We start from the raw sequence: 56831 nt of genomic DNA, 5'->3' as shown, positions 1-56831 counted from the left end.
TTCAGCGAGAAGTCTCCCCTTGGTGCGGCCATCCTGGGGCACAAGGAGGGCGAGACGTCCCCACCAGGGGACGGCCGCCGCTTTTGTGTGCGCACAATGTGCCGCGGGGACGCAGGACCGGAGTCAGGCCTCCCGCGGGAGAGCGGGGACGCGTGGACGCAGCAGCAGCGCCGCCACTACACCGCCGGCAGCGCCACCCAGGTGCGCCTGCCAGCTCACGTAGCCCGCCACAAAGGGAAGGGCACCCAGCAGGATGCTTCCATAACCCATGAAGAGGACAACTGCGAGCAGGATCTGCCGCCAGCTGCGGTTGAAGAACCCACGGACCAGGAGGAAGGCAAAGAGCCCGAAGACAAGCCCGGATGCGCCCACCGTGACACCGTCGCCGATAAGCCAGACAGCCACTCCGCTGCCGAGCCAGCTGAAGGCCAGCGCCGTGAGGAAGACCCGCAGCCCGGAAAGGAAGACCAGGAACCCGAAGATGACCAAGGGCAGGCTGTTGGACAGCAGGTGGTTCAGGTTGGCATGCAGGAGCGGGAAGGTGAAGATATCCAGCAGCCCGTCCACGCTCCTGGGCCGCAGCCCGAAGGTGCGCGTAAGGGCACCCATCATCAGCGTGTCCACCACTTCGATGGCAAACAGCAGTGCCACGAATCCGCCAAGCACCAACAGGGCGCCCTTGGCGCGCGACGCGATGGTCTGCCGGTCCGGGCCGCGCCCGCTGCTCCCCAGTCCGCTACCCAGCCCGGCCACGGCCGTTCCTAGTGGACGACAATCGGCTGGAAGCCCTCGGCGCGAAGTGCACTGAGGACCTGTTCGCCGTGCTGGTGGCCCTTGGTTTCAAGGTTCACGGTGATGGAGACATCACCCATGCTGATGGAGCCGCCCACCCTGGTATGGTCCAGGCCGGTGACGTTGGCGTCGTTTTCGGCGATGATGCGGGCAATGGTGGCCAGCGAACCCGGGCGGTCATCGAGCATCATCCGCACCGTCATGTAGCGTCCGGCCGCGGAGAGGCCGCGCTGGATGACTTTGAGCATCAGCATCGGGTCGATGTTTCCCCCGGAGAGGACCACCACGGTGGATCCCGGGTTTTCAATCTTGCCGTCCATGAGTGCGGCGACACCCACTGCCCCGGCGGGTTCCACCACCATCTTGGCCCGCTCGAGCAGGAAGATCAGGGCGCGGGCCAGGGAGTCTTCACTGACGGTGACCACATCGTCAACCAGTTCGCGGATGATGCTGAAGGGCAGCTGCCCCGGTCGTCCCACGGCGATGCCGTCCGCCATGGTGGAGACCTTCTTCAGGGGCACCAGTGCGTCGGCGGCGAGTGAGGGCGGGTAGGCGGCGGCGTTCTCCGCCTGGACGCCGATGATGCGGATCTCCCGGCCGAGTTCCCTGGCGCGGGCCTTGATGGCGACCGCAACTCCCGCCAGGAGCCCGCCGCCGCCCACGCCCATGAGGACCGTGTCGACGTCCGGGACCTGCTCAAGGATTTCCAGGCCTACGGTCCCCTGGCCTGCCACTACGTCCACGTTGTCGAACGGGTGGACAAAGACCATGCCGGTTTCATCGCTGTAGCGCTGGGCTTCGGCGAGCGCCTCGTCCACGTTGTGCCCGTGCAGGATCACTTCGGCGCCGTGGCTCCGGGTGGCGGCGAGTTTGGGCAGCGCTACGCCCAGCGGCATGTAGATACGGGCTTTGATGCCGAGGCTCTTGGCGGCAACGGCAACGCCCTGGGCGTGGTTGCCGGCAGAGGCTGCCACGACGCCCCGTTTCTTCTCTTCCGGGGAGAGCCGGGCCATGCGGACGTAGGCCCCACGCACCTTGAAGGACCCGGCACGCTGCAGGTTTTCGCATTTGAAATGGACGTCGCCGCCCACCATTCCGCCCAGTGCCCGGGAAGATTCAACGGGGGTGCGCGCAATGATCCCGTCAAGCAGCTTCTGCGCCTCAAGGACATCGTCCAGTGTGACGGGAAGGGTTTCAAGGATCTTCACGGACTACTCTCCTCTGGGTTTTGCCCCGCTGCCCTCCGGAGAGGCGGCGCGGGCATCACGGTGCTCGGATGACGTGCCGGCTTCCGGGCCGTTCCCGGAACCGGATGCAGTTGGCGGTTCAACGTCCTCGATGGTGTTGTCCCCGCCCGCTCCGGCAGTGATGGGCCTCCCGGCAATTACCGGCACTTGTTCATGTTCCCACGTTCTGGCGGCAATGTAGCGAACGGCCGAGTTTGCTACGGCGAGGATCGGCACGGAGAACAGCGCGCCGGGAATGCCGGCGAGGTACGAGCCTGCCGCAACGCTGAGGATCACGGCGACCGGATGGAGTGACACTGCCTTGCCCATGACCAGGGGCTGGAGGATGTGGCCCTCGAGCTGCTGGACCAGCAGGACGATGCCCAGCATGATCAGGGCGTTCACGGGGCCGTTGGCGACCAGGGCCAGGAGGACGGCCACGACGCCGGTCACCAGGGCGCCCACGACGGGAATGAAGGAGCCGAGGAACACCAGCACGCCCAGGGGAAGCGCGAGCGGGACACCAATGATGGCAGCGCCCACGCCGATGCCCAGCGCGTCGACGGCGGCCACGAACATCTGGATGCGCGCGTAGCTGACCATGGATGCCCAGCCCTTGTGACCGGCACCGAAGGTTGCTGCCCGGGCTTTGCGGGGAAGCATCCTGACCAGGAAGGCCCAGATCCGGTCCCCTTCCAGGAGGAAGAAGATAAGGATGAACAGCGAGAGCAGCATGCCGGCGGCGAAGTGTCCGGCAGTGCTGCCAAAGGACAGGGCCCCGCTGACGATGCTGCTGCTGTTGTTCTGCAGTGCGTCGGTGGCGTCCTTGACGTACTGGTCGATCTGGGTGGCGGTCAGGTGCAGCGGGCCGGCCGACAGCCAGTCCTGGACCTGCCGCACGCCTTCGAGGGCCTGGGAGTAGAGTTCGCCGAAACCGACCACCAGCTGCCTGCCCACCAGTGCCAGCGCACCGGCAATCACGCCAATGAACCCGATCACGGTCACTGCGACGGCCAGCCCTGCGGGCAGCCCGCGGCGCTTCAGCCATGACGTGACCGGGCTGAGCAGTCCGGCAAGGAGTGCGGCCACCATGATGGGAATGATCAGGAGGGTGATGTGGCTGAGCAGCCACACCAGCGTCCCGGCCATCAGGAGGATCAGGCCCAGCCGCCACGACCAGGAGGCGGCGATGCGGATGCCGTACGGGATGTCCTTGTCCAGCTCACGGTCGGTGAGGACCCGCAGGGGCGCCGCGGCGGTGGCAGGTGCCGGCGCGGGGGGTACCGGTGCTGGAGTGGCAAGGGTAACGTCGTCCTCTTTTGGCGTCATGTACCAATACTTCCCCAGCAACCGCCCCAATGGGAAACTAGTGCCCTGCCGTGCCGGGGGCGTAGTCGATTCCCCATTCCATACTGAAGGACTCCCCCGGCGCGACCCATCGAAGGCCGTCGCCGGAGTTGAAGGCATTGGCCGGTCCCGTCATCGGCTCCACGGCCACCGCCCGCGTCCGGCCCGGATAGACCGTGCTCACGAAGACGTGGACGTACTGGCAGGATTCGTCCTGCCAGAGCGACACGCTGCTGCCGTCACCCGCGGCCAGGGTATGCCTGGCCACTCCGCCCTCAAAGCGGAGGTCCGTCAGGGCAACGTCCACCGCAAGGTCCGCGATGCGGCGGCCGGCCCGGAAATCAACTTCCCCGTCAACCGGGGCCATGCTGCGCGGGATGAGGCGCTCATCGGTTACCAGGCGCGTGCCGGCGGACACTGTCAGCTGCAGGTCCCCGGGCGGAGTGTCACCGACCCGCAGGTAGGGATGCGCGCCGAGGACGAAGGGGGCGGCTGCCGCACCGTCATTGGTGAGGGTCTGCCGGACCTGCAGCCCCAGGTCTTCCGAAAGCTGGTACTCCACCCGGTGACGCACCAGGAACGGGTAGCCGTGCTGCGGAAAGACGGTAGCCTCCAGCGCCACAGCGTGCGGGGATTCAGCTGCTTGAACGTAGCCGGCATTTCGAAGCAGGCCATGGCTGGCGTTGTTGCGGGACACTTCGGTGATGTCCAGTTGTTGCTTCCTGCCGTCGAGGAACCATTCTCCGTCCTCCACCCTGTTGGCCCAGGGAGCCAGCGTGATGCCGGCCCCGCCCGGTGCAATCTCGTCATCGCCATAGGTCTCTGTCAGGAGGACCCCGCCCCGGCTGAACGATCGGAGGCCGGCGGCGAGTTCGGTCACCACGGCCACGGCGTCACCGCGGCGGAGCTCGTATTGCCGGCCTGTGGCGCAGGGCCGGGCGGGGGCGGGGGAAGTGGTTTCCGGTTCGGAAAAGGCAGTCATGGGGATTACCGTACATCGGGCGGACGAGCTCCTCCATCCCACCCTCTGTTACTTTTTGTTCTTAACTATTCATTTTTGATCGTTTGTGCCAAACTTTTTCCATGACAGGGATCACCAGCACCAATCTCTCCGACGGCCGGGAGCTGTTCTACTTCGACGACGCCGGCACCAGCGTCCCGCGTTCGGCGCACTTCACGACCGACCACCGCGGCCTCCCGCCACGGGCGGAACCCGGAGAGGTCCGTTTCGACGCACTGACCGACGAGTGGGTGGCCATCGCAGCGCACCGCCAGGCCCGCACCCACCTGCCGCCGGCGGACCAGTGCCCCATCTGCCCCACCACCCCCGGGAATGCTTCCGAAATTCCTGCCGCCGACTATGACGTGGTGGTTTTCGAAAACCGGTTTCCCTCCCTGGGACCGGCGCTGGGGCCGGTTCCGGAGGATGCCGCGTGGGGCACCAAAGGCCCTGCCTACGGCCGCTGCGAGGTGGTGTCTTTCACTCCGGACCACACCGGGTCCTTCAGCGGGCTGAGCCAGGAGCGGTCCCGGACCGTGGTCGAGGCGTGGGCGCAGCGCACCGCTGCCCTTAGTGCGATGACGGGCATCAGGCAGGTGTTTCCGTTCGAGAACCGCGGCGCGGACATCGGCGTGACCCTGCACCATCCACACGGACAGATCTACGCCTACCCCTACGTGACGCCGCGCGCCGGTGTCCTGGGTGCGGCGGCCCGGAGGTACTACGACGCCAGGGATGGCCGGGATACCCTCACCGGTTCCCTGCTCCGCGCTGAGCGGGAGGACGGCAGCAGGATGGTGGTGGAAGGAAAGCACTTCAGCGCCTATGTACCCTTCGCTGCCCGGTGGCCGCTGGAGATCCACTTGGTTCCGCACCGCCAGGTCCCCGACCTCGCCGCACTGGGCGGGGAGGAGAAGGATGAACTGGCCCATGTCTACCTGGACCTGCTCAAGCGGGTGGACGCCCTGTATCCCACGCCCACCCCGTACATCTCGGCCTGGCACCAGGCGCCGCTGGACGCGGTCCTGCGGCCGGCGGGCTACCTCCACCTCCAGCTGACATCCCCGCGCAGGGCAGCCGATAAGCTGAAGTACTTGGCCGGGTCGGAAGCGGCGATGGGCGCCTTCATCAACGACACCACCCCCGAAGTCGTGGCGGAACGGCTGCGCAGTGTTGCCGTGCCGCCGTCGTCCACCCCTGCTGCCGCCCCCGCGGCCACGACGGAAGGAGCACACGCGTGAGCACCCAGTACCACGGCAACGATGCCGGAGCCGCGGCGAAGGGGCTGGCGGCACGTTTCGAACATGAGTTCGGCGGCGCTCCCGACGGTGTGTGGCAGGCGCCGGGACGGGTGAACCTCATCGGCGAACACACGGACTACAACGAAGGCTTCGTGCTGCCCTTCGCCATCGACCGCACCGCCCGGGTGGCCGTGGCTGTCCGGCCGGACTCCACCGTCCGCCTGTTGTCGACCTACGGTGACCAGGGCCTGGTCACCACCTCGCTGGAGTCACTGCAGCCCGGAACCGCCAAGGGGTGGACCAAATACCCCCTGGGCGTCATGTGGGCCCTCCAGGAACGGGGCACCGGCGTCCCGGGCCTGGACCTGCTCCTCGACTCAAACGTCCCGCTGGGTGCGGGCCTGTCGTCGTCGCACGCCATCGAATGCGCTGTCATCACCGCACTCAACGACCTCACCGGCGCCGGGCTTGCGGCCGAGGACATGGTGCTGGCAACCCAGCGGGCGGAGAACGACTTTGTGGGTGCGCCCACCGGAATCATGGACCAGTCCGCGTCCCTGCGCGGCTCCAAGGGCCATGCAGTGTTCCTGGACTGCCGGGACCAGGCGGCGCGCCTGGTCCCGTTTCAAACCGAACCCGCAGGCCTGGTGCTCCTGGTGATCGATACCAAGGTGTCGCACTCCCACGCCGACGGCGGTTACGCCTCACGGCGGGCATCGTGCGAGCTCGGCGCCGAGGTAATGGGGGTGAAGGCCCTGCGGGACCTGGAGGTTGCGGACCTTGAGGAGGCCAGCGGGCTGCTGGACGAGGTCACGTTCCGTCGGGTGCGGCACGTGGTCACCGAGAATGACAGGGTGCTCCAGACCGTGGAGTTGCTGGGCGGGCCCGGCCCAAGCGCCATCGGCCCCCTGCTGGACGCCAGCCACGCGTCCATGCGGGACGATTTCGAAATTTCATGCCCTGAGCTGGACCTGGCCGTGGACACCTCCCGGGCCAACGGCGCCATCGGTGCCCGCATGACCGGCGGAGGCTTCGGCGGGGCAGCCATTGCCCTGACCCCGGTGGACGCCGAACAAAAGGTGCGCGACGCCGTCGTGAAGGCTTTCGCGGACGCCGGCTTTGCGGCCCCGGACATCTTCACGGTCTCCCCTGCAGCCGGAGCCATGCGGGTCGCCTAGGCAGGCCTCGCACTAAATGACCGTGGGCCCCACCGGTTCGGTGGGGCCCACGGTCAATTAAAGTACGACGGCGGAAGTTGCCGTAGTGCCTAGTCGTCGCCGCGCAGGATGGCCAGCAGGCGGATGATCTCCACGTACAGCCAGACCAGCGTGACCGTGAGGCCGAACGCCGCCGTCCAGGAGAACCGCTGCGGGGCGCCGCTGCGGACGCCCGCCTCGATGCTGGTGAAGTCCATGATCAGCGAGAAGGCGGCGAGGCCGATGGCCAGCAGGCCGATGAAGACGCCCAGCGGGATGCCGAAGATCTCGAAGGAGGTGCGCAGGCCAAACGGGCTCTGCACGGCGCCAGTCCACATCATGACCATGTTGATCAGCGCAAAGACGGCGTAGCCGATAAGAGCGATCATGAAGAACCGCATGGCCTTCGGGGTGGCCCGGACCTTGCCGCTCTTGAACAGGAGCAGCGTCACGGCGAACACCGAGAGCGTGCCGATGACGGCCTGCAGCCCGACGCCGGGGAACATCCCGTCCAGGATGCGGGTCAGGCCGCCAAGGAACAGGCCCTCCAGGGCGGCGTAGGCCAGGATCAGCGCCGGCGAGGGCTGCTTCTTGAAGGTGTTGACCAGCGCCAGGACGAATCCGCCCAGCGCACCGACCACCATCAGCAGGGAAGCCAGGCCCTGCGCCACCACCAGGGTGACTGCTGCGCCGGCAATCACCGCGGCCAGGCATGCGGCGGTCTTCATGATGACGTCGTCGAACGTCATCCGGCCGGTGTCCGCGGGGCCTGCCGAGGGCTGGCTGTACATCTGCCGCAGCTGCTCGTCGGTCATGCTCTGCGGCTGGGTGCCCCAACCCTGTTGGCCATAAGGCTGCTGGCCGTAGGAGGCCTGGCCGTACGGCTGCTGGCCGTAGGGAGCGCCATAGGGAGCCTGCGGGACAGGCGGTGCCTGGGTGGCTCCACGGAAACTCTTTCCGTTGAAGATCGGGTTGCCGCCAAGTGCCATTGCGGGATTCCTCCATGTGGGTGTGGGTGATGAGCTTTTTGTTACGCTACCAATTCCCACGTGGGGGCCGCCGCGAAAGTTCCCATGGGGCCCGGTTGCAACCGAACCGTGACCGTTGCCACGGTGGGTACCGGGCCCCATCGGGCAGGCTAGCCTACGCCCAGGTACGCCTCCTTGATGGAGGGGTCCTCCAACAACTGCTTGCCGGTGCCGCTGTGGGTGATCTCCCCCGTCTCGAGCACGAAAGCCCGGTGGGCTCCGGCAAGGGCCTGGTTGGCGTTCTGCTCCACCATCAGGACCGTGGTTCCCTGGTTGTTGATCTCCTTGATGATCTTGAAGATCTGGCGGATGAACTGCGGCGCCAGGCCCATGGACGGCTCATCGAGCAGCAGCAGTTTCGGGTTGGACATCAGGGCCCTGCCGATGGCCAGCATCTGCTGCTCACCACCGGACATGGTCCCCCCGTACTGCTTTTCCCGCTCCTTCAACCGCGGAAACAGGTCGAAGACCCGGTCCAGGTCCTTGGACACTCCGCTTCTGTCCTTGCGGCCGAACGTTCCCATGTCGAGGTTTTCCATGACGGTCATGCCAGGGAAAATGCCGCGTCCTTCCGGGGCCTGCGAGATGCCGTGGACCACCCGGATGTGGGCCTTCATTTTGGTGATGTCCTGGCCCTCGAAGGTGATCTTGCCTTCAGTGCAGTTCAGCAGGCCGGAGATGGTCCGCATGGTGGTGGTCTTGCCGGCGCCGTTGGCACCGATGAGTGCCACCACTTCGCCTTCGTTGACGGTGAAGGAGATGTCCCGCAGGGCCTGGATGCGGCCGTAGTGGACGGAAACTCCCTCAAGTTCAAGCAACGTCATCTTCAGGCTCCCCTAGGTAAGCAGCAATAACACGCGGGTCTTCGCGGATTTCGCGCGGCAGCCCGTCCGCGATCTTTTTCCCGAATTCCAGCACGACGATCCGGTCGGTCACGCCCATGACGAGTTTCATGTCGTGCTCGATCAGCAGCACGGTGTAGCCCTCGTCCCTGATGGTGCGGATGAGGGCCATCAGTTCCTCCTTTTCGGCCGGGTTGAAGCCGGCCGCGGGCTCGTCCAGGCAGAGCACCTTCGGGTCAGTGGCCAGGGCCCGTGCAATCTCAAGCCTGCGCTGGTAGCCGTAGGGCAGTTGCCGGGACAGGACATGCGCATGGCTGCCGATACCCACGAAGTCCAACAGGGCCATGCCGCGCTCGATTGCGGATTTCTCCTCCCGGATGTGGGTGGGAAGGCGCAGCAGCGCGCCGCCCACGCTGGTCCGGTGCCGCGCGTCCAGGCCCACCACCACGTTCTCGAGGGCGGTCATCTCACCGAACAACCTGATGTTCTGGAACGTGCGGGACAGGCCCAGCCGGGTGATCTTGTGCTGCTTGATGCCGTTCAGGACCTGTCCCTCCAGCACCACTTTTCCGCTGGTGGGCTTGTACACGCCGGTCATCGCATTGAAGCAGGTGGTCTTGCCGGCGCCGTTGGGCCCAATCAGTCCCAGGATCTCACCGCGCCTGATGTTGAAGCTGATGTTGTCCAGCGCCACCAGGCCGCCGAACTTGATGGTCAGGTTCTGCACCTCCACGATGTTGTCGCCCACCTTGACCGCGATATCGCGGTCCGGGGCCACCTTCTCGGCCAGTTCCTGGTCCACCCCGGCCTCGGCGAGGGCCTCCATGTCCAGCTCCGGCGCAATCGGGGCCGCCGAATCCTCCTGAACCTGGCTGTTCTGGTCCGCGCTGTGGCGTCCCGGGCTTTGCTGGGCCGGCTGCTCCCCGACGCTGCCGGAGCCCGCATGCCTTTCCTCGGAGCTCATGCCTCCGCTCCTCTCTGTCCGGCCAACGGTGTTTCGGGGCCGGCCGGTGGTTGGTCTTTGTCTTTGGGCTCGGAACCTTCACGGCTGGTGACCTTGTTCAGGGCCGTCCTGCCGTAGGCAAGCAGCCGCTGCCGCGCGGGCAACAGCCCCTGGGAGCGGAAGATCATGATCAGCACCAGGGCGATCCCGAAGATCAGGTATTTGTATTCCGCAATGGCCGTGAACCTAAGCGGGATGTAGCTGACCAGGGCTCCACCCAGGATGGCGCCCACCTTATTGCCGGCACCGCCCAGCACGACGGCGGCGAGGAACAGGATGGAGGTGGTGACGTCGAACTTCTGGTTGTTGACGAACCCCACCTGCCCGGCGAAGAGTGCTCCGGAAAGCCCGCCGACGGCAGCACCGATGGCGAAGGCCCACACCTTGTACTTGAAGGTGGGGACACCCATGATTTCGGCGGCGTCCTCGTCTTCGCGGATGGCAATCCAGGCGCGGCCCACCCGGCTGCGTTCCAGGTTGCCCACCAGGAGGGTGACGATGATGATGATGGTCAAGGTCAGCCAGTACCAGGGCACACCGTTTGAGTTGGAGAAGATGGGCGTACCGTCAGCCCCATCACCCGGCGGGTGGCCGACGTTCTGGAAACCCACCTGGCCCTTCATTGCAGGAATGATGGTGGCCAGGATGCGGATGATCTCCCCGAAGCCGAGCGTCACAATGGCCAGATAATCGCCCCTCAGCCGGAGTGTGGGCACGCCCAGCATGACGCCGAAGAACATGGTGACTGCCATGGCCACCGGAAGCGTCCAGAGGTAAGGGATGTGCAGGTAGGGCGAATCCGGGCTGGTCAGCATGGCGGCAACGTACGAACCCACCGCAAAAAAGGCGACGTATCCGAGGTCCAGCAGGCCGGCGTACCCGACCACCACGTTGAGGCCGACGGCGATCAGCGCGAACCGGGCCATGTCGAAGCAGGCAAGCGCGAAGTTGTTGCCGGGCTCTGTGGTGATGATGGGCGGGTTGAGCAGTGGAAGCAGGTAGGCCAGAACCACGACGACCACCAGGAAGGCCCACTGCTGCTGGCGGGACAAGGCGTGCCACCGGTCCGAAAAGTACCCGGACCTGCGTTTTCCGCTCGGGCGGTGGTCGCTCTTGCCGGCGGCCTTCGATGATGCTTCGCGGTCCTCTGCTGCCTGTTGGGCGGCCGCTGTCTGCAGCGGCGTGGGGCCGTCCGTCATACTCATGCCTTGCTCCTTCCGAGGGAGGTTCCCAGGATGCCTTCGGGCCGCAGCAGCAGCACGAGCACCAGGACCACGAACGCCACGACGTCGGTCCACTGCGAGTTGCCCAGCAGGATCTGGCCGTAGTTGCCGATCAGGCCAAGGAGCAATCCGCCCAGCAGTGCCCCGCGCACGTTGCCGATGCCGCCAAGCACCGCGGCAGCGAAGGCCTTGATGCCCAGAACGAAGCCACCGCTGTACTGGACGCCGGACGGGATCTTCATGACATAAAACAAGGCGGCGGCTCCTGCGAGCAGGCCTCCGATGACGAAGGTGGTAATAATGATGCGCTCTTTGTTGACGCCCATCAATGTGGCGGTATCAGGGTCCTGGGCCACTGCCCGGATGCCGCGGCCAGTGCGCGACTTGCTGATGAACCTGTCGATGCCCACCATCATGATGACGGCGGCGATGATGATCACCAGCTGCTGCGAATCAACGATGGTACCGAAGACGTCGAAGATGGGGGTGGGCCGGAACATGGTCAGGGCCAGTTCGGGGCTGGGACCGCGCCACAGGTAGATGAGGTACTGGATGGTGAAGGAAGCACCAATGGCCGTGATCAGGAAGACCAGGCGGGGTGCGTTCCGTTGCCGCAGGGGTTTGTAGGCGATCCGCTCCAGCAGGAACGCTGTCACGGCTGATGCCACCATGGCCAGGACCAGCGCCAGCAGCAGGTTCAAGATGATTGCCCAGATATCGAGCCGGGGAGCCGAGGGGCCGAAGCCAAGGGTGCTGAGGGTAAAGAAGACGGCGTAGCAGCCAACGATGAACACTTCGGAGTGGGCGAAGTTGATCAGGTTCAGAACGCCGTAAACCAGGGTATAGCCGAGTGCTACGAGTGCGTAGATGGCCCCAAAAGTGAGGCCGTCAAAGGTGGCGCTCCAGAAGTTCTGGGCCAGGGACGGTATGTCGAAGGTGATCCAGTCGTTTTCCGTCGGGAGCAGTGGGACGAGAGTGGGAAGCATGGGAACATCCTGATCCAGTTGCACGCGGCCTTGTGGGCCCGGCCGTGGGACTTGTGTCTATTGACGTAGTTCGGTCCTGGGCTGCTGCCAAGCGAAGAAAAGGCTGTGGGGGCCGCTGTTGCTGGCCCCCACAGCCGGTTCCCGCGTGGCTGCTACTCCCCGATGGGGCCGATGGGAACGATCTTTCCGTTTTCCACCTTGTAGCCGTAGACGGTCGGGGCCTGGAGCTCGCCCTTGTCATCCCACTTGTAGTGCTTGCTCAGGCCGTCCTTGTCGTAGGCCTTGACCCAGGACAGCAGGTCCGCACGGCTCTGCTTGCCGGCGTCGATACCGGAGAGCAGGACGGTTGCGGCGTCGTAGCCTTCGATCGAGTACGTTCCGGGTTCTGCTCCCTTGGAAACGTCCTTGTAGGCGGAGGCGAAATCGGGGATGAGTTCGCCGGGGAGGCAGGGGCAGGTGAAGTAGGCGTTATTGGAAGCGTCGCCTGCCTGCTTGATGAACTGGTCGTCCTTGACACCGTCAGGAGCCACGAACGTACCGTTGAAGCCCTTGCCCACCAGCTGCTGGTCGAAGGGGGCGCCCTCGGCGTAGTAGCCGGCGTAGAACACGGCGTCCGCCTTGGCGTTCATGATCTTGGAGATCACGGCGGAGAAGTCCTTCTGCCCCGTGGTTACCTTCTCGGTTCCGGCCAGGGCGCTGCCCAGGCCGGCGGAGGTGGAGGTTCCCAGGCCAATGCCGTAGTCGGAGTCGTCCTGGACCAGGTACACCTTCTTCGCGCCGAGCTTGCCGGTGAGGAACTTGGCGGCTGCGGGGCCCTGGACGGCGTCATTGCCGAGGCCGCGGAAGAAGGTGGTCCAGCCGTTCTGGGTCAGCGTGGGGTTGGTGGCCGACGGGGTGATGTGGACCAGGCCCTTCTGCTCGAAGATGTTGCCCGTAGCTTTGGACTCGCCGGAGAACGGCAGGCCGATCACACCCACGATGTCCGGCTCGCTCACCAGCTGGGTGACGGGGCCGGTGGCCTTGTTGGGGTCGCCTTCAGTGTCGAACTTCTTGAACTGGACCTGGCAGCCGGGGTTGGACTTGTTGTGCTGGTCGATGGCCAGCTGGATGCCGTTGAAGATGTTGACGCCGAGCTGGGCGTTGGGCCCGGTCTGCGCGCCTGCATAGGCCAGCGTGGTGGTGGCGGGGCAGGTTGCCTTGCCGTCACCGGCCGGCTTGACCGCACCGGCGGGGACATCGACTTTCGAAATGGCGGGGATGTTCACCTTGCTGGACGAGCCGGAGCTTTCGGTGGTGCCAGGGCCCGCCTGGTTGGCGCAGGCCGACAGCAGCATGCTGAATGTGGCTGCCGCTGCCAACGAGGTGAGGACTTTCTTTCGGTACATTTGTCTGCCTTCCGAAACAGGGCCATGCGATGCGCGTGCGGATCAATGGGGCGCTTCGGCGCCCGGAATTGGACCAGGAATTCCTGATTTAGGTTCAAGCTAATGCATAGACAGCAGCGAAACTAAGTGACAGAGGTCACAGCCTTATAACAGTCGTTTCCTATGTGGAATTAAACGCGGGAAGCCGCCTGCTGGTGCAGGCGGCTTCCAGGCGTGCCAACCGTCCGGGTGACGGAAGGGACAAGGTGTACCCCAGGTGGGACTCGAACCCACAACACGCGGATTTTAAGTCCGCTGCCTCTGCCAATTGGGCTACTGGGGCGCCGGGTCAATGGTACCTGCCCGGGACGCATTGGCTGGAAATGCCGACGGCGGCCGGCCCGCAAAGGGGACGGCCGCCGTCGGGCGTGGTGGAGCAGACGCGCTACTTGGCGTTGGCCGCCACGGTTTCCTTGGGAGCGGCGGTGGCGCTGGAGCCGCCGGCCGGCACTGCTGCCGGAGCAGCGGCCGGCTTGGGAGCCGGAGTGGCCGCCGAGACGAAGGCGCCGCGCGGGTTGTCCAGGTCCATCAGCTGCGTGGTGTCGCGTCCGGCGAAGAAGCCGATGATCCAGTTCAGGATGACGCGGAACTTGCGCTCCACCGTGGGCATGGCCATGCCGTGGTAGCCGCGGTGGGCCAGCCAGGCGAGGCCGCCCTTGAGGCCGATCCGGCCCAGCAGGTTGATGTTGGCAACGCCCTTCCACTCGCCGAAGCCGGCCACGGCACCAAGGTTCTTGTGCTTGTAGTCCGCCAGCGGCTTGTCCCAGCGGGAAGCCCACAGGTTCTTGGCGAGGCGCTTGGCCTGGCGCAGGGCGTGCTGGGCGTTGGGGACGCAGGTGCCGTCCGGCAGGCCCTTGCCGGTGAGGTCGGGAACAGCGGCGATGTCGCCGGCTGCCCAGGCGTTCTCCACGATGCCTTCATCGCCGGAGATGCGCAGGTCCGGCAGGACGCGGACGCGGCCGCGGGGCTCGAGCGGGAAGTCGGTGGAGCGCACCATCGGGTTTGCCTGCACGCCGGCGGTCCACACGAGGGTGTCGGCCTCGAATTCCTGGGCGGGGGTCTTTTCCGGAAGGTTGATCAGCTTCAGGCTGCCTTCGGCGCTGTCCAGCGAGGTGTTCAGGAGTACCTCGATGCCGCGGCTGCGCAGGTGCTCAACCACCCAGTCGGCCTGCTTGGCGGTAACCTCGGGCATGATGCGGCCCATGGCTTCAACCAGGACGAAGCGGACTTCCTCCTGCTTGATGCGGGGGTTGTTGCGCACGGCGGCGCGGGCGAGGTCTTCCATCTCGGTGATGCACTCGATGCCGGCGAAGCCGCCACCGACAACGACGAACGTGAGGGCCCGGGCGCGTGCGGCGGGGTCCGTCATGGTGGAGGCAACCTCTATGCGCTCCAGGAGCTTGTTGCGAAGGGCAACGGCTTCCTCGATGGTCTTCAGGCCGATGCCCTTGTCCGCCAGCCCCTTGATGGGGAAGGTGCGGGTGATGGCGCCGGCTGCGAGCACGACGTCGAAGTAAGGAACCTCGAAGTTCTCGCCGCCGTCGGCAGGAGCCACCACGGCCGTCCGGTTGACGTGGTCGATCGACGTCACGCGGCCCTGGATAAGTTCGGTCTGCTTGAGGTGCTGGCGGTGGGAGACCACCGCGTGGCGGGCTTCAATGTTGCCGCCGGCAACCTCGGGGAGGAAGGGCTGGTAAGTCATGTAGGGCAGTGGATCCACGACGGTGACGATGCCACCGGCATTCGCGATCTTCTTCTGCAGTTTCAGTGCTACGTAGAGGCCGACGTACCCGCCGCCGACGACGAGTACCCTGGGACGGTCCTGGAGCTGTGGGGTGGTTGCCATTGTTTAAGGATACAGGAGTTTGTGAAAATCTTCACTAGCCGTCGGACGCCTCCGTAACCTGCGGATTCCGGCGTGGCTGCACGCTTTCCATCACCCCGGTATCCGGTTCTTCAACGGCCGGGGAGCCGTTGCGGGCAGCCCTCCGGAGCTGGATGGCAGCGGCCGCGATGATCACCACGAACAGGACCGCAAAACCGATGACGACGGCGGCGCCAATGGCACTGTCCCGCTGTGACGGGGCCTTGGCCGCGGGAACGGTGGCTTCCGGCAGCGTGGGTGCGGCGCTGGGCACTGACGTTGCGGTTGGCAGCGGGACTGCCGGAGCGGCGTTGCCGCGCCGGTGCACGCGGATCCACTCGGCGATGGTGCCCAACGGATTGACGGTGGCCTCCGGAACGTCGGCCTTGAGCGCCGCCTCGGCATTGAGGATGCCGTAGCCGTAGAGCGGATCCTTGCCCGGGGCCCCGGCGTCCTTGGCCGTTGAGACGATCCTGTTGATGACCTGTTCGGCGCTCATGTCCGGCCACTTGGACCGGATCAAGGCGGCCACGCCGGCCACGATGGGAGTGGATCCGGACGTGCCGGCCCATTCCGCGTAGCCGCCGCCGGGGAGCCCGCCGAGGAGGTTCTCGGCGGGGGCAGCCACCCCGATGCTGATGCCCTGCGACGACGCGTCCACGCTGGCCACGTTCTTGCGGTCCAGGCCGGCGACGGTCAGCACGCCGGGGATGGTGGCCGGGGCGCCTACCTGGGTGTTGCCTCCTACCCGGTTTCCGGCGGCGGCCACGATGACCACGTCCTTCTGTTCGGCGTAAAGGAAGGCGGCATCCCAGCTTTGCGGCCATTGCGGCGTGGTGCTGCCGAGCGAGATGTTGATGACCTTGGCGCCGTTGTCCACCGCCCAGCGGACCGCCTCCGGAATCTGGTCCTGGTCGCTCTTGCCGGAGGGGTTGGCCGACCCCAGCCAGGTGGAGACGGAGAGCAGCTGCGCTTCGGGTGCCACACCCATGATGCCGTCCGGAGGAACTGCCGGTCCCGGACTTGGACTGGGGCTGGCGCTGGCGGGTTGGTGTCCGCGCCCTGCCAGCATGGTGGCCACGAGGGTGCCGTGTTCGGGCTTGGAGCCGACGCTCTTCTGGCCGTCCGGCTGGCCCGAGCCGGACGCGTCGTAGCCGCCCACAACGGAGCCTTTGAGGTCCGGGTGCTGGGCATCGATGCCGCTGTCGATGATGGCCACTTTCACGCCGGCGCCCTTCGACACCTCCCAGGCCTTGGTGATGCCCGAGTCCGCCAGCCAGTATTCCTTGTCCCGCCATTCGTCGGCACGTGCGGACGGGGCGGTGAACAGGCCGGCACAGAGGCAGCAGGCAGCCAGGAGGACCGCCACTGCGGCGGCCACGGTTCGGGAAAGAAACGGGGTTGAAGCTGGGGTGGAATGCATGGGCTACCCGATGCTCAGTGCGATGCCGTCAAGGATGTCGTGCTCGCTTGCCGTGGCTGCGGTGATTCTCCCGCCGGTCAGCTCCCCCATCCGTTGCAGGATGCGCCGCCACACCAGTCCCCCGGCACCGATGACGTCGACCCGCCCGGGGTGCATGTAGGGCAGGGCCGCCCGGCCGGCGCGGGTCATTTCCAGCAGGTCGGTGGCGGCGTCGCCGATCTCCCGAATCGGAAGCTCCACACCGTGGATGGCGTCCGGCGAATATTCGGGCAGGCGCAGCGCATGGGCGGTGATGGTGGTGACGGAGCCGGCGACACCGACGACGGCGGTGGCGCGTTCCAGCGGCACGTCACGGCCGGCGCGGGCCATGGCTTCGTCCACGTCGGCTTCCGCAGCGGCGATCTGTCCGGCGGTGGGCGGATCGTTGCGCAGGTGCCGTTCGGTCAGCCGGACACAGCCAATGTCCACGGACTTGGCGGCCGTGACTCCTGCGGAAGTTCCCAGGACGAACTCGGTGCTTCCCCCGCCGAGGTCCACCACGAGCACCTGCTGGCCGTCGAGGACGGGCAGGACACTGCTGGCCCCGGCAAAGGATAATGCCGCTTCCTCGTCCCCGGAGATAACCTCCGGTTCCAAGCCCAGCAGTTCCCTGACGCCGTCCACGAAGACATCGCGGTTGCGCGCGTCGCGGCTGGCGGACGTGGCAACGAAGCGGACCCGCCCTTCTGCGCCATGTTCCTTGATGAGGCGGGCATAATCGGCTGTTGCGGCGAGGGTGCGCTCCAGCGCCTCCGGGGCGAGCTCGCCGGTGGCGTCCACGCCCTGCCCGAGCCGGACCACGCGCATTTCGCGGTGGACGTCGGTGAGGACCGTGCTTCCGTTGCTGCGGTCGATGTCGGCGATCAGGAGCCGGATGGAATTGGTGCCGCAGTCGATGGCGGCCACGCGGCTCATTCGGGCACCCCCGTGGTGCCGGCGGATTTCCGGACCGGGGCGGGACGGCCCACGATCTCCGGCAGTCCTTGGGGCCCGTGGCGGCTCAGGTCGCGGGAAGGTGCCTCACCGGCGGTGTCCCAGGCGCCGTCGCAGTAGCACTTGTCAGCAGTCCACCACTCGGCGATCATCCCGATCGCCTGGTCGCCCAAGGGGTTGACGCCGCTGCCCGCCGCCAGGGAGTGGCCCACCAGGACGTGCAGGCACTTGACGCGGGCAGGCATCCCGCCGGCGGAGACGCCGTCGATCTCCGGCACCGGGCCGATGCCCGAACGCTGGCCGATGGCTTCACGGGCGGCCAGGTACTCCTCGTGGGCTGCCCGGTAGGCGGCGGCGAGCCCGTCGTCGCCGGCCAGCTGGTCGTTCATGCTGTGCATGACCCCGGCGGCTTCAAGCCTGGAAACCGCGGACGTGATCACCGGGTGCGTCAGGTAGAAGGTGGTGGGGAACGGTGTGCCGTTGCTGAGGCGGGGCGCGGTGGCCGCCACCAGGGGGTTGCCGCAGACGCAACGGGCCGGAATTTCCACGACGTCGCGGACGGGGCGTCCCAGCTGCCTGCTCAGTACTTCAAGATCGTGTGCTGTCGGTTGGCGGGATTCGTCCCGGGCGGCTGCCGTGTTGTGTTCCACTGTCGCGGGCCGTCCTTCCTGTGCGGTTCAGTCTGTGGCCGCGCGCCTGATGGACTCCCACAGGGAATCCACCCACGGCAGATCGGCGGGGTCTTGTGCTGCTGCGCCGGCGGGGCTACTGCTTTCTCCGGCCGGCTCATCGCTGCCAAAAACCCAGTAGCCGGTTTCGCCCGGCATAACCATGTTAATGCGGTCGCGGGCCTGCTGCTTCACGTAGTTGGGATCCTGCCACCGCGAAACCTGCTGGCGGAGGGAGTCACCTTCGGCCTGGCGTGCGGCGATATCGGCGTTCAGGGCGTCGATTTCGGCCTTCTTGTCGAAGAAGATTTTGACCGTGGGCGCCAGCATGATGGTGATGGCAACCATCACCACTGCCAGCGCGAGCATGCGCCCGGAAAACGCCTTCGCGGGGACGGGATGCTGCTCCTCGTCGGCGCGGGCCGGATCCTTGCCGTCAACCGGGCTGCTGCCCTTGCGCCCGGGGGAAGGCTTCGGAGCCTTGGCCTCCCCTGCCGTCCCTGCGCGCTGCCCCGCTGTTGTTGACCGCCCGTGATGGTCCTTCGATGGTGCAGGGGCGCCCTTGGCCGGCCGGAAATCCGCCCGGATGACTTCGGCACCGGCGGAAGATCCGTCGTCGGCCGTTTCCTTGGCTGGACGGGTGGGGGCGACCTTGGGAACTTTGGGGCGGCGGGTAGCCATGACACTCCTGAAACGCAGCCTGCCGGGCCGCCACTATCTGTGCTGGACAGTCCCAGCAGGCAAACGTTGCTGGAACAAATGCTGCTGTAAACAACAGCGGTGGCTATGGTCTTTCAACCATAGCCACCGCGGATGGGATTAGTCGGTTACTAGCCCTTGAAACGCGGGAACGCGCTGCGGCCTGCGTAGCGTGCGGCGTCGTCCAGTTCCTCTTCGATGCGCAGCAGCTGGTTGTACTTGGCGACGCGCTCGGAGCGGGCGGGTGCGCCGGTCTTGATCTGGCCCGCGTTGGTGGCCACAGCAATGTCGGCGATGGTGGTGTCCTCGGTTTCGCCGGAGCGGTGCGAGGTGATGGTGGTGTAGCCGGCACGCTGGGCCAGGCTGACGGCGTCCAGGGTCTCAGTCAGCGAACCGATCTGGTTGACCTTGACCAGCAGGGAGTTGGCGGTACGGGTGTCGATGCCGCGCTGCAGGATGGCGGGGTTGGTGACGAAGAGGTCGTCACCCACCAGCTGGACCTTGTCGCCGATGGCGTCGGTGAGGGTCTTCCAGCCGTCCCAGTCGTTCTCGTCCAGCGGGTCCTCGATGGAGACCAGCGGGTAGTCGGCAACGAGTTCGCCGTAGTAGGCGCTCATGTCGCTGGCGGACAGGGACTTGCCTTCGAACTGGTAGGCGCCGTCCTTGTAGAACTCGGAGGAGGCAACGTCCAGGGCCAGGGCGATGTCCTTGCCCGGGGTGTAGCCGGCGTTCTTGATGGCTTCGGTGATGAGGTCCAGGGCTGCGCGGTTGGACGGCAGGTTCGGGGCGAAGCCGCCCTCGTCGCCGAGGCCGGTGGACAGGCCCTTCTGCTGCAGCACGGACTTGAGGTTGTGGTAGACCTCAACGCCCCAGCGCAGGCCTTCGGAGAAGGTCTCGGCGCCGATGGGGGCGATCATGAATTCCTGGATGTCGACGTCGGAGTCGGCGTGGGAGCCACCGTTGAGGATGTTCATCAGCGGCACGGGCAGGACGTGGGCGTTGGGGCCGCCCAGGTACTTGTAGAGCGGCAGGTCAGCGGAGGCTGCGGCTGCGTTGGCAACTGCCAGGGAGACGCCCAGGATGGCGTTGGCGCCCAGCTTGCCCTTGTTGGGGGTGCCGTCCAGGTCCAGCATGGCCTGGTCGATGCTGCGCTGGTCGGTGGCGTCGAAGCCGGTCAGGGCGGGGGCGATCTGGTCGATCACGGCGTCGACGGCCTTCTGCACGCCCTTGCCGAGGTAGCGGCCCTTGTCGCCGTCACGCAGTTCGACGGCCTCGTGCTCACCGGTGGAAGCACCGGAGGGAACTGCGGCGCGGCCGATCTGGCCGTCCGACAGCAGGACTTCAACTTCAACGGTGGGGTTGCCGCGGGAATCGAGGATCTCGCGGGCGTGGATGGCATCGATAAGCGCCATGAATTTGCTCCTTATGGGCGATTAACGGGGGGAATCAGGCAGAAAACTCGACGTACTCGTCAGGGACCAGCCTAGTCGAGAGTGCTCCGGGTTACTCAAACCGGTCAAGGCCGGGACGTCATGATGGCGCGGGGTCACTTTCGTCCCACGGGCCACGCTGGTAGCGGCGGACGGCGTCCCGCAGGGCGCGTTCAGCGTCCATGCCGCTGTCCCTGGCAGAACGGACGACGGCGAGCAGCAGGTTTCCGAGCTCCTCCTCGCCTTCAGGTACGGGAGCCCCCTCGGGGAGCTCCAGCCCCGCACGTGCTGCACGGTCCAGTGACTTCTGTGCCCTGGCCAGCGCCGGGAGTGCCTGTGGGATGCCTGCGAAGGGGTCCTGCCGTTCGGGCTTTTCGGCCCGCTTGACGGCATCCCACTTCTGCTCGATCTCCGCCACGGTGGCCGGGAAGGTGTCCTGCAGGGAGCCGTCGGGCCGGAAGACATGGGGATTCCGGCGGATCATCTTGGCACCCAGGCCGCGCGCCACGTCGTCGAACGTGAAGGCTCCGCGCTCCTCCGCAAGGCGGGCGTGCAAAACCACCTGGAGCAGCACGTCGCCCAGCTCGCCCTGCAGTTCGGCGTCGGGGTGGCCTTCCTCGATGGTCTCGGCCACTTCGTAGGCCTCCTCGAGGAGGTACTCCACCAGGGAAGCGTGCGTCAGGGCGCCCATCCAGGGGCAGTGTTCGCGCAGCCGGGCAATTTGGCCCAGCAGTTCTTCGGTTGGAGAACTGCCGGGCCGGAAATCCGGGTCAGCCAAGGTTGGCGTAGGCGTCGTTGATGTACTCCACCAGCGCTTCCTTTTCCTCCAAGGGCAGGAAGGATGCCTCGGCGGCGTTGAGGGTGAGCTCAAGCAGGTCGTCGAGGTCGTAGTCGAAGGTTTCCACGAGCAGGTTGAACTCGTCGGTCAGGGTGACGCCGCTCATCAGGCGGTTGTCGGTGTTGATGGTGACGTTGAAGCCCAGCTGGTAGAGCATGTCCAGCGGGTGGCTTTCAATCCCTTCGCCAAACTCCGCAATTGCGCCCGTCTGCAGGTTGGAGGAGGGGCAGATTTCCAGGGCGATGCCGCGGTCGCGGACCCAGCTGGAGAGGTCGCCCAGGGTGACCAGGCCAACGGTGTCGCCGGCTTCCTCGTCGTCGTCGAATTCCACCATGATGTCCTCGGCGATGCGGACGCCGTGGCCCAGGCGGAGGGCGCGGCCGTCCACCAATGCCGACTGGATGCTCTCCAGCCCGGCTGCTTCGCCTGCGTGCACGGTGGCGGGGAAATTGTGCTGGGCGAGGTAGGTGAAGGCGTCCTTGAACCGGCTGGGCAGGAATCCGTCCTCGGCACCGGCGATGTCGAAGCCCACGGCGCCCTGGTTGCGGTGGCGCACGGCGAGTTCGGCGATCTCCTGGCCGCGGTCGGCGTGGCGCATGGCGGTGATCAGCTGTCCCACCTGGATCTCGCGTCCGGTCTCGGAGACGGCCTCGACGCCGGCCTCCAGACCGTCCTGGACTGCCTCCACGGCCTCATCGAGGCTGAGCCCCTTCTGGAGGTGCTGTTCCGGCGCCCACCGCACTTCGCCGTAGACCACGCCGTCGTCCGCGAGGTCCTCGACGAATTCCTTGGCTACCCGGAACAGTCCGTCGTAGGTCTGCATGACGGCCACTGTGTGGTCGAACGTCTCCAGGTAGCGGACCAGGGATCCGGAGTCGGCTGATTCGCGGAACCATTGCCCTAAGGCGACGGGGTCCGTTGAGGGGAGCGTGTGGCCAACGGCCTGCGCCAGTTCGATGATGGTGGCCGGACGGAGTCCGCCGTCCAGGTGGTCGTGGAGGGAGACCTTGGGCAGGCTCTTCAGGTCAAAATCGATGGCAGGGGCGGCGTCAACAATAGGCTCAGTCACGTTCCCACCTTAGGGTGGCCCGCAGTCCAAAGCCAGCCGTTCGAAGCCGGCCGCTATTTGGCGGCGGGACCGGCCTTTGCCGACGGCACCACGAGGGCCTGCGTGCCGGTCCTGCCATCCTTTGCTGGAGCGGTGGATTCGTCGGACCGTTCATCCGATTCCGGCGCGTCGTGGCGGCCCAGCCGTTTATGCCACCAGCGGAGCGTGTGGTCGATGACGACGCCCAGGACAATGGCGAAGACGACGGCGATGCCGGCGCTCAGCAGCGGGTTGTGGTGCAGCCACGGGAACGAGCTGGCCAGCAGGCCGATGCCAAGGGAGTAGCCCACCCAGGTCACGCAGGCAAAGGCGTCGAAGACGAAGAACCTGCGGTGCGAGAATCCGGTGCTTCCGGCCACGTAGTTGACGGCCACGCGGCCCCAGGGGATGTAGCGGGCGGTGAAGATCAGTACCGCGCCGCGTTTCTCGAGTTCATAACGGGCCCAGGCGAAGACTTTCCGGACCTTGGGGCGGCGCATCCACCCCCACCGGTCCAGGCCGATCTTGCGGCCGAGAATGTAGGCCATGTTGTCACCGGCAATGGCGCCGACCAGGGCAGTGAGGCCCAGGATCCAGAGATTGGGTTCGCCGCTGTGCCGCGAGAAGGCCGCGAGGGCAACGATGAGGGTCTCGCTGGGGACCACCATGGCGAAGCCGTCCACGAAGAAGAACACCAGCAGCGCCGGGTAGATCCACCACTGGCCCGCTGCATGGAGCACGGCCTCATTAATAAACTCCACGCGGTGTTGCTCCTGTATAAAAATGACACAGCCAAAGTGCCGCAGCCAAAGCGGAAATCGTTCCTAAGTGTCCCACGCCCCGGGCCCTGTCCGCTACGCCCCAATGCCCGGAATTACCCCTTAAACGCGCGGGTCATGTCCCGGGTTCCCGGATGCGCTCCACCACGTTGGGTTTGCCGCGGAGTTTGTTGATCAGCAGGTCCACCAGGATGCCCAGCGCTACGGCGCAGACGATGGCAATTGCCGCGCCCAGAATGTGGTTGTCCTCGAACCACTGCCCAAAGAAAAGCCCGATTGCCACCGAGTAGCCTGCCCACAGGCTGGCCGAAAGGACGGTGAGGCCCACGAACCGCAGGTGCGGGTAGTGCGTGACGCCGGCGGTCAGGTTGACCGCCACCCTGCCGATGGGTATGAACCGGGCCACCAGGATCAGCGACGCCGGCCGCTTGCGCAGCTCCTGGCCGGCCCAGCGGAATGCGCTTTGCATCCGGGGCCCGCGCATCCACGCCCAGCGGCGGGTGCCCACCCGGCGGCCCAAAAGGTAGGCGATATTGTCACCGAGGAAGGCACCCGCTGCTGCGACCAGTATCAGCAGCAGCGGATGGGGAACATCCGCGGTGGCGGCGACGGCGGCGAGGCCCACCACCACGGATTCGCTGGGAACGGGCGGAAAGAATCCGTCAATGATGCAGCAGGCCAGCACCAGGACCAGCACCCACGGCTGGCCCGCCGCGGCGAGGATGAAGTCATTGATGGCCTGCATGGGTTCCTACGCGATGCGGTCAATGATGAGCTGCTGCGCGGGCCGCGAACCTTCCGGAGCGATGACCACGGCGTGTTCCAGGGCTTCCCGGGCGCGGGCAAACCGTTCCGGGGTATCGGTGAGCAGGGTCATCAGCGGTTCCCCGGCCCGCACGGTGGCCCCGGGCTTGGCATGCATGCGCACCCCCGCCCCGGCCTGGACGGTGTCCTCCTTGCGGGCGCGGCCGGCACCCAGCCGCCAGGCGGCCACTCCGACGGCGAGCGCGTCCAGTTCCACCAGCACCCCGTCGGCGGGAGCGTAGACGACGTCGGTTTCCCTGGCCACCGGGAGCGCGGCGCGGGGGTCGCCGCCCTGGGCGCTGATCATCCGGTTCCACACGTCCATGGCCCGGCCGTCCTTGAGGGCGGCGGCGGGGTCGGCGTCGTGGACCCCTGCACAGGCGAGCATCTCTTCGGCGAGCCGGACAGTGAGTTCGACAACGTCCTCCGGGCCGCCGCCGGCCAGGACCTCCACGGACTCCTCAACCTCGATCGCGTTGCCGGCGGTCAGGCCCAGGGGCGTGTTCATGTTGGTCAGCATTGCTACGGTGTTGACCCCGGCATCCTTGCCGAGCGCCACCATGGTTTCGGCGAGTTCACGGGCGCGGGCCTCGTCCTTCATGAAGGCGCCGCTGCCCACCTTGACGTCCAGCACCAGCGAACCGGTTCCCTCGGCGATCTTCTTACTCATGATCGAGGAGGCGATCAGCGGGATGGCCTCAACCGTTCCGGTGACGTCCCGCAGCGCGTAGAGCTTCTTGTCCGCCGGGGCCAGGCCTGCACCGGCGGCGCAGATGACCGCACCGACGTCCTGCAGTTGGGCGAGCATGTCCTCGTTGCTGAGGTCCGCGCGCCAGCCCGGGATGGACTCCAGTTTGTCCAGGGTTCCGCCGGTGTGCCCCAGCCCACGGCCGGAAAGCTGCGGGACGGCGACGCCGAACACCGCCACCAGTGGGGCCAGCGGGAGCGTGATCTTGTCCCCTACCCCACCGGTGGAGTGCTTGTCGGTGGTGTATTTCAGGCCGCCGTCGGGACGCCGGAGGCTGGAGAAGTCCATCCGTTCCCCGGAGGCGATCATTGCAGCTGTCCAGCGGGCGATTTCGGCGCGGTCCATGCCGTTAAGCAGGATTGCCATGTTCAGGGCGGCCATCTGCTCGTCCGCAATGGCCCCGCGGGTGTACGCGTCGATGGTCCAGTCGATCTGTTCCGGGCTCAGGGTCCCCTTGTCCCGCTTGGTGCGGATGATGTCGACGGCGTCGAATGCCTCGGCGTTGCTGGTGGTGTGGGTCACCGGGTCTCCTCCAGATGTTGGGGGCCAAATGCGTCGGGCAGCACGTGGTCCATCGTCCTGATGCCTTGGGTAGTCATGACTTCCATGTCCGGGGCGCGGAATTCGTAGAGCAGTTGCCGGCAGCGGCCGCACGGCATCAGGACCGTGCCGCCGGCGTCGACGCAGTAGAAGGCGCGCAATTGGCCGCCGCCGGTCATGTGCAGGTTGCCTACCAGCGCACATTCGGCGCAGAGGGTGAGGCCGTAGCTGGCGTTTTCGACGTTGCAGCCGCTGACGATCCGGCCGTCCGTCGTGAGGGCGGCCGCCCCCACCGCGAAGTTGGAATACGGCGCATAGGCATTTCTCATGGCGGCCACGGCGGCAGCCTCGAGGGCGGCCCAATCGACGCCGGTACCGCCGCCGGGCTTGCCTTGGTTGCCGGGGGCTCCGATTTCTGCCACCTTGGTCACCCCTTGACGTACGGGATGCCGTCGGCCGCGGGCGGCCGGGACCGCCCCACGAGGCCTGCCACGGCGATGACGGTCAGGGCGTAGGGCAGCATCGCCATGAACTGGCTGGGCACGGGCGAGCCAATGATGGTGATGATGCTCTGCAGGTTGTCGGCGAACCCGAAGAGCAGGGCGGCGAGGAAGGCCCCGATGGGATTCCAGCGCCCGAAGATCATGGCGGCAAGGGCGATGTAGCCGCGACCACCGGACATGTCCTTGCTGAAGGCGTCCACCGATACCAGGGTGAAGAAGGAACCGCCGATTCCGGCGATCGCGCCGCCCATCAAAACGTTGATGAAGCGGGTGCGGTTGACGTTGATGCCCACGGTGTCCGCCGCCTGGGGGTGTTCGCCGACGGCGCGCACCCGCAGGCCCCATTTGGTGTGGAACAGCCCGACGTAGACCACGATCACGGCCACGTACATGAGGTAGCCCACCAGGGACTGGCGGAACAGGATGGGGCCGATGATCGGGATGTCGGCGAGGAACGGGATATCCACCGCCTGGAGCCGGCCGGGCTTGTTCAGGTGTTCCGGGTCCGCCGTGAGCAGGGTAGAGAAGAGGAAGCTGGTGAGGCCGCTGATCAGGACGTTGAGGACTACGCCGACGATGATCTGGTTGACGAGGTACTTGATGCTCACCACGGCCAGGACCAGGGACACGAGCGCACCGGCCACAGCCGCCGAGATCAGTCCCGCGTAGACATTGCCGGTCACGGTCGCGACGACGGCGGCGGAAAACGCACCTAGCAGGAGCTGGCCTTCGATGGCGATGTTGACCACCCCGGCCCGTTCGCACAGCACGCCGGACAGCGAGCCGAACACCAGTGGTACGGCCAGCGTCACCGCACCTGCCATCAGTCCGCCCAGGGAAATGGAGGGTTCGAGGTCACGGCCGCCGGCGACGATCCAGATCATGAACCCGGCCAGGAAGACGACGGCGAAGAGTCCGCCCAGCCATCCGGGGGTGCGGCGCCGCTGCACGGTCAGCAGGATGGCGTACGCTGCCATGGCGAGCAGCAGGACCGCGCAGATCCAGCCGAAGACCATCGAGGGCACGGTGATCTTTTCCACTTGGGCAACGCCGAGGGCGGCGAGGCCCAGGACGACGACGGCAGCGATTGTGGTGGCGGGAATCCAGCGGTCCACTCCCCCGCCCTCGCGGCGCTGGTTGATCCAGCGGTAGCCGAGGTAGGCGGCGGCCGCCAACGCCACGGCAAGGGTGATCCACGCTGCGGTAGAGGAGGCGTTCGGGTCCCGGGCTTCGGCGATCCGGAAACCGGCTGCTTTTGTGTTGGCAAGGAAGCCGAACAGCACGGTGCCAAGGATGGCGAGCAGGCCCAGTCCAACACCGGCCTTCCAGCTCACCAGTTCCGTTGTCGCTGCCCGGCCTCCGGCGCTGTTGGCCCTGGGTGCTTTCCCGGCGCCCGGCTGCTTGCTGGCGGGGGATTGTGTGGTGGCGCTCATGCTGCCGCTCCGCTCTCGACGCCGCCGGTACGCGAACCTGCGGTCCCACTTGTGGTGGTCTTCTTCTTACGGGGGTTGAGTCCGAATATCGCACGGACCAGCGGCGGTGCTGCGATGAACAGCACGATCAGGGACTGGATGACGAGCACAATATCGATGGGGGTTTGTGTCTGTGCCTGCATTGCCACACCGCCCGCGCGGAAGGCACCGAACAGCAGGCCCGCGAAGAAGGTGCCCCACGGCGTGGAGCGTCCCAGCAGCGCGACGGTGATGGCGTCAAAACCGATGGAGGCGGCGACACCGCCGGAAAGGTACTTTTCCGTGCCGGACACCTGGGCCACGCCGGCCAGGCCGGCCAGCGCACCCGCGATCGCCATCACCAGGATGGTGCTGCGGGCAACGTTGATGCCGGCGGTACGGGCCGCACTCGGGTTCGCTCCAACGGCGCGGAACTCAAAACCGATCGTGGAACGGTTCAGCAGCCACCAGACAAAGGCGGTGGCGGCTATCGCGACCAGGAAGCCGGCGTGCAGGCGGAACTGCGGTCCGAGCAGCTCGGGGAACAATGCCGTGGAGTCAAGGAACGGGGAGATCGGGTTGGTGGAACCTTTGCGCTGGAAAGCCGGGGTGGTGAGCAGGAACAGCAGCAGGAAGTTGGCGATGTAGTTAAGCATGATGGTCACGATCACCTCGTGTGCGCCGGTCCGCGCCTTCAGGAGGCCCACGACGCCGCCCCATACAGCGCCGCCAACCAGGCCGGCGAGGACGACGACGAGCAGGTGCAGGCCGATGGGCAGGTGCCAGGCGAATCCGACGTAGGCGCCGAAGAGCGCGCCGAAGATGATCTGCCCCTGTGCGCCGATGTTGAACAGGCCGGCACGGAACGCCAGTGCGACGCCGAGCCCGGCACAGATCAGCGGAGTTGCGACCGTGAGGGTCTCGGTGATCGGGTACAGCTGGGCGGCCAGGTCGGCGCCGGCCCAGTTGAAGATGGACCCCTGCACCAGTGCGGTATAGGGGCGGATGACCTCGGTCAGGAGGTCTCCGGGCTGGGCAAAGAAGTAGCCGGCCGTGACGGCGACCTTGGGGTTGGTCACCGCCATCAGGATGCCGCCGAGCACGATGGCCAGCAGCACGGAGAGGAAGGAGACCATGGCGTTGCCGGTGAAGACCTGGTGCAGGACGGATCCGCCGCCGTCCCGGTCATGGTCCCGGCCGCGCAGCTGGGTGGCCGTCGGAACGGCGGACGGCGGCATCTGGCCGCCGGCGGTGTCCAGCACGACGTCCGAGGCGATGGCCTCGGAAGTGGTGCCACCGGGCACCTGGGTCGGGGCGGCCTCCGGGGCCCTGTTGTGGCCTATGGCCTGCGGTTCCGGGGTTGTCTTCTCAGACATGGGTTTCTCCTTCGTGGCCGGCAGGCTCCGGGAGCGCCGTCGTCGTCGTGCCGCTGGGGGCGTGGGCAGAGGCGTTGACTTCGGCTTCTGCGGCCGGGACACCGGCCATCATCAGGCCCAGCACGTCGCGGGACGTGGTGGCGGGTACGATGCCGACCAGCTTGCCGCGGTAGAGCACGGCGATCCGGTCCGCCAGCTGCATGACCTCGTCGAGTTCGGTGGAGACGATCATGACCGGGGTGCCGTGGTCGCGTTCGGCGATGACGCGCTTGTGCACGAATTCGATCGAGCCGACGTCCAGGCCGCGGGTGGGCTGGGAGGCGATGAAGAGCCGCAGCGGGCGGGAGAGCTCGCGGGCCAGCACCACCTTCTGCTGGTTGCCGCCGGAGAGGGTGCCGACGGCGGCGGCGACCGAGGGGGTGCGGACGTCGAATTCCTCGACTTTCTTGGCCGCGTTCTCGGCGATCACGGACGGCTTCATCCCGACGCCGCGGGCGAACGGTGCCTTGTCGTAGAGGTCCAGGATCATGTTCTCGGAGATGGTGAATGTTCCCACCAGGCCGTCAAGGGTGCGGTCCTCGGGGACGAAGCCGACGCCCGCACCGAGGACATGCTTGACGCTCTTGCCCAGCAGCTCCTCGCCGTCGAGCGTGATGGACCCGGCCACGTGCGGCTGCACGCCAAGGATCGCCTCGGTCAGCTCCGTCTGGCCGTTGCCTTGCACACCCGCGATGGCGAGCACTTCGCCCTTGGCAATGTCGAATGACAGGTCATCGACCACGTGCTGGCCGTTGTGGTCCGTCACGGTCAGGTTGCGGACCTTGAAGGTCACGTCGCCTGTATTCGCCGGTGCCTTGTCGAGTGTCAGGCTCACGGTGCGGCCCACCATGGCGGACGCCAGTTCGGTGGGGGAAGCGGTGGGATCGGCCTGACCCACTACCTTGCCGCGGCGGATGACCGTTATGGTGTCCGAGATGGCTTTGACTTCACGCAGTTTGTGGGAGATGAAGACGATCGACTTACCGTCGCGCTTCAGCTGCCGAATGATGTCCAGGAGTTCGTCGGTCTCCTGCGGCGTCAACACGGCGGTGGGTTCGTCGAGGATAAGCACCTCGGCATCGCGCACCAGTGCCTTGATGATCTCGACCCGCTGCTGGACGCCGACGGGCAGGTCCTCCACCATGGCGTCGGGGTCGACGTCGAACCCGTACTGGTCCGAGATGCGGCGGATCTTCTCGCGCGTGGCTTCCAGGTTGAGGAGGCCGGCGGCTTTGGTGGTCTCGTTGCCCAGCGCCACGTTCTCGGCCACGCTGAAGACCGGGATGAGCATGAAGTGCTGGTGGACCATTCCGATGCCGGCCGCCATGGCCTCGCCGGGGTCTTTGAAGACGACGGGCTTGCCATCGACCAGGATTTCGCCTTCGGTCGGATCGTACAGGCCGTAAAGCACGTTCATCAGGGTGGATTTCCCTGCGCCGTTCTCTCCCAGGAGGCAGTGCACCTGCCCCGGTTCGACGACCAAGTCGATGTGGTCATTGGCTACCAGGGACCCGAATCGCTTCGTGATCCCCTTCAGTTCGAGTTTCAAAACCCCAACCAATCTGTGTGTGTATGGATCTGCTCCGGCGCGCTGTCGGCGGCAGGGCAGCGGGTAGTCCCAGCCTAGTGTCACGGGTGGTTCCTGGGCAGGGCGCGCAGGCGGCAAAAAAGACCGCCGGCATGGCGCTGGCGGCCGTGCGTTGCCAGCAAAGCAGAACGCGCTGCCCTCCGGCCGGATAACGGCGGAAGGGCAGCGCGCCCCGCAGTTCAGTCCTTACTTGGTGGGGCTGGACTTCGACTCGACCTTAACGGTTCCGGAGATGATGTCATTCTTGAGCTTGTCCAGTTCGCTCTTCAGGTCTGCCGGTACGGCGGAATCGAGGTCATGGAACGGAGCCAGGGCCACGCCGCCGTTCGCAAGGGTTCCGATGTACGGCGAGGCGTCGAACTTGCCGTCTTTGTCGTCCTTGATGACCGTCTCCACAGCGGTGGACATGGTCTTCTGGACGGAGGACAGGATCACGGACTTGTAGTCCGGGGCCGTCAGGTAACCATCGGAGTCAACCCAGATGAGCTTGGCGTCCTTGCCCTTGGACTTGGCGTCGAGGATCGCGCTGCCGGCGCCGCCGCCGACGGGTCCGGCCACGGGAAGGACGATGTCTGCGCCCTGGTCAAGGAAGCCCTGGGTCAGGACCTTGCCCTTGTCCACCTGCTTGAAGTCGCCAACGAAGGTGCCGTCCTGCTTGTCCTTGTCCCAGCCGATGAGCTGGACGCTCTTGCCCTTCTTCTCGTTGTAGTACTTCACGCCGTCGGCAAAACCGTCCATGAAGATGGTGACGGTGGGGATGTTGATGCCGCCGAAGGTTGCGACCTTACCGGTTTTGGAGGTGCCTGCTGCCAGGTAGCCGGCCAGGAAGGCGGCCTGGGCCGTGTCATAGACGATCGGCTTGACGTTCTTGGGGAACGCGGGGTCGTTGTAGTCGATGATGGCGAAGTGGCTGTTCGGGTTGGCCGTCGCGATGGACTTGGTGGCGTCGCCGAGCAGGAAGCCGACGGTCACGGTCAGCTTGCAGCCCTGCTGGACCATGGAGCGGAGGTTGGGGTCGTAGTCGGTGTCAGCCTTGGACTGGACGTGCTTCTCCTGGATGCCGAGGTCCTTGACGGCGCCCTGCAGTCCCTCGTAGCCGGACTGGTTGAACGACTTGTCGTCGAATCCGCCGGAGTCGGACACCATGCAGGCGGTGTAATCCGATGCGGTGGCTGAACCAGAGGGGCCGGACGCGGACGGGGCGGCCCCGCAGCCGGTCAGCAGCAAGGCGGACGCACCGAGGGTGGCCACACCGGCCATTGAACCGCGCTTGAAGCCGGCACGCAGTGATTTCTTCAATTTTCCTCCAGGGGTGATGCGAGTGGCACTACGGGCTGGAATTCAATGAGTGTCCGTTTCGGCGCTGAAATTCTGTTTTCACTGAAGGCACGCAGCACTGCGCCGGAGCGCACTGATGGCACTTACTTTAGTGGCCTGCGCCACGTCCCCATAGCACGGCGGGAGCCCATCCGGGAGATTGTTTACAAGTTGTTACCAAGCAGTAGGGGCACCGCGAAAGCGGTGCCCCTACTGCTTGGTATGTTCCTGCTGCGGCTACAGCCGGACCAGCATCTTGCCGGTGTTTGCCCCGTCCAGGAGGTCCATGAATGCCTTCGGCGCGTTCTCCAGCCCGTCCACGATCGTCTCGTCGTAACGCACGGTTCCGTCCGCAAGCCAGCCTGCCATCTTCTCCGCGAACTCCGCCGCGTGCTGCCGCTGGCCGCCCACCAGGAAGCCGCGCAGGCTCAGCTGCTTGCCAATGGCCTGCATCAGGTTGTGCGGTGCGGGAGTGGGCTCGGTGGAGTTGTACTGCGCGATTGCGCCGCACATCGCCACCCGGCCGCCAACGTTGAGGACCGCCAGGGCAGCCTCCAGGTGTTCACCGCCAACGTTGTCGAAGTAGACGTCGATGCCGGCCGGGCCTGCGGCCTTCGCCAGCTGCTCCACGACCGGACCGTCATGGTAGTCGAAGGCGGCGTCGAAGCCGAGCTCCAGGAGGCGGGCCACCTTGGCGGGCGAGCCGGCGGAGCCGATGACCCGTGAGGCGCCCATGGCCTTGGCGATCTGGCCCACCAGGGAACCCACCGCTCCGGCGGCACCCGAGACGAACACCGCGTCCCCCGCCTTGAATTCTGCAACCTTCAGCAGGCCGGCGTACGCCGTCAGACCGGTCATGCCCAGGGCGCCGAGGAAGGCCGAAGCCGGCGCCAGGTCCGTGCGGGCAGCGGTGGCGGCGCTGCCGTCCACCACGGCGTACTCGCGCCAGCCCAGGGCATGGACGACGACGTCGCCTTCCTGGTGTGCCGACGAACGGGACGCGACCACCTCACCCACGGCGCCGCCGTCGAGCGCTTTGCCCACGGCGAAGGGTGCGGAATAGGACTTGACGTCGTTCATGCGGCCCCGCATGTAGGGGTCCACGGACATGAACAGGTTGCGCACCAGGATCTGGCCGTCTTCGAGGGCGGGCAGGGCTGACTCGGCCAGCTCGAAGTTGTCATCGGTGGGGCGTCCCACGGGGCGGGAGGCGAGGCGGATTTCGCGGGTGGTGGTTGCCAGGGCTGTGCTCATGCTGCGTACTCCAGGATCTTGAGGTCGACATTGATGTTGCCGCGGGTGGCGTTCGAATAGGGGCAGACCTGGTGCGCCTTGGCCACCAGGTCTTCGGCGGTGGCAAGGTCCAGGGCGGGGAGGGCGATTTCCAGTTCGGCGGCCAGCCCGAAGCCCGCTCCGCCGTCCAGTTGCCCAAGGTGGATTTTCGCCGCGACGGCCGAGTCCGTCAGGTCTGCGCCTGCCTTGCGGCCAACCAGCCGCAGCGCGGAATGGAAGCAGGCGGCATAGCCGGCGGCGAAGAGCTGTTCGGGGTTGGTGCCCTGTCCGCTGCCGCCGAGTTCGGCGGGGCTGGCCAGGTCCACAGCCAGCCGTCCGTCGTTGCTGCGTGCGGTGCCGTCACGGCCTTCGCCTGAAGCCAGCGCCTCGGCGGTATAGAGAGTCTTCACGAAAAGAGTCCGTCCTGTAGATGGAATGGTGCCTGGTTCAGCGGTCAAAGGGATTCGTGCAATGCGGACGTGAGCTTGCCCAGGGTGGAGCGCAGCTGTTCCAATTCGTCCAGGGAGAGCCCTGCGGCGTCGGCCAACCGCTGCGGGATGGCCCGGGCCGGTTCACTGAGCTTCCGTCCGGCCGGCGTGAGGTGGATCGCGACGCGGCGCTCGTCCTCGCCGGAGCGCCGGCGTTCCACCAGCCCGAGCGCCTCCAGGCGCTTGAGGAGGGGCGAGAGCGTGCCTGAATCAAGGCCGAGTTCCCCACCGAGTTCCTTGACACCCCGGGGCTCGCTCTCCCACAACACCAGCATGACCAGGTACTGCGGATAGGTGAGGCCCAGCTCGTCCAGCACCGGCCGGTAAACGGCGGTGGCTGCCCGGGACGCCGAGTACAGCGCAAAACATACTTGCCGGTCCAGGCGGGGTGCTTCGGTCATGCCATAACGGTAACGCACAATTCAATTGTGCACAACTTATCTAGGGCGCCGGCACCCAGGGCATGTTCCGCCGTCGTACTTTCCCGACGGCGGGCGGGCACCCCCTGGCGCGCCCCGGACCGCGCCACGGCTAGGACAGGGGTGCCGGCTCCAGGTCGCGGATGGTGCGCAGGGCGGCGGCAGTGAGCACCCTGATGCCGAGGCCCAGGGCGCGCTCATCCAGGATGTAGTCACCGCGGTGCAGGTCGTAATCCTCGCCGCCGGGCGTTTTGGTGCCCAGGCGCATCATGGCGCCGGGAAGTTCAGCGAGGAACCAGGCGAAGTCCTCGCCGCCCATGGACTGGGGCGTCAGGACCACGGCGCTCTCGCCGATTTCAGCGCGGGCGGCCGCTTCGATGATGGCTGTCTCGTGTTCGGAGTTGACCACCGGCGGCACTCCCCTGGTGTGTTCAAGGTGGACGTCAACGCCGTAGGGTGCGGCCACCTGGTGCACCACTTCGTCCAGCAGTTCACCTGCGGCGTGCCACGCGTCCCGGTCCAGGCAGCGCATGGTGCCGGCCATGTAGCCGGTGCCGGGGATGGCGTTGGGGGCCGAGCCCGCCGTGATCTGGCCCCACACCACCGAAACGCCGCTCCGGACATCCACCCGCCGGGACAGGACGGCAGGGACATTGATGGCGATCTGCGCCAGCGCGAACACGAGGTCCTCGGTGAGGTGCGGCCGGGACGTATGGCCGCCGCGCCCGGAGAGCTCGATCCGGATGGTGTCAGACGCGGAGGTGATGGCCCCGATCCGGGTGCCTACTTTTCCCACTTCGATGCGGGGGTCGCAGTGCAGCGCGAGGATCCGGGGGACGCCGTCCAGGACACCCTGCTCGATGCAGGCATGCGCTCCGCCGGGCATGGTTTCCTCGGCGGGCTGGAAGATGATGCGGACGGTGGCGCCGAGGGGCGTTTCCTGGTGCATCCGGTGCAGTACCAGGGCGATGCCCAGCATGGTGGTGGTGTGCACATCGTGGCCGCAGGCGTGGGTGACACCGTGGTTCTTCGAAGCGAATGGCAGGCCCGTCTCCTCGATGATGGGCAGGGCATCGATGTCGCCGCGCAGTGCCGTGGCGATGGGCCCCTCGCCCACATCCACCGTCAGGCCGGTGCCCTCGAGGCGGCGGGGGCTCAATCCTGCAGCTTCGAGCCGCTCGGCGAGCTTGTCGGTGGTGCGGAATTCCTTGAAGGACAGTTCCGGGTGCGCATGCAGGTCCCGGCGGAATTCGATCAGGTCCGGCAGGAGCGGTTCGAGCCAGGGGGCCACCAGGGCGGTGGGCTCGGCTTCAGTAGTGTAATTGCGCACTGTTTCACTCTAGCGAGGGTGGCGGGTTTAGCGCCCATTCCCTGACGACGCATTACATTCCGGTCCTGCCGGCACCGTGGCGCCGGCAGGATTTCCGGTCAGAGAACGTCCGTGTCCCCGCTCGCCTTGAGCGCATCCACGGCGGCCTTCACGCGCTGGGAATTGGCCATGGTGGTCACCAGGAGGGCGTCCGGCGTATCCACGATGACAACATCCTGGATACCGATCAGCGCGATGACGCGCTTGGTGTCGGTGACAACAACGCCGCTTGAGTTCTCGGTGAACACGCGGGCGCCTTCGCCAAGGACAGTGACGTCATCCACTTCCTTGGCGCTGTTGAGGCGGCCAACCGAGGCGAAGTCGCCAACGTCGTCCCAGCGGAAGGTGCCGGGCACGACGGCGACGTCCCCGGCTTCGGCGGCGGGCTCTGCCACGGCGTAGTCGATGGCGATCTTGGGCAGGGTGGGCCAGATCCGGGCCGTGACCTCGTCGCGCTGGGGCGTATCCCAGGCCCGCGCGATTTCCTGCAGGCCCTGGAAGAGTTCGGGCTGGTTGGCTTCGAGGTGCTTGAGCATCAGCGACACGGGGGCCACGAACATGCCGGCATTCCAGACATAGTCGCCGCTGTCCACGTACTGCTGGGCCACGACCTCGTCCGGCTTTTCGACGAACTCCACAACGTCGTGTGCGCTGGGTGCGCCGTCGATGTGCAGGGCCTTGCCGGAACGGATGTAGCCGAAGCCGGTGGAGGGGTGGGTGGGCTTGATGCCGATGGTCACGATCTTGCCCGCGGCAGCAGTGTGGATCGCTTCCCGCACCGCCTCCTGGAAGAGGTCGTCCGGGCTGATCACCTGGTCGGCGGCGAAGGACCCCATGATGGTATCGGGATCGCGTTCGTGCAGGATTGCCGCCGCGAGGCCGATCGCCGCGCCCGAGTCTTTTGGCTCCGACTCAAGGACCAGGTCCGAGTCGCGGACCTCAGGGAGCTGGCGGCACACTGCTGCGCGGTGGGCCTGCCCTGTCACCACCAGCATCCGGTCGCCCGCGAGGGGGTGCAGCCGGTCGTAGGTGGCGCGCAGCAACGTGCTGCCCGATCCCGTGAGATCGTGAAGGAACTTGGGAGCTGCTGCTCGTGACAGAGGCCAGAGGCGGGTCCCCACTCCGCCTGCCGGAATCACCGCAATGAAGCGGTCAAGGGGTGAAGCCGGGCTTGTCACTTTGTCTGTACTCATCACGGCTACTTTAGCTGAAGGGCCGCGGGCGGCTCCTGTGGCGGCGCATGGGCCCGCGTTTTGGCCTCCGCCCCGGCCTTTGGGCCCGCACGGATGTGGTGTTTGTCTCATTTCCCCGGAAAATCCGCTCCAGCACTGGGCACCAACAAACGCCTAAATTGAATAAGCTGTTAGCGAAGCCTAGATTTAGGCCTGAGCTACGAGTGCTCTCGCAGCAGGCGTTCCCCCCGCATGGATCTCATGCCAGCGCCGCTGTGTTGCAGGGAGGTTTATCAGTGCCGACAAAACCAGCTGGCACCTTGTACCGCGGCCGTGAAGGCATGTGGTCCTGGGTAGGACACCGTATTACCGGTGTAGTGATCTTTTTCTTCTTGTTGGTCCACGTCCTGGACACCTCCTTGGTGCGTGTGTCACCGGAGGCCTACACCGCCGTGATCGGCGCCTACAAGAATCCGCTGATGGCGCTGGGTGAGACCGGCCTTGTGGCTGCCATCGTTTTCCACGCCTTCAATGGCCTGCGGATCATCGCGGTCGACTTCTGGAAGAAGGGCGCCAAGTACCAGCGGCAGATGCTGTGGGCAGTCCTGGCCCTCTGGGTCGTGACCATGGTCGCCTTCTCCATCCGCCACCTGTCCCTCGCCCTCGGAGGTCACTAAGCCATGACTGCAACGATCGAGAGCCCCCGCAGCGGGCGCGTCGCTCCCCAGTACCGCCGCAGCGGTGGTTCCAAGGGCAACTTCGAGATGATCGCCTGGCTGTTCATGCGCCTCTCCGGCGTGGTGCTGGTGGTGCTGATCTTCGGCCACCTGTTCGTGAACCTCATGGTCGGCGAGGGCATCCACGCCATCGACTTCGGCTTCGTGGCCGGCAAATGGGCGGATCCGTTCTGGCAGTTCTGGGACCTCGCCATGCTCTGGCTGGCCATGCTGCACGGCAGCAACGGCGTCCGGACCATCATCAACGACTACGCCGAGAAGACCTCCACCCGGCGTTGGCTGAAGACCGTTCTTTACGCAGCCGCAGTGGTCATCATCCTCCTGGGCACCCTGGTGATCTTCACCTTCAACCCGTGCCCCGTGGTCAACGGCGTCGCCCTTCCGGGTGGTTTCTGCCCTGCCTAGCACTGGCACATCCCCGGGCCCGCGGGCTTATCCGCGGGCCCTGTTTTGCGGAGCAGGCAAAGCCGCCCCGTTGTTTCATAGCGAATTTTGAGAGAAAGAGCGTCTGGTATGCAGGTCCATAAGTACGACGTCGTCATCGTCGGTGCCGGTGGCGCTGGCATGCGCGCCGCGATCGAATCCGGTCAGCGCGCGCGCACAGCAGTACTGACCAAGCTCTACCCCACCCGCTCGCACACGGGTGCGGCACAGGGTGGCATGTGTGCAGCCCTTGCCAATGTCGAGGAAGACAACTGGGAATGGCACACGTTCGACACCGTCAAGGGCGGCGACTACCTGGTTGACCAGGACGCCGCCGAGGTCATGGCCAAGGAAGCCATCGACGCCGTGCTGGACCTGGAAAAGATGGGCCTGCCGTTCAACCGCACGCCCGAAGGCCGCATCGACCAGCGCCGCTTCGGCGGCCACACCCGCGACCACGGCAAGGCCCCGGTCCGCCGCGCATGCTACGCCGCCGACCGCACCGGCCACATGATCCTGCAGACCCTGTACCAGAACTGCGTCAAGCACAACGTTGAGTTCTACAACGAGTACTACGTGCTGGACCTGCTGACGGTTGAAGAGGACGCTGTCCGCGAAGACGGCACCCCTTACAAGCAGAAGCGCGTGGCCGGCGTCGTCTCCTACGACCTCGCTTCCGGTGAACTGCACGTTTTCCAGGCCAAGTCCGTAGTGTTCGCCTCCGGTGGCGCCGGCAAGGTCTTCAAGACCACGTCCAACGCCCACACCCTGACCGGCGACGGCATGGGCATCGCGTTCCGCCGCGGCATCCCCCTGGAAGACATGGAGTTCTTCCAGTTCCACCCGACAGGCCTTGCCGGCCTGGGCATCCTGCTCTCCGAAGCCGCCCGCGGTGAAGGCGCAATCCTTCGCAACTCCGAGGGTGAACGCTTCATGGAGCGTTACGCCCCCACCATCAAGGACCTGGCGCCGCGTGACATCGTGGCCCGCTCCATGGCCAACGAGGTCCGCGAGGGCCGCGGCTGCGGCCCGAACAAGGACTACGTCCTCCTGGACCTGACCCACCTGGAGCCGGCCCATATCGACGCCAAGCTCCCGGACATCACCGAGTTCGCCCGCACCTACCTGGGTGTGGAACCGTACACGGAGCCCGTGCCGGTGTTCCCCACCGCGCACTACGCCATGGGTGGCATTCCCACCAACATCAGCGCCGAGGTCCTGCAGGACAACGACACCGTGATCCCGGGCCTCTACGCCGCCGGCGAAGTGGCCTGCGTGTCCGTCCACGGCTCCAACCGCCTGGGCACCAACTCGCTGCTGGACATCAACGTCTTCGGCAAGCGCGCGGGCATCTTCGCCGCCGAGTACGCCAAGACCGCCGAATTCGTGGAACTGCCGGAGAACCCGCTCGGCTACACCACCGAACTGCTGGACATTGCCCGCAACGGCACCGGCGACGAAAAGGTGGCCCAGATCCGCAAGGAACTGCAGGACACCATGGACGCCAACATGCAGGTGTTCCGGACCGCGGATACCCTGAACCAGGTGCTGCGCGACATTGCATCCTTCGAGGAGCGCTACAAGCGCATCAACGTCCAGGACAAGGGCAAGCGCTTCAACCTGGACCTGCTCGAGGCCGTTGAACTCGGCTTCCTGCTGGAACTGGCCAAGGTGATGACCGTGGCCGCCCTGCACCGCGAGGAATCCCGCGGCGGACACTTCCGCGAGGACTTCCCCGAGCGTGACGACGAGAAATTCATGAAGCACTCCATGGCGTACAAGGATGACCATGCGCCGGCTGACGGATCGGCGGAATCAATCGCCGGTATCCGCCTGGCCACCAAGCCGGTTGTCTTTACCCGCTACGAGCCGATGGTGAGGAAGTACTAAGATGACCGCTGAAATCGCTGAGCCAGCCTCAAAGGTTGAACTTCCTGCCGGCGTTGGCGGGGCCGGGGAAATCCCCTCGTTCGACGTCCACCTGCGCGTCCGCCGCTACAACCCGGAGGTTTCCGAGGAAGCAACCTGGGACGACTTCCACCTGACCATGTACGGCACGGACCGTGTCCTTGACGCCCTGCACAAGGTCAAGTGGGAAACGGACGGCACGCTGTCCTTCCGCCGCTCCTGCGCACACGGCGTGTGCGGCTCGGATGCCATGCGCATCAACGGCCGCAACCGCCTTGCCTGCAAGACCCTCCTGAAGGACCTGGATACGTCCAAGCCCATCACCGTGGAACCCATCAAGGGCCTCCCGGTGGAGAAGGACCTGATCGTGGACATGGAGCCTTTCTTCCAGTCGTACCGCGAGGTCATGCCCTTCCTCATCAACAAGGGCCACGAGCCCACCCGGGAGCGCCTGCAGTCCGCCGAGGACCGTGAGCGCTTTGATGACACCACCAAGTGCATCCTTTGCGCCGCGTGCACGTCCTCCTGCCCGGTCTTCTGGACGGACGGCCAGTACTTCGGCCCCGCCGCGATCGTGAACGCACACCGCTTCATCTTCGACTCCCGTGATGACGCCGGCGACATGCGCCTGGAAATCCTCAATGACAAGGAAGGCGTGTGGCGCTGCCGCACCACCTTCAACTGTTCGGAGGCATGCCCCCGCGGCATCCAGGTCACGCAGGCCATCGCGGAGGTCAAGCAGGCCATCCTGGCCCGCAAGATCTGACTTAGGAACAACAAGACGACGGCGCCGTCCCCACACAAGGGGGCCGGCGCCGTCGTCGTATTTCCCCCGGTGGTTGAGCCTGTCGAAATCCTGGCTTCGACACGCTCAACCACCGGACACACGTCACGCACGAAAAGGAAGGGGACACCGTGTCCCGCACAGAGAAGGTCACATTCGCCGGTTCCACCGGCGAAATGCTGTCCGGCATCATTGATCTCCCCGAAGGTCCCGTCAAGGGCTGGGGTGTCTTTTCGCACGGCTTTACGCTGGGCAAGGACAGCCCCTCCGCTGCCAGGATGTGCAAGGCGCTGGCGGACAGCGGAATCGGCATGCTGCGCTTCGACAACCTGGGCCTGGGTGGCTCCGCCGGGGAATGGTCTGCGGGTTCGTTCAGCCACAAGGTGGCTGACACGGTGAAGGCGGCGGAGTTCATGCGCGGTGAGGGCAAGGAAATCTCACTGCTGGTGGGCCATTCGTTCGGCGGCGCGGCTGTCCTTGCCGCTGCACGGGAGATTCCGGAACTCGATGCCGTGGCCACGGTGGGGGCGCCCTTCTCGCCCAAGCACGTGGCCCACGTGTTCGATGCCGCGCTCGACAGGATCCTGAGTGAGGGCAGCGCCGAGGTGGACCTGGGCGGCAAGCGGGTGGAGATCCGCCGGCACTTCGTGGAGGACCTGGAGAATGCTGACCTGACGGACTGCATCAGGCAGCTGCATAAGCCGCTGATGGTCCTGCACTCCCCCACCGACAACACCGTGGGGATCGAAAATGCGAGCACCATCTTCCAGACCGCCCGGCACCCGCGGAATTTCGTCTCCCTGGAGGGAAGCGACCACCTCCTGACCGGCAAGGGCCAGGCTGCCCGTGCGGCGAGGATCATCGCAGCCTGGGCCGACCAGTACCTGGATGCAGCCACTGCCTGACCCCGGCGCCTCCCGCCGCTGGGGGGCTGCAGAGGATCAGGTCTGGGGCGTCGCCCGCCGGGCCCCGAGAATCGCCTTCCGCGGCGCTGCCCCGGACTCCAGGTCGGCCTCGCGGACGGCGGACCACCCTGCCGAGACAAGGTAGACCTGGCTGACCAGGTTGAACCAGATGAGCAGGCCGATAATGATGGCAAACGGCGCCAGGATGGGATTCCGGCTGGCGCCGCCAAGCAGCTCGGTGCTGAAAATCTGCAGGACGGTGGTGCCCACGGCCGCCAGGATGGTGCCTTCGAGCAGGGCCTGGCGGGACAGCTTCAACCCTGCCGCCAGCCGGAACATGATCAGTGCCGTGACCCAGTTCAGGACCAGCGGCACGACGATCTTCACGGACGTGGTGAGGGGGCCGGCGACGGCATCACTGAGGTGCAGGAAGTCCGCGACCCATCCGGCAGCGGTGCCGAAGACCAGGGAGGCGCCGGCACTGATGACCAGGGCCGTGCCCAGCAGCAGCAGGGTGCCGGAGTCGCGCAGCTTCATCAGGATGGGGTTGACCGTCAGCGGCGGCAGCTGCAGGACGCCGCGGAGGCCGTCCCGGAGCCCGTTGATCCAGCCGAGGGACGTGACGATGGTGACCACGGCACTGATCAGCGCAGTCCAGCCCAGTCCGCTGGGATCGAGCAGGTCCTTGGGATCCACCAGGCCCTCCCCGCCGTTGACCTTCAAAAGGCCGGGGGCGCTGGCTGCCACGCTGCTGATGATCGTGTCCAGCAGCGCGGGCTGGCCGCGCAGCACCAGGCCGGCAATGGAGAACCCGGTGGCCAGGAGGCCGGTGATGGAAAAGAACATGTTAAAGCCGATGCCGGCGCTCATCAGCGGGCCGTAGTGGAGGGTGTAATGCCTGAACGCGCGCAATGGCCGCAGGACGTTCAGCCGGGCGGTGAGCCACTGCACCAGAGCCATCAGGGCCCCGAACTTCCCGCCGGACCTGCGGGCCCGGTTCCACTCCATCCGCTTCTGGATGACTTCCAGCTTCAGCTTGGCGTGTTCGGTGGGCAGCGGCTGCTGGTTACCCTGCGTCGGTTGGGGCGTCCTCGGCGGCGTCCGTGAAGCGGGTGCCTGCGTGGTTGTCAGTTTCGGTCCCAAAGTCCAGCTCTTCCCGTAGCTGCCAGATGCCGTCGGCATCATGCTCATAGAGTCCCATGCTAACCACGGGGAAGGTGGCCCTGTAGTTCTTCAGCACCGTTTCGGCCTCATCCAGGCTTTCCGGGGCAACATCGTGGGCGATGGTGACGTGGGGATGGTAGGCGAAGGGCAGTTCGCGGTGGAGCGGACCCTGCTGCAGCTTGCGGTGCAGGTCCACGCAATGATCAAACCCGTCTTCGACGTTGATGAAGACCACGGGTGAGACGGGCCGGAAGGTTCCCGTCCCGGCAATGGTGACCATGAAGGGACTCTGGCAGCGGGCCACCTCGCGGACATGCCGGCGGGTAGCGTCCCAGTCCTGGGTGGGGGTGGTGGTCACCAGCGTGATGTGCGCGGGCACCACGTCGGCCAGGGGATCGCCGAAGGAGGCCCGCCAGCGCTGCAGTTCCTCGGCTATCTCGGCTGGAAAGCCCAGGATGACGCCCACGCTGATTTCCTCGCTTCGGGCCGGCTCATGGTCGGCAGCCGCAGCGCGGCCGGACTCGTCTTCGAAGCGGTCGGCCAGGGTCCGCTCCGCCTGGCCGGCAGAGCAGGCACCTCCCCTGGCGGTGACGTTTCTCGAAGACATGGCGCTAGCGGACCCCTGCGAGGCTGAGGGACGGCAGGAAACCCATGCGCTGGTACACCTGGCCCAATGTGGCCGAGGCGATCTCCCGGGCGCGTTCTGCGCCGAGGGCCAGCAGCCGGTCAAGCTCGGCGGGATCGGCCATGAGCTCGTTGGTCCGGTTGCGGAGCGGGGTGATGAAGTCCACCACCACCTCTGCGAGGTCTACCTTGAGGTGCCCGTACATCTTCCCCTGGTACTCGGCTTCGAGTTCCGCCACCGACTTTCCGGTGAGGGAAGAGTAGATGGTGAGCAGGTTGGAAACCCCGGGCTTCTCCTCGGCGTCGAAGCGGATGTCCGTGCCGGCGTCGGTCACTGCCGACTTGATGCGCTTTGCGGCGATCTTGGGATCCTCCAGCAGCTGGATGGCCCCGTTGGGGGACTCCCCCGTCTTGGACATCTTGGCGCTGGGGTTCTGGAGGTCGTAGATCTTGGCGCTTTCCTTCACGATCGTCGCATCGGGAACCGTGAACGTGTGGCCAAACCGGGTGTTGAAACGCTGCGCGAGGTTCCGGGTCAGCTCCAGGTGCTGCCGCTGGTCCTCGCCCACGGGCACCAGGTCGCTCTGGTACAGGAGGATATCCGCGGCCATCAGCGTGGGGTAGGCGAAAAGGCCCAGCGTTGCGGCGTCAGCGCCGGACTTCTGGGTCTTGTCCTTGAACTGCGTCATCCGGGACGCCTCACCGAAGCCGGTGATGCAGTTCAGCGCCCAGGCGAGCTGCGCGTGTTCCGGGACATGGGACTGGACAAAGAAGATGCTCTTGTCCGGGTCGATGCCGGCGGCGATGTACTGCGCCGCCACAATGCGGGTGCGCTTGGCCAGTTCAGCGGGGTCGAAATCCACCGTGATGGCATGCAGGTCCGGGATGAAGAACACGGCGTCGTATTCCGCCTGCATGTCCACCCAGTTGCGCACGGCGCCGATGTAGTTGCCGAGGTGCAGGGAATCGGCGGTGGGCTTGGCGCCGCTAAGGATGCGTTTCTTGGCGGTGGGGGCAGTCTGGGTGGTCATGGAAAAACTTTCGGGCTCAGAGCTGGTAGTCAACTACCAGCGGGGCGTGGTCGGAGAAGCGGGTGTCCCAGGAGGCTGCACGGTCCACCACGGCCGAAATGGCGGATGCCGCCAGTTCGGGAGTGGCCATGTGGTAGTCGATGCGCCACCCGGTGTCGTTGTCGAACGCTTTGCCGCGCCAGGACCACCACGTGTACGGCCCGTCGACGTCGCCGGCAAGGTTCCGGTGGACGTCATGCCAACCGATTTCCTCGCCAAAGAAACGGTCGAAGTAGGCGCGTTCCTCCGGCAGGTGGCCGGCCTTCTTGAGGTTGCCCTTGGAGTTCCGAATGTCCCGGGGCGTGTGGGCGATGTTCAGGTCCCCTACCACCAGGGCGTGGTCGCTGTGCTTGGTCAGCTCCGGAAGCCGGGTGCTCATGACGTCCAGGAAGCGGTACTTGTCGTCCTGCTTGGGCGTCCCCACCTCGCCGGAGTGGACGTAGGCGCTGGCAACGGTGAGCTGGACCGGGTTCCCGGCGGCGTCAGGGACGCGGAAATCGGCTTCGACCCAGCGCCCGGCGGTGGCGAAGTAGTCATCGCCAATGCCGTTCCGGGTTTCGAGCGGCTCCTGGCGGGAGGCGATGGCGACGCCGGCGCGGCCTTTTGCTTCCGCTTCGGCGTGCAGGATGTGCCAGCCGTCCCCGAGCAATTCCCGGACGATCGCGTCGGGGGCGCGCACCTCCTGCAGGCAGAGGATGTCCACTTCGCGCGGCTCCAGCCAGGCCGCCATGCCGTTCTTGTAGGCAGCCCGGAGGCCGTTGACGTTGACTGATGCGATGCGAAGGTGGTCCTTGTTCAATGCCGAGCTCACCCGTTCCACTCTAGTCGATGATGGTTCCGGTCACCGGCTCTCCGCTGCCGCCGGAGGACTTGATCATGTCCCGGGCGTTGGTGGCTGTGATCTCGATGGTCTCGAGGGCCCGGTTGATGGTGTCCTGGCTGGCGGCGGCGCCCTTGGCACGCTCCTCTTCCACCACGCGGATCTGCACCTGGACGATCTTGAAGGAGTGGTCCAGTTTCAGGTCGCGTACCTCGTCGGCCTCGGTGCGTTCGTAGACCACCCGGGTCCCGCCGTGATCCGCCGAGGCCTGCGCCGGGGCGCGGCCGGTTGCGGTGTGGAAGGCGCTTTGTGCCTCGGAGAGCTTGGCACCGGCCTTCTTGGCGGCCCGTTGGATGCTGAAGACCACGAACGCTGCCAGGGCCAGCCAGAAGGCGGCGATGACGGCAACAACCCAGCCCACGACGTCGTTCTGGTTGGCGGCGAAGATGACGGCCACAATGAACGCCGTCACCAGGACCATCAGGCCCGGCCCACTGATCCGGAACATCGAAAAACCGGCCCTGGCGGGTTTGGCGGATGACGAGGAGCTGCCCAAAGTTCGCATGCACCCATTGTCTCAAATGCCGGCCGGTGCTTCGGCCGCCTTCCACCCCCGGCGAACAGCCCGGCAACCAGCCCCGGCTGGCGGCTCCGCGGTCAGCATCGGGCTGGCCCGGTCATTTCTGCCGTCGGTCTCCGCTGCGCAGGACCTCCAGCCGCTGCCGGTACTCGGTCTCGTCAACCTCGCCCCGGGCATAGCGCTCACGCAGCACTCCTTCGGCCCCCTGGGCTGCCGCCCATTGGTGGTTGCGGCGCCACGTCCTGCGGGCCACGAAGATGAACAGCGCGATGACGAGGATCCAGAAAAGCGGGAACAACAGGAACCAGGGGGAAAAGGCACCGTGCCAGGGACCGTAGACGACCGTGTCGGCCGGCACCGGCGCAGCCGTGGACAGGGCTGCGGTGGACAGGGCTGCGGTGGACAGGCCCGCTGCGGACAGTGCGGTGGTCAGTGAAGGCAACATTTCGATTCTCCAGACTCTTAACCGGCCGGGGATCCGGCCTGTTATCCACTCTGGTTGCAGCGCCCCGCCGCCGCGTCCGGCGGCGGGAGTCACCTGTCCGGGGCCGCGTACTCCCCCGGGAGGCCGGCGGCTGCACCCGGTAAAGGCTTCAGCCTGCCCAGCCCGGCCGGACCAGGCCCGATTCGTAGGCCAGTACCACCAGTTGTGCCCGGTCCCTGACCATCAGCTTCGCCATGATCCGCGAGACATGGGTCTTTGCCGTCAGCGGGGTAATGAACAGCCGCCCGGCAATTTCAGCATTGTTCAACCCCTCCCCCACAAGCTGGAGGACTTCCCGTTCCCGGTCGGTGATGCGGTCCAGTGCCACCGGCGGTTCGGCGGCGCGGGAGTGCCGCGCCAGCTGGGCCATGATCCGACGTGTTACCGAGGGCGACAACAGCGCGTCTCCGTCGTGGACAATACGGACTGCGCGCAGGAGCTCGGCCGGTTCAGTGTCCTTGACCAGGAAACCGGCGGCCCCGGCCCGCACGGCCTCGGCGATGTATTCGTCCAGCTCGAAGGTGGTCAGCATGACCACCCGGGTGGCTGGCAGCGCAGGGTCGGAGAGGATCTGCCGCGTCGCCTCCAGGCCGTCACCGTCCGGCATGCGGATATCCATCAGGACCACGTCGGGGTGCCACTGCCGGGCCAGCCGGACCGCGTCGCGCCCGGTTCCGCATTCGGCCACGACCTTCATGTCGGCTTCGGCGTCCAGCAGCGCCCGGAATCCCGCGCGGATCAGGTTCTGGTCATCCGCCAGCAGGATGCTGATCATCCTGGTTCCTGCCCTCCACGGGCGGGCAGCGGGAGGACCGCGCGGACCCGCCAGCCCGTCCCGGACTGCGCCGGTCCCAGCTCCAACCTGCCGCCCAAAGCCGCCACCCGCTCCCGCATGCCGGTGATGCCGTTACCTTCGGGCGCTGTGCCGGCCCCGGCGCCGTCGTCGTCAATGGCCACCAGCAGCTCCCCTTTCCCCACTTGGATGGACACGTGCGCCGTCCGCGCCCCGGAATGCCGGACCACATTGGTCAGGGCCTCCTGCACAATCCGGTACGCCGCTTCCTGGGCTGCAGCGGCTACGTGGTCAGTGCCCGCGCCGGCCTGGAACCGCACATCGAGCCCGGCCCGCCGCGCATTGTCAACGATTTCCGGGACCCGGCCCAGGCTGGGCCGGCTGGTGGGGCTCAACGGCGCATCTTCCCGGAGCACGCCCAGCAGCTGGCGGACTTCAGCCAGTGATTCCTTGCTCGCTGCTTTGATGGTCTCCAGGGCAGGGCGGAACTGCGCCGGATCCTTCTCGCCCAGGTGCAGCGCCACCGAGGCCCGGACGTTGATCAGGGACAGCGAATGGGCCACCACGTCGTGGATGTCCCGCGCCAGGGCAAGCCGGTATTCGTCGCGGGCAGCCTGCTCTGCCGCGGCCGCCTGGCGGCGCCGCTCAGCCACCCGTTCGCCGCGGAACCGCACCCCTTCCCCAATCAGGACCAGGATGGCCAGCCAGGAGGACCCGGCGAAGGCGCGGACGAACGCCCCTTCATCGCCGCTGCGCACGGCGGCGAGAAACAACGCCAGGATTCCCGCCGCCGCCCCCGACCACGCCACGGAGCGTTTTCCCGCCGCCGCCGTCAGGATCAGTGCCAGCGCGAAGGACAGGACCACCGGACCCCATGCGTAGCCCAGGGCAAGGTAGGCTGCGGTGGCAGCGGCGGCAACGGGCAGCATCACCAGCGGCGCGCGCCGGCGGAAAGCCAGCGCGGCCGGGCCGAGCAGCAGCAACGCCAGTGCCAAAGGGTCCAGTGGCGCGTGGCCGGGCTGCCGCAGGGAAGCGAACGCCGAGCCCGCCACCTGGATCACGGCGACCACCACCACGATGACGGCGGTGGGCGGTCCCCTGAAACGGCGCTGCATGGTCCGAGCCTATTCCCGCGCGCTGCGAAAGTCGTCAGATGGGCGGCGTACCGCTTGTACTCCTCCGGGAGTAGGTGCACGGACCCGCCTGGCCTACCCCTGCTGCGCTTAAACGGCCGACGGCGGCAGGGCACCTTCCGTGCGAAAGGTACCGTGCCGCCGTCGAGCGCTTTGGGCCGGGACTACTCCCCGACGCCTGCTGCGCGTTCCGCAGCCTCCACCACGTTGGTCATCAGCAGCGCCACCGTCATGGGGCCCACTCCACCGGGGTTCGGTGAGATCCAGCCGGCCACTTCGGCAGCGGCGGGATCGATGTCCCCGTAGACGCGGCTCTTGCCGGTCTCCGGATCGGTCTCGCGCGTGACGCCGACATCCAGCAGTGCAGCGCCCGGCTTCACGTCCGCGGCCTTGACGATGTGCTTCACGCCCGCCGCGCCGACAATGACGTCCGCCTGCTTCAGCAGTTCGGACAGGTTGGTGGTGCCGGTGTGGGTCAGGGTCACGGTGGCGTTGACGTCCCGCCGCGTGAGCAGCAGGCCGATCGAGCGGCCGATGGTGACGCCTCGGCCCACCACCACCACGTGCTTGCCGGCCAGGCTGTATCCGTTGCGCTCGAGCAGCTCGATGACGCCGCGGGGCGTGCACGGAAGCGGCGTGGTGATCTTGTTGTTGACGTTCAGCACGAGCCGGCCCAGGTTGGTGGGGTGCAGCCCGTCCGCGTCCTTGGCGGGGTCGATCCGCTCCAGGATGGCGTCCGTGTCCAAGTGCTTGGGCAGCGGCAACTGCACGATGTACCCGTGGCAGGCGGGGTCCGCATTGAGTTCGTCAATGAGGGCCTCCACCTGTTCCTGGGTGGCGTCGGCCGGAAGCTCGCGCTGGATGGAGTTCATCCCGATCTGCACGGACTGCTTGTGCTTCATGGAGACATACAGCTGCGAGGCGGGGTCGGCGCCCACCAGCACAGTGGCGATGCCGGGGGTGACGCCCTTGGCCTTGAGTGCGGCCACGCGTTCGGTCAGCTCGGCCTTGATGGCGGCGGCGGTGGCCTTGCCGTCAAGGATCTGTGCGGTTGTGGTTTCAGTCATGGGTTACCACTGCTCGTGCTGCGGGTACAGCGGGAAGTCGGCAGCCAGCTTGTCCACGCGGGCCTGGAGGGCTTCGACGTCGGCGCTGGTGCCTGCCTTGAGGGCGGTGGCGATAATCTCTGCCACCTCGGTGAACTCGTTGGCGCCGAAGCCGCGGGTGGCCAGGGCCGGGGTGCCGATGCGCAGGCCGGAGGTGACCATCGGCGGGCGGGGGTCAAACGGCACGGCGTTGCGGTTGACGGTGATGCCCACGGAGTGCAGGAGGTCCTCGGCCTGCTGGCCGTCCAGCTGCGAGTTGCGAAGGTCAACCAGGACCAGGTGCACGTCGGTGCCGCCGGTGAGGACGGAGACGCCGGCTTCGGCGACGTCGGCTTGGTTCAGGCGGTCGGCGATGATCCGGGCGCCCTCCAGTACGCGCTCCTGGCGCTCCTTGAATTCCTGGGTGCCGGCGATCTTGAAGGCCACGGCCTTGGCAGCGATGACGTGCATCAGCGGGCCGCCCTGCTGGCCCGGGAAGACGCTGGAGTTCAGCTTCTTGGCCCACTGGTCCTTGGCAAGGATCACGCCCGAGCGGGGACCGGCAAGGGTCTTGTGCACGGTGGAGGTGACGACGTCGGAGTGCGGGACGGGGCTGGGGTGCAGGCCGGCTGCCACCAGGCCGGCGAAGTGTGCCATGTCGGTCCAGAGGAGCGCGCCCACTTCATCGGCGATGGAGCGGAAGGCGGCGAAGTCCAGGTGGCGGGGGTAGGCGGACCAGCCGGCGATGATGACCTGGGGCTTCTCGGCGATGGCCTGTTCGCGGAGCTTGTCCATATCGATGCGGAAGTTGTCTTCCTCCACCTGGTAGGCAGCCACGTTGTACAGCTTGCCGGAGAAGTTCAGCTTCATGCCGTGGGTCAGGTGGCCGCCGTGGGCAAGGGACAGGCCCAGGATCTTGTCGCCGGGGGTGATCATGGCGGAGAGCGCGGCGGCGTTGGCCTGCGCGCCGGAGTGCGGCTGAACGTTGGCGAACTCGGCGCCGAACAGGGCCTTTACCCTGTCGATGGCCAGCTGTTCCGCCACGTCGACGTATTCGCAGCCGCCGTAGTAGCGGCGGCCCGGGTAGCCCTCGGCGTACTTGTTCGTGAGGACCGAGCCCTGGGCTTCCATCACGGCGCGGGGCGCGAAGTTCTCGGAAGCAATCATTTCCAGGGTGCCGCGCTGGCGGCCAAGCTCCTGCTCAAGGACTGCTGCGATTTCGGGGTCAAGCTCAGCCAGCGGCTGGTTGCTGACGGCTGTGGTTGAGGTGGCTGTAGTAGTCACGAAGAACTCCTGGCTAGGGATACGGGCACTGCTATAGGTCAGGCTACCGGCTGGCGCGCTTCCGCACCGCGTTGATGACAGGCGTGAAAGCCCGGCATGGTGCTGCTGCACTGACGCAGGGGCAGCCCCAATTCCGGCAAAACATGACCCTCGGCCCAGGCGTACGATCCGTGGTCTTCGTGATTGCCGCTCCCTGGTGGTTAGCCACCCAACGCCAGTTGCGACCCTCCCAGCCTACCAAAACCGGCACCCGCGGCGCGGGTAGGCTGTTACGCGTGAATCATGAGCAGCTGAACCAAGCGTACGTCGTCACCCTGTCCTGCCCGGACCGCCCCGGAATCGTCCACGCCGTGGCCGGAGCCCTGCTTGTGGCAGGGTGCAACATCATGGACTCGCAGCAGTACGGCAGCCCTTCCACCGGCAACTTCTTCATGCGCGTGGAAGTGACCACGGCGGCCCCTAAGTCCGAGCTGCGCGCCGCGCTGGAACCGGTGGCGGAAGCATTCTCCATGCAGTGGAACCTCGATACCGTCGGTGACAAAGTGCGCACGCTGGTGATGGCCAGCACCTCTGCCCACTGCCTCAATGACCTGCTCTTCCAGCAGCGCTCCGGTACCCTGCCCATCGAAATCCCCGCCATCGTGTCCAACCACCAGGATCTGGCAGGCCTCGCCGAGTTCTACGGCATCCCCTTCCACTACATCCCCGTGACCAGGGACACCAAGGTCCAGGCGGAGGACAAGCTCCGCGCCCTCATCGCCGAGCACGACATCCAGCTGACGGTCCTGGCCCGCTACATGCAGATCCTCTCCGACGAGCTCTGCACCGACCTGACCGGCAAGGCCATCAACATCCACCATTCGTTCCTGCCGTCCTTCAAGGGCGCCAAGCCGTACCACCAGGCGCACGCACGCGGCGTGAAGCTCATCGGCGCCACCGCGCACTATGTGACCGCCGCCCTGGACGAGGGTCCCATCATCGAACAGGAAGTCATCCGCGTGGACCACGCCCGCACGCCCGAACAGTTCGTGCAGATGGGCCGCGACGTGGAAGGCCGCACGCTGGTGCAGGCCGTGCAGTGGCACGCCGAGCACCGGGTGCTGCTGGACGGCAACCGCACGGTGGTCTTCAACTAGGCCGTTGGGTGGAGGGGTGGCTTATGGTGAAGCCATGGCTCCTCTTTACCCTTTCGCCGGCAATTCCCCGGCTGTCCATGAATCAGCGTTCGTGGCCCCGTCGGCCTCGATCATCGGCAAGGCCACCCTGGGCCCGGACGCCAGCGCGTTCTATGGTGTCTCCGTCCGGGCCGACACCGCCGCCATCACCGTGGGCGCCGGCAGCAACCTGCAGGACAACGTGGTGCTGCACGCCGACCCCGGCTTCCCCTGCACGGTGGGCCAGCGGGTCAGTGTGGGGCACGCCGCCGTCGTGCACGGCTGCACGGTGGAGGATGACTGCCTGATTGGCATGGGCGCGACCGTCCTCAACGGCGCCGTGATCGGCGCGGGCTCGCTGGTGGCCGCCGGGGCAGTGGTGCTGGAAGGAACGGTTGTTCCGCCCCGCTCGCTGGTGGCGGGAGTGCCAGCCAAAGTGCGCCGCGAACTTACGGAGGAAGAGTTCGACGGCGTCCGCGCCAATGCGGCGCGCTACGTGGAGCTCGCGGCGAAACACCGCGAGCTCCACGCGTCTGAAGGCTAGTCCAGGCTGATCGGCCCGAACTCCTCCAGCAGGTCGCCCGGACCGGGATTGCCCGGCGCCGACGACCCGCCCAGGTGCTTCACCACGCCCCACACCGCGTTAAGCCCGGTGGTCACGGCGCCTTCCGCCCAGCCGGCGGTGAAGGAGACGTCGTCGCCGGCCAGGAAGATGCCGCGCTGGGGCTCCGGCAGCCTGTCCTGCTTGAAGTGCGTGAACAGCCGCTGCTGGTAGCGGTAGTGTCCGGGCAGGTTGGCCTTGAAGGCGCCCATGAAGTTCGGGTCCGCCTCCCAGGACACAGTGATGGGCTGGCCCACGATGTGCCCGGCGATGTCCACGCCGGGGTAGATCTGCTCAAGCGAGTGCAGCATCAGTTCCACGCGCTCGTCGGCGTCCAGGGCCAGCCACTTCAGGGCGTCGTCGTTCCAGGTGTAGGACAGGAGGATGACCGCCGGCTGGTCCGGGCCGTTGTCCAGCAGGTAGGTGGCGCGGTTCAGCCTGTCCGTCAGCGTCATGGACAGGACCTCATTGCCCGTTTCCGGGTCGATGTCCTTCCAGAAGGGCCGGTCCACCATCACAAAGGTCTTGGAGGACTGCATGTAATGCGATTTCTCCATGGCGGTCCACAGTTCGGCCGGGAACAGGGCCTCCTCGGTGTGGATGCGGGTGGACAGCAGCCACGACTGGCAGGTGGTCACTACTGCCGGGTAGCTGGCCTCGCGGCCCCAACGCTCCCGGACCCGCAGGTTGCCGTCAGAGTCCCGGCTGATCTTCCCCACAGCGCCTCGGGGCGAGCCGGAGTGCAGCGAGGCCAGGGAGGTGCCGGCCGGCCAGTGCGCCAGGTCCGACGGCGCGTGCTGCCAGAGTGCCTCGGGCAGACGCTGCGCTCCCCCGCGGATGAGCCGGTGCTGGTCGTCTGCGTCGGTGTAGACCACGCGCAGGATTTCCAGGATGGAGTTGGGGAAGTCCGTGTCCCAGCCGCCGGTGCCGAACCCCACCTGGCCGAAGGCTTCACGGTGGGCGAATCCCGCCTTCTTAAAGGACTCGCTGGCGGCGATGAAACCGTAGAAGGTCTGTTCATCCATGAGCGGGAGCAGTTCGTTCCAGAGTTCCTTGATCCTGGGCATGTCCCGCGCCTTGATGGCGTCCTGCATCTGCACGAACTTGGCGCCGTCGTTGACTGCCGCCTTCCAGGCCTCGGCCACTTCACGGAAGAACGGCGGCAGGTCGCTTGGCTTTTCGGCATAGTGCTTCTTGCCGGCCAGCTCGATCACGGTGCTGGACGTTGCCTCGGCGAGGGGGTTGGGGAAGTCCTGGGTCTCCAGCCCGAGCAGGTCCACGTAGTGGTAGAACGCCTTGCCGGAGACCGGGAACCGCATTCCGCCCAGGTCGGCCACCACGCCGGGCGCCGCAGGAAAGGCAGCCGTGCGCAGCCGCCCACCGATCTGGTCCGCTTCGTAGACCACCGGCCGCAGCCCGAGTTTCATGAGTTCATAGGCGGTCACCAGGCCGGAAAGCCCGGCGCCGATCACAGCCACCTCCGTGCCGTAAAGCTCCGGCGGGACGGCGCCGAGTCCCTCCGGGTGGGCCAGGTAGTGGTCGTAGCTGAACGGGAAATCGGGGTTCAGCATGGTGATGGGAGCTGCCTGTTCACCGGCGCCCCGCCCGGCCGCGTCCGCCGGCGGCGTGGAGGTGCTGGAGGGGTCGAAGGCAGGCAGTTCGGTGGCGATGGTCATGGTTGTTCTGCTTTCACAGGTTCCTGGCTCGGGGCCTTGGCGGTCAGTTCACGGTAGTCGAGCTCACTGAGCGCCGCTACCTTGGAGTTCCGGCGTCCATAGCCGAAGTAGATGGCGATGCCCACGAGCATCCAGGCTCCGAAGACAACCCAGGTATCGGCTCCCAGGTTCGCCATCAGGTAGGCGCACATGAGCGTGCCCAGGACGGGAGTAATGGGGTACAGCGGCACCCGGAAGCTCCGCTTCAGGTCCGGGCGGTTGCGGCGCAGGTAAACAACGGCGACATTCACCAGCGCGAACGCGAACAGGGTCCCGATGCTGGTGGCGTCGGCCAGGGCGCCGAGGGGCACCAGGCCCGCGGTGAGCGCGACGGCGGTACCCACCATGAGCGTTCCGGCGGCCGGGGTGCCGGTGCGCCGGGAGACCCGGCCGAAGACCTTGGGGACCAGTCCGTCCCGCGACATGGACAGCAGGATCCGGGTCTGCCCGTACAGGACCGTGAGCACGATGCTGGCGATCGCGAGGACAGCGCCGACGGAGAAGACCAAGGCAATCCACGGCTGGTGGGTGGTCTCCTCCAGGATCTGGACCAGGGCGGCCTCGGTGCCGTCGAACCAGCCCCAGGGGCGTGCGCCGATGGCAGCAACCGCCACCAGGACGTAGATGCCGGTGACGATCACCATGGACAGCAGGATGGCTCGGGGAAGGTCGCGCTTGGGGTTCCGGGCTTCCTCGCCGGCAGTCGAGGCGGCATCGAAGCCGATGTAGGAGAAGAACACCCTCGAGGCCGCGGCGGAGACACCGGCCGCGCCCATGGGCAGGAGCGGCTGGAAGTTGCCTGCGTTGAACGCGGTGAAGGCAACGGCGCAGAAGAACAGCAGGATGCCCACTTTGACGATGACGATTGCCGTGTTGATCCGGGCGCTCTCCCGGGCTCCGCGGACCAGCAGGACCATGGCCAGCACCACGATGGCCACCGCCGGAAGGTTGACCAGTCCCCCGTCGCCGGGCGGCTGGGCCACTGCGTCCGGCAGCACCTGCCCGAACGCCGCCAGCGTCTCGTTGACATACTGGCCGGCGCCTACCGCCACAGCGGCTACGGACACGGCGTATTCCAGGACGAGGCACCAACCGCAGATCCACGCCATGCCCTCGCCCAGGGTGGCGTAGGAGTAGGAGTAGCTTGAGCCCGCCACCGGGACCAGGCCCGCCATCTCGGCGTAGGACACCGCGGAGAGGAGGGCGGCGAGGCCGGCAATGACAAAGGAGATCCAGATTGCGGGCCCGGCAAGGGGCACCGATTCGCCGAGGATCACCAGGATACCGGTGCCCAGGGTGGCCCCCACGCTGATCATGGCCAGGTGGAGGACGCCGAAGCTGCGGAGCAGCTTTGGGCCGCCTTCGCCGCTATCGGCTTCGCTGACCATTTGTCCTATTGGTTTACGCCGCAGCAGCTGGGCCCGGAGGCCCGGCCGTCCTGCGCTTGGCGCCATGGGCTTTTCGGTGGTCACAGGCACAGTCACCGTTGACGTCCCTTCAGAGTAGTTGTCGGTTTCCCCTCACCAACACTGGCATGTGAGCCAACTCTCAACATGGTGCAAAATGACTTATAGTGATCCACCGTGAGACTTTATGCACAATGGCAGCGAATCCCCCAATCCGGCACCCCGGCCGCCGGACGCAACCATGACGGTTGAGCCAGGCGAGTCCGGACCGCTGAGTTTTGTCACGCTCCAGCAGTTCCTTGACCAGCTGCCGCCGCTACTGAGGCTCCTTCACGACGGCGGCAGCGGCGGCCGTCTCCTGCGCTGGGTTGAACCCAGCGAGCTGGAGGACCCCACCCCCTATCTTCCGGAGGGTGAGTTCCTGCTCACTGCCGGGCTTCCCTTCCTTGCCGGGGGCGGCACGCCGGCACGGGTGGATGCGTATGTCCAGCGGCTGGTCCAGGCCAAAGTGGCGGCGCTGGGATTCGGGATCCGGCCCTATTTCGATGCTGTTCCCGACGTGGTGGTGGAGGCCTGCCGGCGGCACAACCTCACGTTGTTCGAGGTGCCGGAATCCCTTCCCTTTGCCGCGATCGGCCTCCAGTTCTCACAACTCCTGGAAACCGATAATGCCCGGGTGTTCCGGCAGCTGGCAGAGACCAACCGGCAACTCATGCGCGCCGTCCTCTCCCCCCGGCCCGAGCATGAACTCCTGGCCGCGCTCGTCCAGCGCGTCCCTGTGTGGGCGGTCATGGTGGGTGCGGACGGCCGGGTCCGGGCCCGGGGCACCAGTGCCGGCGGCAGCACCGCCGTCGACCTTTCCCTGCTGGAACCCATGCTGGAACGGCTGCTGTCCGGCCGCGGCCCCCGGGTTGAGATGGACGGCTTTGACCAGCCGGGATCCGCACTGGTGGTGGGCCATCCCCTGCGCAGTACCAAGGACGCCAACCTCGGCGCCCTGGTTCTCGGCTCCGACGCACCGCTGACGCCTGCGCAGAACAACGTGGTCCAGTCCGCCGTCGGCCTGCTTGAGCTGCTGGTGCGGCAGCGCACCAGCGGGTCGCTGGCCCCGAGCCAGCTGGCCACCGCCGTCCTCCTGCACCCCGAAAGCCTCGCTGCAGGCAGCACCCGGCACCTGAACGGCCTCAAGGACCTGCTGGCGCAGAGCCTTTCCTCCACCCGGTCCGCGCCGATGCGAGTCGTGCAGGGCATCAACGTCGAGGCGCCCCAGTGGCCTGCGGGCGACGGCCCGGTCCGGGAGTTGCTGCAGTGGCGGCGGATGCTTGACACCAAGCTCGTGGAGGTTACCGACTACGGGTTCGCCGCCGTGACCCGGCTCAGGGTGGACGATACCCTGCTCGCGGATGTGGAGCGGCTGGGGTGGCGCCTGGTGGTCGGCGAACCGACCGAGCTCACCGGCCTGGCCGCCGCGTACCAGCGGGCCACCTCGCTGCGCGGCCAGGTCCAGCGAAGCGGGCAGAGCATCCGGGCCGATGAGGTGTCCTGGTCCGTCACCGGGCTGCTGGGCCGTGAGGCCGGAACATTGCTGGCCGAACGCCTGCTCCAGCCGGTCCTGGCCCTGGAACCGGACCGGCGCCACCCACTGCTGGCCGTCCTCCGCGGCTGGCTCAGCGAGAACGGCAGCTGGGACGCCTCCGCCAAACTGTTGGGCCTGCACCGGAACAGTGTGCGCCGCCAAATCGGCGTCCTGGGCGAACTGCTGCAGATGGACCTTAACCAGGCCCAGGTGCGCGCGGAACTATGGATCGCGCTGCAATACGCGGACGGCGTGGCCGGGGCGGACTGACCGCAGCCTAGGTGTAATTCCCACTGAGGTTGTGAACGCGGCTGATGGGGGTTGTGCCGCCGATGCCGGTATGGGTTCTGTGGTGATTGTAGTGGTGGAGCCACTGGTCGTAGGTGGCGGCGCGTTCGGCTTCTGAAGTGTAGGGCCGGGCGTAGGCCCAT

The 56831-nt window shown here is 66.5% G+C and carries 54 protein-coding genes, 1 tRNA gene, 1 pseudogene and 1 riboswitch (1 of these 57 running past the window's edge); of the genes and pseudogenes, 11 read left to right on the top strand and 45 right to left on the bottom strand.

Features of this window, described 5'->3' with window-relative positions; translation table 11 throughout:
• Nucleotides 1–57 (top strand): annotated as a pseudogene (gene greA / locus AC1DIP_RS21235) (transcription elongation factor GreA) (its annotated part extends 366 nt beyond the left edge of the window); the annotation flags it as partial.
• 66 nt (nucleotides 58–123) lie between these two features.
• Here the strand turns inward: greA and AC1DIP_RS21230 are convergent.
• Genes AC1DIP_RS21230 through AC1DIP_RS21215 form a run of 4 tightly spaced genes read right to left on the bottom strand, consistent with a single transcriptional unit; the run spans nucleotide 124 to nucleotide 4347 of the window.
• Nucleotides 124–744, bottom strand: coding sequence for a rhomboid family intramembrane serine protease (locus tag AC1DIP_RS21230; protein ID WP_476211855.1), 621 nt, complete (start codon nucleotides 742–744; stop codon nucleotides 124–126).
• A 17-nt stretch (nucleotides 745–761) separates the two neighbouring features.
• The gene (gene ilvA / locus AC1DIP_RS21225; protein WP_141161183.1) at nucleotides 762–2000 is read right to left on the bottom strand and encodes a threonine ammonia-lyase; all 1239 of its coding nucleotides are present in this window, start codon (nucleotides 1998–2000) and stop codon (nucleotides 762–764) included.
• 3 nt (nucleotides 2001–2003) lie between these two features.
• Entirely contained in the window at nucleotides 2004–3347 is a 1344-nt protein-coding gene (locus tag AC1DIP_RS21220; RefSeq protein WP_476209991.1) for an AI-2E family transporter, read from the bottom strand.
• A 37-nt stretch (nucleotides 3348–3384) separates the two neighbouring features.
• Entirely contained in the window at nucleotides 3385–4347 is a 963-nt protein-coding gene (locus AC1DIP_RS21215) for an aldose epimerase family protein (RefSeq protein ID WP_476209989.1), read from the bottom strand.
• 101 nt (nucleotides 4348–4448) lie between these two features.
• Between AC1DIP_RS21215 and galT the strand changes: the two genes are divergently transcribed.
• Nucleotides 4449–5606 carry a galactose-1-phosphate uridylyltransferase gene (galT, locus tag AC1DIP_RS21210; protein WP_476209987.1) on the top strand — a complete coding sequence of 386 codons (1158 nt, stop codon included), beginning with the start codon at nucleotides 4449–4451 and terminating at the stop codon, nucleotides 5604–5606.
• Complete coding sequence (gene galK, locus AC1DIP_RS21205; protein WP_477734992.1) at nucleotides 5603–6784, top strand: galactokinase; 1182 nt, start codon at nucleotides 5603–5605, stop codon at nucleotides 6782–6784. The genes galT and galK overlap by 4 nt, the downstream gene beginning before the upstream one ends.
• A gap of 89 nt (nucleotides 6785–6873) precedes the next feature.
• Here galK and AC1DIP_RS21200 read toward each other — a convergent pair whose 3' ends face one another.
• From AC1DIP_RS21200 to AC1DIP_RS21065, 28 genes are all read right to left on the bottom strand, one after another.
• Nucleotides 6874–7791, bottom strand: coding sequence for a Bax inhibitor-1/YccA family membrane protein (locus AC1DIP_RS21200; protein ID WP_476209983.1), 918 nt, complete (start codon nucleotides 7789–7791; stop codon nucleotides 6874–6876).
• 149 nt (nucleotides 7792–7940) lie between these two features.
• Nucleotides 7941–8654: an ATP-binding cassette domain-containing protein gene (locus tag AC1DIP_RS21195; protein WP_476209981.1), complete on the bottom strand. Its 714-nt coding sequence runs from the start codon at nucleotides 8652–8654 to the stop codon at nucleotides 7941–7943.
• Nucleotides 8641–9636 carry an ATP-binding cassette domain-containing protein gene (locus tag AC1DIP_RS21190; RefSeq protein WP_476209979.1) on the bottom strand — a complete coding sequence of 332 codons (996 nt, stop codon included), beginning with the start codon at nucleotides 9634–9636 and terminating at the stop codon, nucleotides 8641–8643. Before AC1DIP_RS21190 ends, AC1DIP_RS21195 begins: the two co-directional genes overlap by 14 nt.
• Nucleotides 9633–10880, bottom strand: a complete 1248-nt coding sequence (locus AC1DIP_RS21185; RefSeq protein WP_477734991.1) for a branched-chain amino acid ABC transporter permease — start codon at nucleotides 10878–10880, stop codon at nucleotides 9633–9635. The genes AC1DIP_RS21190 and AC1DIP_RS21185 overlap by 4 nt, the downstream gene beginning before the upstream one ends.
• A complete protein-coding gene (locus AC1DIP_RS21180) occupies nucleotides 10877–11884 on the bottom strand; it encodes an ABC transporter permease subunit (protein WP_476209976.1) in 1008 nt (335 codons plus the stop codon). The genes AC1DIP_RS21185 and AC1DIP_RS21180 overlap by 4 nt, the downstream gene beginning before the upstream one ends.
• Nucleotides 11885–12036: 152 nt before the next feature.
• Nucleotides 12037–13269 (bottom strand): ABC transporter substrate-binding protein, encoded by a 1233-nt coding sequence (locus AC1DIP_RS21175; protein ID WP_476209975.1) that lies wholly within the window; start codon nucleotides 13267–13269, stop codon nucleotides 12037–12039.
• A 248-nt stretch (nucleotides 13270–13517) separates the two neighbouring features.
• Nucleotides 13518–13591, bottom strand: a tRNA-Leu gene (locus AC1DIP_RS21170).
• A 102-nt stretch (nucleotides 13592–13693) separates the two neighbouring features.
• The gene (locus AC1DIP_RS21165) at nucleotides 13694–15154 is read right to left on the bottom strand and encodes an NAD(P)/FAD-dependent oxidoreductase (RefSeq protein ID WP_477734990.1); all 1461 of its coding nucleotides are present in this window, start codon (nucleotides 15152–15154) and stop codon (nucleotides 13694–13696) included.
• A 34-nt stretch (nucleotides 15155–15188) separates the two neighbouring features.
• Nucleotides 15189–16595: a S8 family serine peptidase gene (locus AC1DIP_RS21160; protein ID WP_477734989.1), complete on the bottom strand. Its 1407-nt coding sequence runs from the start codon at nucleotides 16593–16595 to the stop codon at nucleotides 15189–15191.
• A gap of 3 nt (nucleotides 16596–16598) precedes the next feature.
• Nucleotides 16599–17549 carry a Ppx/GppA phosphatase family protein gene (locus AC1DIP_RS21155; protein WP_477734988.1) on the bottom strand — a complete coding sequence of 317 codons (951 nt, stop codon included), beginning with the start codon at nucleotides 17547–17549 and terminating at the stop codon, nucleotides 16599–16601.
• Entirely contained in the window at nucleotides 17546–18217 is a 672-nt protein-coding gene (locus AC1DIP_RS21150; protein ID WP_477734987.1) for a DUF501 domain-containing protein, read from the bottom strand. Before AC1DIP_RS21150 ends, AC1DIP_RS21155 begins: the two co-directional genes overlap by 4 nt.
• 27 nt (nucleotides 18218–18244) lie before the next feature.
• Nucleotides 18245–18916, bottom strand: a complete 672-nt coding sequence (locus AC1DIP_RS21145) for an FtsB family cell division protein (RefSeq protein WP_477734986.1) — start codon at nucleotides 18914–18916, stop codon at nucleotides 18245–18247.
• A 149-nt stretch (nucleotides 18917–19065) separates the two neighbouring features.
• Entirely contained in the window at nucleotides 19066–20346 is a 1281-nt protein-coding gene (gene eno / locus AC1DIP_RS21140; RefSeq protein ID WP_307429247.1) for a phosphopyruvate hydratase, read from the bottom strand.
• A gap of 118 nt (nucleotides 20347–20464) precedes the next feature.
• Entirely contained in the window at nucleotides 20465–21055 is a 591-nt protein-coding gene (locus tag AC1DIP_RS21135) for a MazG nucleotide pyrophosphohydrolase domain-containing protein (RefSeq protein WP_476211854.1), read from the bottom strand.
• A 79-nt stretch (nucleotides 21056–21134) separates the two neighbouring features.
• On the bottom strand, nucleotides 21135–22271 hold the full coding sequence (locus AC1DIP_RS21130; protein WP_477734985.1) for an adenosine deaminase: 1137 nt from the start codon (nucleotides 22269–22271) through the stop codon (nucleotides 21135–21137).
• A 53-nt stretch (nucleotides 22272–22324) separates the two neighbouring features.
• Nucleotides 22325–23050: a DedA family protein gene (locus AC1DIP_RS21125; protein ID WP_477734984.1), complete on the bottom strand. Its 726-nt coding sequence runs from the start codon at nucleotides 23048–23050 to the stop codon at nucleotides 22325–22327.
• A gap of 133 nt (nucleotides 23051–23183) precedes the next feature.
• Nucleotides 23184–23813 carry a DedA family protein gene (locus tag AC1DIP_RS21120; protein ID WP_477734983.1) on the bottom strand — a complete coding sequence of 210 codons (630 nt, stop codon included), beginning with the start codon at nucleotides 23811–23813 and terminating at the stop codon, nucleotides 23184–23186.
• A 6-nt stretch (nucleotides 23814–23819) separates the two neighbouring features.
• Entirely contained in the window at nucleotides 23820–25142 is a 1323-nt protein-coding gene (locus AC1DIP_RS21115) for a thymidine phosphorylase (protein ID WP_477734982.1), read from the bottom strand.
• Nucleotides 25139–25582: a cytidine deaminase gene (locus tag AC1DIP_RS21110; RefSeq protein ID WP_477734981.1), complete on the bottom strand. Its 444-nt coding sequence runs from the start codon at nucleotides 25580–25582 to the stop codon at nucleotides 25139–25141. Before AC1DIP_RS21110 ends, AC1DIP_RS21115 begins: the two co-directional genes overlap by 4 nt.
• Before the next feature lie 5 nt (nucleotides 25583–25587).
• Complete coding sequence (locus AC1DIP_RS21105; protein WP_477734980.1) at nucleotides 25588–27096, bottom strand: ABC transporter permease; 1509 nt, start codon at nucleotides 27094–27096, stop codon at nucleotides 25588–25590.
• Entirely contained in the window at nucleotides 27093–28490 is a 1398-nt protein-coding gene (locus AC1DIP_RS21100) for an ABC transporter permease (protein WP_477734979.1), read from the bottom strand. The genes AC1DIP_RS21105 and AC1DIP_RS21100 overlap by 4 nt, the downstream gene beginning before the upstream one ends.
• A complete protein-coding gene (locus tag AC1DIP_RS21095) occupies nucleotides 28483–30078 on the bottom strand; it encodes an ABC transporter ATP-binding protein (RefSeq protein ID WP_477734978.1) in 1596 nt (531 codons plus the stop codon). Before AC1DIP_RS21095 ends, AC1DIP_RS21100 begins: the two co-directional genes overlap by 8 nt.
• A 225-nt stretch (nucleotides 30079–30303) precedes the next feature.
• A complete protein-coding gene (locus AC1DIP_RS21090; protein ID WP_141161206.1) occupies nucleotides 30304–31416 on the bottom strand; it encodes a BMP family lipoprotein in 1113 nt (370 codons plus the stop codon).
• 255 nt (nucleotides 31417–31671) lie between these two features.
• The gene (locus AC1DIP_RS21085) at nucleotides 31672–32688 is read right to left on the bottom strand and encodes an NADP-dependent oxidoreductase (RefSeq protein ID WP_477734977.1); all 1017 of its coding nucleotides are present in this window, start codon (nucleotides 32686–32688) and stop codon (nucleotides 31672–31674) included.
• Nucleotides 32685–33116, bottom strand: coding sequence for an organic hydroperoxide resistance protein (locus tag AC1DIP_RS21080; protein WP_387559671.1), 432 nt, complete (start codon nucleotides 33114–33116; stop codon nucleotides 32685–32687). Before AC1DIP_RS21080 ends, AC1DIP_RS21085 begins: the two co-directional genes overlap by 4 nt.
• A gap of 44 nt (nucleotides 33117–33160) precedes the next feature.
• On the bottom strand, nucleotides 33161–33595 hold the full coding sequence (locus AC1DIP_RS21075) for a MarR family winged helix-turn-helix transcriptional regulator (protein WP_477734976.1): 435 nt from the start codon (nucleotides 33593–33595) through the stop codon (nucleotides 33161–33163).
• Between the two features lie 130 nt (nucleotides 33596–33725).
• On the bottom strand, nucleotides 33726–34943 hold the full coding sequence (locus AC1DIP_RS21070; RefSeq protein ID WP_476209946.1) for an amidohydrolase: 1218 nt from the start codon (nucleotides 34941–34943) through the stop codon (nucleotides 33726–33728).
• A 98-nt stretch (nucleotides 34944–35041) separates the two neighbouring features.
• Nucleotides 35042–36175, bottom strand: coding sequence for a mannose-1-phosphate guanylyltransferase (locus tag AC1DIP_RS21065; protein WP_477734975.1), 1134 nt, complete (start codon nucleotides 36173–36175; stop codon nucleotides 35042–35044).
• Nucleotides 36176–36450: 275 nt separating this feature from the next.
• Here AC1DIP_RS21065 and sdhC point away from each other — a divergent pair, with 275 nt between their 5' ends.
• From sdhC to AC1DIP_RS21040, 5 genes are all read left to right on the top strand, one after another.
• Entirely contained in the window at nucleotides 36451–36831 is a 381-nt protein-coding gene (gene sdhC / locus AC1DIP_RS21060) for a succinate dehydrogenase, cytochrome b556 subunit (protein ID WP_081620212.1), read from the top strand.
• A 3-nt stretch (nucleotides 36832–36834) separates the two neighbouring features.
• Nucleotides 36835–37296 carry a succinate dehydrogenase hydrophobic membrane anchor subunit gene (locus tag AC1DIP_RS21055; RefSeq protein ID WP_141181015.1) on the top strand — a complete coding sequence of 154 codons (462 nt, stop codon included), beginning with the start codon at nucleotides 36835–36837 and terminating at the stop codon, nucleotides 37294–37296.
• 108 nt (nucleotides 37297–37404) lie between these two features.
• Entirely contained in the window at nucleotides 37405–39204 is a 1800-nt protein-coding gene (gene sdhA / locus AC1DIP_RS21050) for a succinate dehydrogenase flavoprotein subunit (protein ID WP_477734974.1), read from the top strand.
• Between the two features lies 1 nt (nucleotide 39205).
• Complete coding sequence (locus tag AC1DIP_RS21045; protein WP_141161215.1) at nucleotides 39206–39988, top strand: succinate dehydrogenase iron-sulfur subunit; 783 nt, start codon at nucleotides 39206–39208, stop codon at nucleotides 39986–39988.
• A 149-nt stretch (nucleotides 39989–40137) separates the two neighbouring features.
• A complete protein-coding gene (locus tag AC1DIP_RS21040) occupies nucleotides 40138–40911 on the top strand; it encodes an alpha/beta fold hydrolase (protein ID WP_476209939.1) in 774 nt (257 codons plus the stop codon).
• 36 nt (nucleotides 40912–40947) lie between these two features.
• Here AC1DIP_RS21040 and AC1DIP_RS21035 read toward each other — a convergent pair whose 3' ends face one another.
• The 10 genes from AC1DIP_RS21035 to glyA form a co-directional block, all read right to left on the bottom strand.
• On the bottom strand, nucleotides 40948–41919 hold the full coding sequence (locus AC1DIP_RS21035; protein WP_476211853.1) for a YhjD/YihY/BrkB family envelope integrity protein: 972 nt from the start codon (nucleotides 41917–41919) through the stop codon (nucleotides 40948–40950).
• 58 nt (nucleotides 41920–41977) lie between these two features.
• A complete protein-coding gene (locus AC1DIP_RS21030; protein ID WP_476209938.1) occupies nucleotides 41978–42682 on the bottom strand; it encodes a 2'-5' RNA ligase family protein in 705 nt (234 codons plus the stop codon).
• A gap of 4 nt (nucleotides 42683–42686) precedes the next feature.
• Nucleotides 42687–43730, bottom strand: coding sequence for a tryptophan--tRNA ligase (gene trpS, locus AC1DIP_RS21025; protein WP_476209937.1), 1044 nt, complete (start codon nucleotides 43728–43730; stop codon nucleotides 42687–42689).
• A 16-nt stretch (nucleotides 43731–43746) separates the two neighbouring features.
• On the bottom strand, nucleotides 43747–44580 hold the full coding sequence (locus AC1DIP_RS21020; protein WP_476209935.1) for an exodeoxyribonuclease III: 834 nt from the start codon (nucleotides 44578–44580) through the stop codon (nucleotides 43747–43749).
• Nucleotides 44581–44590: 10 nt separating this feature from the next.
• Nucleotides 44591–45154 (bottom strand): hypothetical protein, encoded by a 564-nt coding sequence (locus tag AC1DIP_RS21015; protein ID WP_476209933.1) that lies wholly within the window; start codon nucleotides 45152–45154, stop codon nucleotides 44591–44593.
• Nucleotides 45155–45266: 112 nt separating this feature from the next.
• A complete protein-coding gene (locus tag AC1DIP_RS21010; RefSeq protein WP_477734973.1) occupies nucleotides 45267–45614 on the bottom strand; it encodes an SHOCT domain-containing protein in 348 nt (115 codons plus the stop codon).
• A 148-nt stretch (nucleotides 45615–45762) separates the two neighbouring features.
• Nucleotides 45763–46428 (bottom strand): response regulator, encoded by a 666-nt coding sequence (locus AC1DIP_RS21005; protein ID WP_476209930.1) that lies wholly within the window; start codon nucleotides 46426–46428, stop codon nucleotides 45763–45765.
• On the bottom strand, nucleotides 46425–47561 hold the full coding sequence (locus AC1DIP_RS21000; protein ID WP_476209929.1) for a histidine kinase: 1137 nt from the start codon (nucleotides 47559–47561) through the stop codon (nucleotides 46425–46427). Before AC1DIP_RS21000 ends, AC1DIP_RS21005 begins: the two co-directional genes overlap by 4 nt.
• A 182-nt stretch (nucleotides 47562–47743) precedes the next feature.
• Nucleotides 47744–48646: a bifunctional methylenetetrahydrofolate dehydrogenase/methenyltetrahydrofolate cyclohydrolase gene (locus tag AC1DIP_RS20995; protein WP_159632580.1), complete on the bottom strand. Its 903-nt coding sequence runs from the start codon at nucleotides 48644–48646 to the stop codon at nucleotides 47744–47746.
• Nucleotides 48647–48649: 3 nt separating this feature from the next.
• The gene (gene glyA / locus AC1DIP_RS20990; RefSeq protein ID WP_476209927.1) at nucleotides 48650–49948 is read right to left on the bottom strand and encodes a serine hydroxymethyltransferase; all 1299 of its coding nucleotides are present in this window, start codon (nucleotides 49946–49948) and stop codon (nucleotides 48650–48652) included.
• A 146-nt stretch (nucleotides 49949–50094) separates the two neighbouring features.
• Nucleotides 50095–50180: riboswitch (ZMP/ZTP riboswitch) on the bottom strand.
• Nucleotides 50181–50223: 43 nt separating this feature from the next.
• Here glyA and purU point away from each other — a divergent pair.
• Both purU and AC1DIP_RS20980 read left to right on the top strand, forming a co-directional pair.
• Nucleotides 50224–51084 (top strand): formyltetrahydrofolate deformylase, encoded by an 861-nt coding sequence (gene purU, locus AC1DIP_RS20985; RefSeq protein WP_141181009.1) that lies wholly within the window; start codon nucleotides 50224–50226, stop codon nucleotides 51082–51084.
• A gap of 34 nt (nucleotides 51085–51118) precedes the next feature.
• Nucleotides 51119–51646 carry a DapH/DapD/GlmU-related protein gene (locus AC1DIP_RS20980; protein ID WP_476209925.1) on the top strand — a complete coding sequence of 176 codons (528 nt, stop codon included), beginning with the start codon at nucleotides 51119–51121 and terminating at the stop codon, nucleotides 51644–51646.
• On the opposite strand, the gene AC1DIP_RS20975 is transcribed toward AC1DIP_RS20980, so the two are convergent.
• The gene (locus AC1DIP_RS20975; protein ID WP_476209923.1) at nucleotides 51643–53379 is read right to left on the bottom strand and encodes an FAD-dependent oxidoreductase; all 1737 of its coding nucleotides are present in this window, start codon (nucleotides 53377–53379) and stop codon (nucleotides 51643–51645) included. The genes AC1DIP_RS20980 and AC1DIP_RS20975 overlap by 4 nt on opposite strands.
• Nucleotides 53376–54872: an amino acid permease gene (locus AC1DIP_RS20970; protein ID WP_477734995.1), complete on the bottom strand. Its 1497-nt coding sequence runs from the start codon at nucleotides 54870–54872 to the stop codon at nucleotides 53376–53378. The genes AC1DIP_RS20975 and AC1DIP_RS20970 overlap by 4 nt, the downstream gene beginning before the upstream one ends.
• A gap of 193 nt (nucleotides 54873–55065) precedes the next feature.
• Here AC1DIP_RS20970 and AC1DIP_RS20965 point away from each other — a divergent pair, with 193 nt between their 5' ends.
• Nucleotides 55066–56670 (top strand): PucR family transcriptional regulator ligand-binding domain-containing protein, encoded by a 1605-nt coding sequence (locus AC1DIP_RS20965; protein ID WP_476209921.1) that lies wholly within the window; start codon nucleotides 55066–55068, stop codon nucleotides 56668–56670.
• Nucleotides 56671–56677: 7 nt separating this feature from the next.
• Here AC1DIP_RS20965 and AC1DIP_RS20960 read toward each other — a convergent pair.
• Nucleotides 56678–56831: integrase core domain-containing protein (locus AC1DIP_RS20960; protein WP_477734994.1), on the bottom strand; the 154-nt coding region annotated here is incomplete at its 5' end.

Source organism: Pseudarthrobacter sp. 05T312, from assembly GCF_056396685.1.
This window is presented reverse-complemented; position numbering and strand designations above follow the sequence as displayed.

Coding starts and splice junctions, on each gene's coding strand:
- AC1DIP_RS21220 (WP_476209991.1), bottom strand. CDS start 3,347: ATGACGCCAAAAGAGGACGACGTTACCCTTGCCACTCCAGCACCGGTA.
- AC1DIP_RS21215 (WP_476209989.1), bottom strand. CDS start 4,347: ATGACTGCCTTTTCCGAACCGGAAACCACTTCCCCCGCCCCCGCCCGG.
- galT (WP_476209987.1), top strand. CDS start 4,449: ATGACAGGGATCACCAGCACCAATCTCTCCGACGGCCGGGAGCTGTTC.
- AC1DIP_RS21200 (WP_476209983.1), bottom strand. CDS start 7,791: ATGGCACTTGGCGGCAACCCGATCTTCAACGGAAAGAGTTTCCGTGGA.
- AC1DIP_RS21195 (WP_476209981.1), bottom strand. CDS start 8,654: ATGACGTTGCTTGAACTTGAGGGAGTTTCCGTCCACTACGGCCGCATC.
- AC1DIP_RS21190 (WP_476209979.1), bottom strand. CDS start 9,636: ATGAGCTCCGAGGAAAGGCATGCGGGCTCCGGCAGCGTCGGGGAGCAG.
- AC1DIP_RS21185 (WP_477734991.1), bottom strand. CDS start 10,880: ATGAGTATGACGGACGGCCCCACGCCGCTGCAGACAGCGGCCGCCCAA.
- AC1DIP_RS21180 (WP_476209976.1), bottom strand. CDS start 11,884: ATGCTTCCCACTCTCGTCCCACTGCTCCCGACGGAAAACGACTGGATC.
- AC1DIP_RS21175 (WP_476209975.1), bottom strand. CDS start 13,269: ATGTACCGAAAGAAAGTCCTCACCTCGTTGGCAGCGGCAGCCACATTC.
- AC1DIP_RS21165 (WP_477734990.1), bottom strand. CDS start 15,154: ATGGCAACCACCCCACAGCTCCAGGACCGTCCCAGGGTACTCGTCGTC.
- AC1DIP_RS21160 (WP_477734989.1), bottom strand. CDS start 16,595: ATGCATTCCACCCCAGCTTCAACCCCGTTTCTTTCCCGAACCGTGGCC.
- AC1DIP_RS21155 (WP_477734988.1), bottom strand. CDS start 17,549: ATGAGCCGCGTGGCCGCCATCGACTGCGGCACCAATTCCATCCGGCTC.
- AC1DIP_RS21145 (WP_477734986.1), bottom strand. CDS start 18,916: ATGGCTACCCGCCGCCCCAAAGTTCCCAAGGTCGCCCCCACCCGTCCA.
- eno (WP_307429247.1), bottom strand. CDS start 20,346: ATGGCGCTTATCGATGCCATCCACGCCCGCGAGATCCTCGATTCCCGC.
- AC1DIP_RS21135 (WP_476211854.1), bottom strand. CDS start 21,055: ATGGGCGCCCTGACGCACGCTTCCCTGGTGGAGTACCTCCTCGAGGAG.
- AC1DIP_RS21120 (WP_477734983.1), bottom strand. CDS start 23,813: ATGCAGGCCATCAATGACTTCATCCTCGCCGCGGCGGGCCAGCCGTGG.
- AC1DIP_RS21105 (WP_477734980.1), bottom strand. CDS start 27,096: ATGAGCGCCACCACACAATCCCCCGCCAGCAAGCAGCCGGGCGCCGGG.
- AC1DIP_RS21100 (WP_477734979.1), bottom strand. CDS start 28,490: ATGTCTGAGAAGACAACCCCGGAACCGCAGGCCATAGGCCACAACAGG.
- AC1DIP_RS21085 (WP_477734977.1), bottom strand. CDS start 32,688: ATGAGCACAGCCCTGGCAACCACCACCCGCGAAATCCGCCTCGCCTCC.
- AC1DIP_RS21075 (WP_477734976.1), bottom strand. CDS start 33,595: ATGACCGAAGCACCCCGCCTGGACCGGCAAGTATGTTTTGCGCTGTAC.
- AC1DIP_RS21065 (WP_477734975.1), bottom strand. CDS start 36,175: ATGAGTACAGACAAAGTGACAAGCCCGGCTTCACCCCTTGACCGCTTC.
- AC1DIP_RS21055 (WP_141181015.1), top strand. CDS start 36,835: ATGACTGCAACGATCGAGAGCCCCCGCAGCGGGCGCGTCGCTCCCCAG.
- sdhA (WP_477734974.1), top strand. CDS start 37,405: ATGCAGGTCCATAAGTACGACGTCGTCATCGTCGGTGCCGGTGGCGCT.
- AC1DIP_RS21045 (WP_141161215.1), top strand. CDS start 39,206: ATGACCGCTGAAATCGCTGAGCCAGCCTCAAAGGTTGAACTTCCTGCC.
- AC1DIP_RS21035 (WP_476211853.1), bottom strand. CDS start 41,919: ATGGAGTGGAACCGGGCCCGCAGGTCCGGCGGGAAGTTCGGGGCCCTG.
- AC1DIP_RS21030 (WP_476209938.1), bottom strand. CDS start 42,682: ATGTCTTCGAGAAACGTCACCGCCAGGGGAGGTGCCTGCTCTGCCGGC.
- trpS (WP_476209937.1), bottom strand. CDS start 43,730: ATGACCACCCAGACTGCCCCCACCGCCAAGAAACGCATCCTTAGCGGC.
- AC1DIP_RS21015 (WP_476209933.1), bottom strand. CDS start 45,154: ATGCGAACTTTGGGCAGCTCCTCGTCATCCGCCAAACCCGCCAGGGCC.
- AC1DIP_RS21010 (WP_477734973.1), bottom strand. CDS start 45,614: ATGTTGCCTTCACTGACCACCGCACTGTCCGCAGCGGGCCTGTCCACC.
- AC1DIP_RS21005 (WP_476209930.1), bottom strand. CDS start 46,428: ATGATCAGCATCCTGCTGGCGGATGACCAGAACCTGATCCGCGCGGGA.
- AC1DIP_RS21000 (WP_476209929.1), bottom strand. CDS start 47,561: ATGCAGCGCCGTTTCAGGGGACCGCCCACCGCCGTCATCGTGGTGGTG.
- AC1DIP_RS20995 (WP_159632580.1), bottom strand. CDS start 48,646: ATGACTGAAACCACAACCGCACAGATCCTTGACGGCAAGGCCACCGCC.
- AC1DIP_RS20980 (WP_476209925.1), top strand. CDS start 51,119: ATGGCTCCTCTTTACCCTTTCGCCGGCAATTCCCCGGCTGTCCATGAA.
- AC1DIP_RS20975 (WP_476209923.1), bottom strand. CDS start 53,379: ATGACCATCGCCACCGAACTGCCTGCCTTCGACCCCTCCAGCACCTCC.
- AC1DIP_RS20970 (WP_477734995.1), bottom strand. CDS start 54,872: ATGGCGCCAAGCGCAGGACGGCCGGGCCTCCGGGCCCAGCTGCTGCGG.
- AC1DIP_RS20965 (WP_476209921.1), top strand. CDS start 55,066: ATGACGGTTGAGCCAGGCGAGTCCGGACCGCTGAGTTTTGTCACGCTC.